Genomic DNA, 57,671 nt, shown 5'->3' on the forward strand with positions numbered 1-57,671 from the left:
CGTGCTGCGGCTGTCCGGAGAGCTGAATCTCGATGCGCTGCGCGCGGCGATCCAGGATGTGCTGAACCGGCACGAGGTACTGCGGACGGTATACCCGTATGCCGAGGGCGCGCCGTCGCAGGTCGTCCTACCGGTCGCCCGGGCACTGACGCCGACGACCGTCATCCCGGTCGCGGAATCCGAACTGGCCGAGGCGGTGTCGGCGTTCGCCGCGACCGTCTTCGACGTCACGGTCGAGATCCCGGTGCGGGTACGGCTGTTCGAGCTCGGGCCGAACGACTGGGTCGTGGCCGTGGTGGCGCACCATATTTGCTGCGACGGGTCGTCGCTGGGCCCGCTGGCCCGGGACATGATGACCGCATACGCAGCCCGCCTGCTCGGGGAGGCGCCGAGCTGGTCTCTACTGCCGGTGCAATATGCCGATTACGCGATCTGGCAGCGGACGGTGCTGGGGACCGAAGACGATCCCCGGTCGCTGTTGCACGCCCAGATCGACTACTGGACACGGGAACTGGCGGATCTTCCAGCCATGCTGGAACTGCCGACCGATCGACCGCGGCCGCCCCTGCAGTCCTACGCGGGCACGACCGTACCGATCACGGTCGACGCCGGCCTGCATGCAGAACTGCAGCAGGTCGCGCAGGCACACAATACGACGCTGTTCATGGTCTTCCACGCCGCGTTGGCGGCCACGCTGGCCCGGTTGGCGGGTACGGACGACGTCGCCATCGGCACTCCCTATGCGGGCCGCGGGGAGCCCGAACTCGACGATCTGGTCGGGATGTTCGTCAACACCCTGGTGTTGCGGACTCGATTGACCCCGGCGATGACGTTCACCCAATTGCTCGAGCACGTGCGGGGAACCGATCTGGCCGCATTCGGGCACGCCGATGTTCCGTTCGAGCGGCTGGTGCAGGAGCTGAACCCGACGCGGTCGCATGCACACCATCCGCTGTTCCAGGTGATGCTGGCCTTCCAGAACGTCGCCCGGGCCCAGTTCGACCTGCCGGGGCTCTCGGCGTCGATCGTGACGGCCGACGTCGACACCGCCCTGTTCGACCTGCAGATCACGGTGTCGGATTCCTACGACTCCACCGGCGCCCCGGCCGGCATCAGCGGCGGGGTAACCTACGCGAGCGATCTGTTCGACACGACGACCGTGACCACGATCGTCGATCGCCTGTTGCGGCTGCTCAGCGCCCTGGTGACCGATCCGGCACAGCAGGTCCGCGATGTGGATCTGCTCAGTGTGCAGGAACGGGAAACGGTTCTGGCACAGTGGAATTCGACCGATCGCACGCTGCCTCCGGGCGAGACACTCGCCTCGCTCTTCGCGCATTCGGAACAGGTGCACAGGGATCGGCCTGCGGTGATCTTCGGCGAACAGTCGCTGACCTACGCGGAATTCGCTTCTCGCGTATACCGGCTGGCGCGGTGGATGATCTCCCGCGGTGTGGGTCCGGAGTCGTTGGTGGCGCTGCGGATGCGGCGTTCGCTGGACCAGGTCACCGCCATGTACGCGGTGCACGCCGCCGGCGGGGGGTACCTGCCGGTCGATCCGGACCTGCCGGCCGACCGCATCGCGTACATGCTCTCGACCGCCGCACCGGCGCTGGAGCTGTCGTCCCTCGATGGGCTGGAGCTGTCCGGATTCGACGACGCGCCGGTCACCGACGCCGATCGGCTCGCGCCGCTGCGGCCGCACAATCTCGCGTATGTGCTCTTCACCTCGGGGTCTACCGGACGGCCGAAAGGTGTTGCAATAAACCACTGTTCGGTGGTGAACCAGGTGCGGTGGCTGAGCGCGGCCTACGAGCTGACGCAGGCGGACGTGGTGTTGCAGAAGAGCCCCGCGACGTTCGATATGTCGGTGTGGGAGCTGTTCGCGACCCTGGCGGTCGGTGCGCGGCTGGTGATCGCGCGTCCCGACGGGCATGGCGATCCTGCTTATCTCGCCGAAACCATTGCCGCCCAGCAGGTCACGATCACGGCGTTCGTCCCGTCGATGCTGGCGGTGCTCGCGGACGCGGCACCGGCGCAGTCACTGGGGTCGCTGCGGGCGATACTCGTGGGCGGTGAGGCATTCGGTGCGGAGATGGTGGCCGCGGTGCGGCGGATAATGCCCGAGGTCGAGTTGCATAATCTGTACGGGCCGACCGAGGGCACTGTGGCCGCGACCGCGCATCGGGCGGCCGACGCCGACAGCGGGAGCATGCCGGTGGGCTCGCCGGTGTGGAACACGCGAGCATACGTACTCGACAACCGGTTGCATCCGGTACCGCCCGGTGTTGCCGGGGAGCTGTACCTGGCGGGTGCCCAGCTCGCGCGCGGCTATCAGTCGCGTCCGGGCCTCACCGCGGAACGGTTCATACCCGACCCGTACGGCGAGGGGCATCGCCTGTACCGCACCGGCGACGTGGTGCGCTGGCGCCGCACCGGTGAACTGGAATACCTGGGCCGCACCGATTTGCAGGTGAAGCTGCGCGGCCTGCGCATCGAACTCGGTGAAATCGAGGCAGTACTCGCCGAGCATGCCGGTGTCGCCCGAGCGATCGCCGTGGTGCATTCCAGCGGCACCGTGGATCATCTCGTCGGCTACCTCGTGCCTGCCGCGGGCGCGACGATCGACACCGCGGCGGTTCTGGCGTATGCGGCAACCAAGCTGCCCGATTACATGGTGCCCTCCACCGTGACGGTGCTCGACACGGTGCCGCTCACCGTGTCGGGCAAGCTGGACCGCAACCGGCTACCGGATCCGGTACTCGCGGTTGGGGAATTCAGGGAGCCCTCCTCGTGGCTGGAAGGCGAGGTTGCGCGGGCCTTCGGAACGGTCCTCGGCGTGGATCGGGTGGGCGCCGACGACGACTTCTATGCGTTGGGCGGTAACTCACTCATGTCGGTGCAGGTGGTGACCGAGTTGAAGAAGGAGCTCGACTACGAGATTCCGATCGGCTGGATGTTGTCGGATCCCTGTCCGGCCGATTTGGCGCGGCGGATCGAATCCGGCATGCACTCCGGTGAAACCGCCGACCGGATCGCTTCCGGCTTCGACGTGCTGCTACCGATCCGGACGACCGGTCAGCGACCACCGTTGTTCTGTATCCATCCGGCGCTGGGCCTGTCGTGGTGCTACCGCACCCTGGACCAGTACCTGTCCGCCGATCGACCGATCTACGGCATTCAGGCGCCGCAGGTCCGCGGGGAGATCCCCGGTCCGACATCGGTCGGGGAAATCGCCGAACGCTACGTCGAGGAGATCCGGACGATCCAGCCGCACGGCCCCTATCATCTGCTCGGTTGGTCGCTCGGTGGGTTGCTGGCCCACGCCATCGCCGTCCAGCTACGCGCCGCAGGTGAACAGGTTGCGCTACTGGCACTCCTGGACGCCGAGGCGGACGGTATCGACGAAGCGGCGGTCTCCGCCGTCACGGTCGGAGAACTGATCAGCAACCTTGGCCCGGTCATGGGCATCGATTTCGTGCGGCCCGATGCGACCGCCGCGGAAGCCGCGGAGCTGATCAACGAGCACCTGGGCCACAGCCTCGGGATCGACGGCGAAACGCTCGAGCGCCTGACCGACGCCTACAACATGTCGATCCAGGCAGCCAGTGTGTGGCAACCTCAGACGTTGGACGGTGACGTGCTCTACTTCACCGCGACACGGGACAGGCGATCCGACGCCGCGGGTCACCGGGGCTGGGCGCCTCTGGTCCGCGGGCAGATTTCGAATGTCGACATCGATGCCGCGCATCTGGCTATGACCGAACCGGGCGCGATGGCCCAGATCGCCGAGATCCTCAACGCACGACTGGACCGCTGACCGGAGGGACCGGTGCCCCGGCGTGGTTCCCTGCCGGGAGGGGCGCGGTCACACCCACTATCGTCCCGACCGACGCCCCGAGCGCCGCACCGAGCAGGGCGGCGGGGGCGGCAACGACGGCGACCCCGACGGCCGCGCCGAGCAGCGGGCCGACGACCACACCGGTCGGCAGGAACGGAATGCCGACGATACCGCCGGCAACGGCGCCGACCAGGGCGGCCGGTATCGCAAGCGGAATAGAGAGCCCCGCCCCGATGCCCGCCCCGATCGCCGCGCCGACACCCGCGTCCACGACGGTGGCGGTGCATCTGGTGGGATCTGCCGGGATGTACAGGCAGATGGTCTGGACCGGATGCGTCAGACCCGGACTATCAGCCGGAATCGACTGGGGTATGACGACGGCGTGCGGACCCACTGTGCTCGGCGGCACAACCGGGAGCGCGATCGTTGGAAGCGCAATCGAAGGCACGATGTTCGGCAACGCCACCGGCGGCACGATACTCGGCAATCGCATCGCCAGCGGGCGGTCGCGTGGCGCGAGAATGCTCGGCGACGATAGCGGGGACGCTGGTGTCGGTGGCGCGGCCGGTGCGGCATCCACGGAGGATGCATTGGTTTGTCCGGTTCCGAGAACAACCGCCAGCGGCAGCATGCTCGCAACCAACATCGAACTCGATATCCACCGATGACCAGTTTCCAACATTCCGCCTCCTGGACGCTACGTCTTCTTGTTCCTGGGTCCCGACCTCGAGTGTTTGTCGCAATTTCTGGTGCGGACAGTCTAGGCTCGGTCACGGCAACCCCGGCGGAGAACTGCGAGAACTGCTAGCTCGGCGTGTTTCTGGCCTATGGCGGCACGTCGGGTGGGCGCCGGTCGATCGAGAGCTATTGTCCGAGAGATGGATCAACGGCGCAGGTGGTCGCGTCACCAAGAAAAGGCTGAGTAACGGAAAGACTGCGCGCCGCAGCGAATTTGGTGCTTCATCACCGACACGCCTGCCGCTTCTGAGCACTCGGCCGATTTTTCGCTACTCTTGCCATTCGACAGCTACGTAGGGTTGTAGCTGAGTGGGGCTGTTCATGTGATTTCGCGCTGATGTGGATCCGCTTCGAAAGAGCAGGTATGCGACCTCCATTCGCCGTTATGGCGGCCGGCACGATCGCCGCCATCCTGGCCACAGTGACCCTGTGGTCCGGCGGCACCGAGCCGAGCCGGGCCCAACAGCCGCCGCCACCACCACGGCGGGGCGGGGACGCATCCGGTGCGGGAATTCATTTGACGACAATGGTAGAAAATGTCAGAGCCGATCCCCCTGGTGACCGGACGCCGAACTACCTCATGACGTTCTCGCATGCCGCGCAGATGTCCGGTAACTTCTCGGTGAACGTGGGAGGTAAGGGGGTGACCTCCGGACAGGCCGTCGCGGGGTTCATCCTCGGCTGCGGGATCAGCGTGTCCGGCGGTGTCACTGTCGGCATCGATCCCAGTCAAGGACTGTCAGCCAGTATCTCGCCGTCGTTCACCCCACCCACTGTGTCGGTCAGCCCACCGAGCGACAGCGTCAGCGCGCCGAGTGCGGCTGTTGCGCCGAGTTCAGCTGCTGCGTCGAGTTCAGCTGCTGCGTCGAGTACGACTGTTGCGCCGACTACGGTCGCTGCGCGGACTACGGCTGTTGCGCCGAGTGCGGCTGCCGCGCCGAGTTCGGCTGTCGCGCCGAGTACGATTGCCGCGCCGAGTTCGGCTGTCGCGCCGAGTTCGGCTGTCGCGCCGAGTACGGCTGCCGCGCCGAGTACGGCTGCCGCGCCGAGTACGGCTGCCGCGCCGAGTACGGCTGCCGCGCCGAGTACGATTGCCGCGCCGAGTACGATTGCCGCGCCGAGTACGATTGCCGCGCCGAGTTCGGCTGTCGCGCCGAGTTCGGCTGTCGCGCCGAGTTCGGCTGTCGCGCCGAGTTCGGCTGTCGCGCCGAGTACGGCTGCCGCGCCGAGTACGGCTGCCGCGCCGAGTACGGCTGCCGCGCCGAGTACGGTCGCTGCGCCGAGTACGGCTGTCGCGCCGAGTATTACTCTCAGACCGGGAACGACCCTCAGATCGGGGACGACTGTCGCATCAGGAACGACCCTCCCACTGGGGACGATTGTCGCACCGGGGCCGGTGATTCCGCAGAGTTCCGCCGCTAGCGCCCCCAGCGTGTCGATCACCCCGCCCAGCGCATCGATCAGCACGCCCAGCGCATCGATCACCCCGCCCAGCTTTACGCTCGGGCCGAGCATCGGTGGGAGCTTGGGCGTGTCACAAGAGTTGGCGGGCACCTTGTCACCGGGCCAGGTCACCACCGTTCAGACGGCGACGAGCACTCTGGACAACAACACCACGTTTCCGTACACCATCTCTTTCAACAACGCCCCATTGAACATCGCCCAGTGTGCGTCGCCGGTATCGGCTGTCCCCTTCGTCAGCGCAACGATAAGCACCACAGCGGGAACAGTGCAGACCACCGGCTACGGCCAACAGTTCACCTTCTGAACCGTAGCCGTTTCGCCACGGTCCTCGGTATCGGTTACCCCACCAGCGGCTGAACCGCAGCAGGGCCTGAGGACGCCAGGCATACGGCGCCCTCAGGCCGAATCGCCACGGGCACAACCCGAAACGACTGGTAGCTGGTACCACCGCCGGCACAACACCACAGCCCGCCGGAGGTCCGTTCGACACCAGCTAGGTGACGATGCGCAGCGGGTGCTCGGCCAGATCCTTCAACTGCTGCAGGAACTTCGCTGCGATCGCGCCGTCGATGGCGCGGTGGTCGGCGGACAGGGTGACGCGCAGGATCTTGCGCGAGACGACCTCGCCGTCCTCGAGGCGGAGCTCGTCGCTCGCGCCGCCGACCGCCAGGATCGCCGATTCGGGCGGGTTGATCACCGCGGTGAACTGCTCGATGCCGAACATGCCAAGGTTGGAGATGGTAAAGGTGCCGCCCTGCATCTCCTCGGCGCGCAGCTTGCGATCGCGGGCGCGCCCGGCCAGATCGCGGCTCTGCGCGGCGATCTCCGACACGCTCTTGCGGTCGGCGTCGCGGATCACCGGCACCAGCAGCCCGGCCGGGGTCGCCACCGCGATGCCGAGGTGAATTCCCTTGTGCTGCAGCAGCTTGTCACCGGCAAAGCTGACGTTGACCGCGGGGTCCGTGCGCAGCGTCGAGGCGACCGCCTTGACCAGCAGGTCGTTGACGCTGACCTTGCCCTTGCCGGCGGCCTCCAGCGTGGCATTGATCTGCACCCGGAAGGCGAGCAGCTCGGTGACATCGATCGCGCTGGTCAGATAGATGTGCGGGGCCTGCTGCTTGCTCTCGGTGAGGCGGGTGGCCGAGACCTGCTGAATCCGGGTCAGCGGGATCTCGTCGTACTCGCCCGAGGGGACGGCGGTGGGGGCCGGCGTCACGGGGGGCGAGGCGGCCGGCGCGGTGGCCACCGGCGCGGATACCGCGGTGCGCGAGGCGGATTCGACGTCGTTGCGGGTGATCCGCCCGCCCGGGCCGGTGCCGGTGACGGTCGCGATGTCGACGCCGAGCTCGCGGGCGACCTTGCGCGCCAACGGCGACGACTTGCGGCGTTCGCCGGCGGCCGGCGCGGGGGCGGGCTCGGGAACCGATGCCGGGGCAGGAGTGCTGGGCGCGGGGGCGACGGCAGCGGCGGAATCCGCGGCGCCGCCGGTCGCGGCCGGATTCCCCACGGCCGGTGCGCTTGTGGCGCTCGCGGCCCCGCTGCCGTCCCCGACCAGTGCGATCGGCTCACCGATCGGCACCCGGGCTCCCGCGTCGGCGAGGATCTGTTCGAGCACCCCGTCGTCGTAGGCCTCCAGCTCCATCAGCGCCTTGTCGGTCTCGATCTCGGCGATGACCTCGCCGCGCGCGACCGGATCGCCCACCTTCTTGAGCCACGACGCGATGACGCCGTCCTCCATGGTGTCCGAGAGGCGGGGCATGGTGATTTCAGGCATGAGTCTCTCCTCTCAGCTCCGTCGGCGGCCCACGGCCGCAAGGGTTTCCACGGCCGCGGTGTACAGCGAGTCCGCGGAGGGCAGCGCGATGCGCTCGAGCGGCTTGGCGTAGGGCAGCGGCACCTCGGCCATCGCGACGCGGCGCACTGGGGCGTCGAGGTAGTCGAAGGCGCCGTCGGAGATGGACGCCGCGAGCTCCGCGCCGATGCCGTAGGTGAGCCAGTCGTCCTCGCCGATGACCGCGCATCCGGTCTTGCGCACGGACGCGACGAGCGTGTCGCGATCCAGCGGGCGCAGGCTGCGCAGGTCGATGACCTCGGCCGAGATGCCCTCGGCGGCAAGGCGTTCGGCCACCTGGGTGCAGACCGTGGCCATGCGGGAATAGCCGATCAGGGTGATGTCGGTGCCCTCGCGGGTCACCTTGGCCTTGCCGATCTGGATCGGCTCGGGATCCTCCGGCACCTCGCCCTTGGTGTTGTAGAGCGAGAGGTTCTCCAGGAACAGCACCGGATCGTCGTCCTCGATGGACGCTTTGAGCAGTCCGGCCGCGTCGGCGGGGGTGCTGGGTGCCACGACCTTCAAGCCGGGTACGAACGCGTAGTACAGCTCGATGTTCTGCGAGTGGGTGGCGCCCAGCTGCTGGCCGCCGCCACCGGGTGTGCGGATGACCATCGGCACATTGGTCTGCCCGCCGAACATGCCGTAGATCTTGGCGGCATGGTTGACGATCTGATCCAGGGCCAGCAGTGAGAAGTTGATCGTCATGATCTCCACGACCGGGCGCAGCCCGAGCATGGCCGCGCCGATCGCGGCGCCGACGAAACCCTCCTCGGCGATCGGGGTGTCGCGCACGCGCTTCTCACCGAATTCGGCCAGCAGGCCGGCGGTGATCTTGTAGGAGCCCTCGAAGACGCCGATCTCCTCGCCGATCAGGAAGACGTCGTCGTCGCGTCGCATCTCCTGACGCAGGGTTTCGCGAAGGGCCTCGCGATAGCTAATGACAGGCACGGTTTACCTCAGACACGGGAATGGTGGGCCGACCGAGTAGCGGAGTCGGCGGGGTGGGTGGCTTCAGCGGAACAGCGGGTCGGCGGGCAGGCGGCGCTGCTCTCCGGGCACCGGGGTCGCGTACGTGTAGTCGAACAGGCTCGACGGATCCGGATGCGGGCTGGAGTCCGCGAATTCGACCGCGGCGGCGACACTCTCGCGCACCTCGGCCTCGACCGCCTCGGCCGACTCCTCGGTGAGGACGCCCGCCTCCAGCAATCGGCTGTGCCACAGCGCGATCGGGTCGTGCTCGCGGGCGGTCTCCACCGCCTCGGTGGTGCGGTACTTGGCCGGGTCGACCACCGAGTGGCCCTTGAGCCGGTAGCTGACCGCCTCGAGCAGCGCCGGTTTGCCCTCGCGCCGCGCCCCCTCGATGAGCTCGCTCGCGACGTCGCGCACGGCCAGCACATCGGTGCCGTCCACGCGCTCGCCACGCATGCGGTAGGAGGCCGCGCGCTTGTACAGATCCGGTTCGGCCGAGGACTTCTCGACCGTGGTGCCCATGCCGGTCTGGTTGTTGATCACCAGGAACACCACCGGCAGATTCCACAGCGCGGCGATGTTCAGCGACTCGTGGAACGCGCCGATATTCGTTGTGCCCTCACCCATCTGGCACACCACGACGTCGTCGTCGCCGCGGTAGTCGATCGCGAGGGCCGCGCCGATCGCGAGCGGAACCTGGCCGCCCACAATGGCATAGCCGCCCAGCAGCCGGGTGGCGGTGTCGTACATGTGCATCGAACCGCCCCAGCCCTTGGAGGTGCCGGTGGAGCGGCCGTACAGCTCGGCCATGACGCGGCCCGGCTCGATGCCCTTGGCCAGCGCGTAACCGTGCTCGCGGTAGTTGGTGAACAGGTAGTCGGTCGGGCGCATGGCCGCGCCCATGCCGACGACGGTGGCCTCCTCGCCGAGATTGAGGTGGCAGTAGCCGCCGATCTTGGCCTGCTGGTACGCCTGCGCGGTGCGCTCCTCGAAGCGGCGCACGAACAGCATGTCGCGGTACAGCTCGCGCAGGCGGTCGGGGCTCTCGCCGCCGAAGGGGGGCTCGGCGAGGTCGGTTCCGGTGGTGGACTTGGTATTCGCGTTCGGCGCGGCGGGGCGGGTGGCCTTGCGCGCGGCCTTGCGGGGTGCGGTGGTGGTGGTCACGATGCTCCTCAACGCTTGCGGGGCGGCGCGATGTGGACCGGCAGCCCGAGCCCGGCCAGGGCCGTCTCCATGCCGATCTCGCCGAGGGTGGGGTGGGCGTGGATGGTGTCGGCGAGCTCCTCGAGGGTGGCCTCGAGCGAGATCGCCAGGGCCCCTTCGGCAATCAGGTCGCTGGCCGACGGGCCGATGATGTGCACGCCGAGCACCTCCTGATGCTGCTGCCCGGCAACGATCTTTACGAATCCCTCGGTCTCCCCGAAGGTCTTGGCCCGGCCCAGCGCCGCGAACGGGAATTTCGCGGTGACGACCTCGTGCCCGGCCGCGCGGGCGGCCTCCTCGGTCAGGCCCACGCTGGCGATCTCGGGGTGGGTGAAGGTGGCGGCGGGGATCACCGCGTAGTCGATGCGCGCGTCGTGCCCGGCGATGGCGTCGGCGGCGGTCAGGCCCTGATGGGAGGCGACGTGCGCCAGCAGTGCCTTGCCGGTGACGTCGCCGATGGCGTAGATGTGCTCGACACCGGTGCGCAACTGCTCGTCGACGGGAATGAAACCCCGTGCGTCGGTGGCGATTCCGGCGGTATCCAGGCCCAGCTCGGCGGTGTTGGGGCGGCGGCCGACGCCGACCAGCACGACGTCCGCGTCGATCTCGCGCGCCTGCGGGCCGCCGACGGTGACGCGCAGGCCGTCGGTGGCCTGCGCGATGCCGCTGACCGTGGAGCCGGTGAGCACGGTGATGCCGCGCTTGCCGAACGAGCGGCCCAGCGCGGTACCGATCTCCTTGTCCTCCAACGGAACCAGGCGATCCTGCATCTCGACGACGGTGACCTCGCTGCCGAAGGTGTGGAACAGGCTGGCCCATTCCGCGCCCACGGCGCTGCCGCCGATGACGACCAGGCGCCGGGGCACCTCGGTCAGCCCGAACGCGCCGTCGGAGGTGATCACGCCCGGCAGGTCCGCGCCCGGCAGGGGCAGCTGGGCGGGCACCGAACCAGTCGCGACGATCACGTCGGCGGCGGTGATCTCGCGGATCGCGGTCGCGGTCGGGGCGGCGGCGTAGCGCGGGCCGCCCTCGAAGATCGGCGAGGTTCCAGCCTCGAACACCTGCACGGTTGTCGGTCCGGTGAAGCGTGCGTGGCCCTCGATCACCGTGACGCCGTTGGCCTTCAGCAGGCCCGCGACACCGTCGGTGAGCTCCTTGACGATGCCGTCCTTGCGCTGGCGCACGGCGGCGAAATCGAAGCGGACGTTGTCGGCGTACACGCCGAAATCCGCTGCGCTGGAAAGGGTCTGGAAGACCTCGGCGGATCGCAGCATGGCCTTGGTGGGTATGCAGCCCCAGTTCAGGCACACCCCGCCCGGCCGCTCCTTCTCCACCAGCCCCACCGACAGCCCGCGCTGGGCCGCGCGGATGGCGGCAACATAGCCGCCGGGACCGCCGCCGATCACCAAAAGATCGAATTCCGGCACTCGTGGTGCTCCTCGTCTCGAACGAATACGACCCTGTACCGGTTGTGGTGTGGGTCATCCTGACCGAGTGTCGTCGCTACCGAGTGCACAAACAATGACTCACAAGCCTAGGAATCGTATCCGCTAATTGGGCGCAGCGCCCAATTAGTACTCGTGAGTACGGTCGCGATGAGACCACCGGGTTGTCCGGCTTCCGGGCTCGGGCCACCCGTTATGCCGATATATGTCAACCGTTGTTCAGGCGTGGCGGGAGTTGGTGTGCGGGAGGTTGCGGCGCTCAGGTCGCGGCGTCGTCGAGGCCCAGCGCGGTGAGCGCGAGGGACAGTTCGAGCTGGGTGCGCGGGCCGTCGAGCGAGCGGTCGAGCAGGGTGGAGATGCGGGCGAGTCGGTTGATCACGGTGTTGCGGTGGCAGTGCAGGCGCGGTGCGGCGTTGGCGGCCGAGCAGTTCTGCGCCAGCCACACCGAGAGGGTGCGCAGCAGCACCTCGCGTTCGCGGCCCGGGAGGTCGAGTATGGGGCCGAGCGTGTGAGTGAGTAGCAGATCGGTGAGGTCGGGGGAGCGGACCAGCAGGGCCTCGGGATAGCGCTCGTCCAGCGATACCAGGCCGGTCGCCTCGGCGGGCATGGTCTGCAACGCGATCAGGGCCAGAGCGTGCGCCGAATCCACTTGAGCCAGACCGGGAACCGTCGGGGACGCTCCGGCGCGTCCCCGCACCTGTGGCCGAACCTGTTGCAGCACAGCCGCGGCCGTGCGACTCTCGAGCGAGACCAGCCCGATGGTGGTGTCCACCCGGTCGTGCCAGACCGAGCGAATTCCCGAGGCCGCCAACGCCGTTTCCGACCCCGCGTGCAGGGGCCTGCCCCCGCCGCGGGCCGCGACCACCAGATACGCGCCCTGCGCGGGCAGATTCAGTTCGCGCGCCGCGCGCGCGGCGAAGGCGGCGTCGTGGGCCCGCCCGGCCAGCAGATCCTCGATCAGCGCGTGGCGGCGCCGTTCGTCTCGGCGCACCTGTTCGAGTTCGGTGTTGCGGTAGGAGGTGACCAGCGCCGAGGACAGCCCGTCGATCACCGTCCACATCGCGGTCCCGGCCTCGCGGATCTCCTGCGGCCCAACGCCGTTGGCCGGATCGCCGAGCTCGGCCTGGTCCAGCAGCGCCTCCCAGACGATGCCGCCGCCGAGCCGGAAGGTGCGCAGCATCGCCTCCATGGGCACCCCTTGCTCGGCGCGATGCTTGCCGATCGCGGCGGCCACGTCGTCGTGCTCCGGATCGCTGGTGTCCCCACCGAGCAGATCCAGGATCCGCGTCAGATACCGGCGGCACCCGTCGCGCAGATCCGCGCGCGGCACCGAGGTGTAGTCGGTCCACTCCGGGTTGTCGGTGAAGATCGCCGCCATCAGCCGCCGGGTCATCGCCGTGACGTCGGCCCGGCACGCCCGCGCCAGGCGCCGGGTGCCCGGGGTCGAAAGCGCAGGTTGAGGCGATGCCATAACGCCCAACCCTACCGCTCGGCACCCGGACGGCCCGGGCGCGGTGTCAGCCGCCGGGGCGCACGAGGATCTTCACGTGCTCGCGCGGGTCGCGCAGCGCGGTGAACGCGTCCGCGACGCCGTCCAGGCCGACGCGGCCGGTGATGATCGCCTCGGCGTCGATCTCACCGCTCGCCAGGCGCGCCAGGGTGATGTCGTAGGGCTCGGAGTATGGACCGTGCCCGAAATTGACTGCGATGCGGCGGAATTGGGCGGTCACCGGGATGGTGGTTTCGTCGGAGAATCCGGCGGCCAGTACCCGCCGCCGACCACGCCGTCACCGCCGGCGAGCTCGTTCCACGCCTGGATCGGGTCGCGCTCGCCGGGATCGACGACGATGTCCGCGCCCATCCGCAGGGCCAGCTCCCGGCGCTTGGGCGAGGGCTCCGAGGCGATCACCCGCCGGGCCCCGTGCGCCTTGGCCGCGACGATCGCGCCGTGACCGATGGTGCCGCAACCGATCACGAGCGCCGAGTCCGCGGCCGTGAGCCCGGACTGCTGCACGTGCATCTCCCCGACGTGCAGGGGTTCGGCGAGCGTGGCGTGCTCCAAGGACAACGAATCCGGGACCTTGCGTACCCAGTAGCCGTCGACCACGATCTGTTCGCCGAACGCGCCGTGATACTCGTTGGAGTATCCGATGATCGTGGGAATGCCACTGCCGGTGTCGGTGGCCAGGCCGATTCCGGCGACCCGATCGCCGATCGCGAAATCCGTGACACCGGGCCCGATTTCGGCGATCGTGCCCGCGTATTCGTGCCCCAGGACGACCGGCCTGGCGTTGTCGAAGGTGGCGAGCGGGTAGCCCGCGGCGGCGGCGACATCGACGAACCGGTGTGGATCCTTCGACATGGACAGGTCGCTGCCACAGATTCCGCAGGCGGCCACGGTGATCCGGAGCTGGCCCGGTCCCGGCGCGGGCGGGGCGGGCACGTCGGCGACGGTGAAGGCCCCGTCGAGATACTGCACTGCGCGCATGCTCAGGCTCCCGTCGCGGCGCTCGCGCCGTAATAGTCGGTGTGCGCCTTGGTGATCGCGGTGATCAGCCCGCCCACCAGCTGGTCCCGATGGTCCTCGGCGTACTGCAGGCTCTCCACGCGCCCGCGGTTGCGCTGGTTGAAGTGCGGGACCACCTCGGAGGCGAACAGCTCGAAGCTGCGTTTGGTGTCCTGCCAGCCGGCCATGTCCACGTGCAGGATCAGCAGGGTGCCGAAGCCGCCGGTCTTGTCGATCAGCTGCTGGATCCGGGCGATGGCCTCGTCGGGCGTGCCGATGACCGCCTGGCCGAACTCGCCGAGCGAGTCGTCGCGCCACTGCCCGATGATGCCCGCGGGCGTGTGCGCCCAGTCCGGATCCCGCCCGGTCTGGCGATTGACGTAGGCGGCCATGGACCCGATCCGCCGCGATACCGCGCGCTCGGCCTCGGCCCGGGTCTCGGCCAGGAACATCGGCGTGACCAGCCGCCACGTCGAGCGGTCCGAGGTGTGTCCGTGCTCGGCGCAGACCTTTTCATAGACGTCCCAATTGCGGTCCAGCACATCGAATCCCGCGGGTGAGCTCGCGGCCAGCGACAGCAGCGACAGGCCGTGGGTGCCGGCCAGCACGGACCCGTTGGGCGAGATGGTGGAGGCGGCGGCGATCTCGATTCCGGCCGGATCGTAGGTGGGCAGCTGCGCGCGAGCCTCGCGCAGGGTGAACCAGTCCGTCTGCGCGTCGACCACCTCGCCGCGCAACAGCCGCAGGATCACCTCGAGCGCCTCGCCCTGGCGACGGCGCTGGTCGGAGGGGTCGATGCCCATCATGTGCGCGTCGAGCGGGATCTTGCCGGGGCCCGTGCCGAAGATGATCCGGCCGCGGGTCTGCAGATCGAGCTGCGCGATGCGGTCCGCGGTGACCAGCGGGTGGTGGTACGGCAGCGACACCACGCCGGTGCCGAAGCGGATGCGCGTGGTGCGCTCGGCTGCCGCGGCGATGAAAATATCGGGGGCGGGCACGATTTCGGCCCCGGTGGAGTGGTGTTCACCCATCCACGCCTCGTCGAAGCCGAGGTGGTCCAAATGCTCCATCAGATCGATGTCGCGCCGCAGCTGCAGGGCCGGGTCCGCGTCCAGGGGGTGATAGGGCGCCAGGAATGCGCCGAATCGGAGTGAGGCGGGGTTCCACATGAGGTGTCTCCTCGTCGAGCTGTGCTGTGAGCTGACTCACTGCCTTCCTGTCATTGCTATCATGGATCGACTGATCCAGAAGCTGGAGTCCCGTTCATCGGGAATCTGATCGGATCCAGCATGTAGACAGTGATATTCGAGGTAGTTAGCAGCTCTGTTCGGGCTGTAAAATGGATCAACTGATCCTTGTGGGGAGGCGAAACAGGTGATTGCACCGACAAACCGGCAGGGCGATGTGACCCGCGCCCGGCTGATCAAGACGGCCGAGCGCATGTTCGCCGAGCAGGGCTTGGACGCGGTCTCGGTGCGCGCGGTCAATGCTGCGGCCGGTCTCGGCGCGGCCTCGGTGAACTATCACTTCGGCACCAAGGCGGACCTGCTGGCCGCGGTCCTGCTCGACCTGGGAACCGCTGTGCGCGATGGGATTCGAGCTCGTACCGCGGTGCTGGCGGCGTGCCCCGGCCCGCCCACCGCGCAGGATCTGGTGGATGCGGTCACCGAGCCCTACCGGGAGTTGCTGCGGCGCCATCGCACCCGGGGGATCCGCTGGGTCAAGATCGTCGCGCAGATGTCGACCCAGAACCATCCCGCCCTCGACGCGACCGAGCACGATCTGCGGTCCGAGCTGCTGGTTCAGGTGCGCCGCGCCTTCCCCGCCACGGATCCGCTGCGGCTGGAGCGGCGCTGGTCGGTGGCCCTTATGGTCTTTCTCCAGGGCCTGAGCCGGGCCGAGGAGTGGAATTCGCGCCGCGGCGCGGTTCCCTCGGCCGACGACCTCGCCGAATACCTCGACGATCAGGTCACATTCCTGGCCGGGGGACTCACCGCCCTGCTCGGCTGAGCGCTGCCGCGCGGGGCCCGGATGCGATGGGCCGCCCCGGCGCTACGGCCCCGGCCTGGCGGCACCGGCGCGGTGGTGGTGCTCACCCGTCGGCGAGGACCGCGTCGAAGCCGCAGTGGCGCACGAGGTCCGGATCTTCGAACACCGAAATGCCGGTGATCGCATCGTCCGTCGTGGTCAGTACCGCGATGCCGAATGCCACGTATGCCCCGTCGGCATCGCGGTGGTAGGCCGCCGCGGCGGGCTGACTGTTGGCCGTCGTGGGCAGCATGCGCCAGTCACCGGGCGCGCCGACCGCCTGGGCGGCCAGGAATGCGCCGCAGGTTCGCTTGCCGGAGAACCAGGTTCGCGAGGGCGGCATCTCGATCACCGCGTCGCGATGCAGGATCTTCTCCAGCGCCGCGGCATCGGAGTTCTCGAACGCCGAGATGTACTCCGCCAGCAGCGCGTGCGCCTGCGAGGTCGTCGGACGGGCCGGTCCGCTCGCGGTCGTGGCGATCTCGCCCAGGTGCGCCCGGGCCCGCTGCAGCGTGCTCTTGACCGCGGCCGGGCTGGTATCCAGCAGTTCGGCTACCTCCGCGGCCGAAAAATTCAGCACCTCGCGCAGCAGCAGCACCGCGCGCTGACGGCCGGACAGATGCTGCAGCGCGCCGATGAGCGCGAGCCGCAGGCTGTCGCGGGTGGCGGCAAGCGTTGCCGGATCGTCGGATTCGGCGGTGATCAGTGAATCCGGTAGCGGGCCCAGCCAGTCGACGTCGCCGTCGGCGGCCGATGGTGCGGCATAAGGGTTTTCGCTGGCGGCGTCCAGCCCGGACGGGAGCACTCGCCGCCCGCGCCGGGTGAGCGCGGTCAGGCAGGCGTTGGTGGCTATCCGGTACAGCCAGGTCCGCATCGAGGACCGCTCCTCGAAATCGGCGTAGGAGCGCCAGGCCCGCAGGTAGGTCTCCTGGACCAGATCCTCGGCATCGTCGAGGGAGCCGAGCATGCGGTAACAGTGTGCCAGCAGCTCGCGCCGGTACGGCTGGGTCCGCCCGGTGAACTCGGCATGCGGTGGGCGGTCCTGCGCCCGCACGATGATCCTCTCTGCCGGGGCGGTCCTCGGGGTCCGAACCGGGCACGAAATTGTTCGCCCCGAGCCGATTCCTTTCCGGGACCGGCGTGGTCTGCCTGTTCGTACCTACCCGACCGACCAAGGTGAGCACATCATGACCACATCCCTGAACACCCTAGCCCGCGAACTGATCGACGGCCCGCATGCGGCGATCCTGTCCACCACCAACTCCGACGGGCGACCGCAGTCCTCGGTGATCTTCGTGAAGGACGACGGCGATACCGTCCTGTTCAGCACGATCAAGGGCCGGTTGAAGACCCGCAACATGCAGCGCGACCCCCGGGTCAGCCTGCTGGTGGTCAGCCGGACGAGCGGGCAGTACGTCGAGATTCGCGGCCATGTGGAGATTGCCGACGATCCTGAGAACATTGTCGGCAACGAGATGTACGCCCGGTATATGGGCGGCGGCTCCCACCCGGACGAACCCGGCGCGGAACGGCTGGCCGTCCGGATCATCCCGGACAAACTCACCACCTACGTGCCGGGAAAGTGATCAGCCCAGGGCCAGCGCCAGGAAGAAGTCCACGCGGTCCTCGAGTCGCGACAGGTCGCGCCCGGTGAGCTCCTCGATGCGGGCGACCCGGTAGCGCAGCGTGTTGACGTGCACGTGCAGCAGTTCGGCACTGCGGGTCCAGGATCCGTTGGTCTGCAGGAACACCTCGAGGGTGTGCACCAGGTCGGCGCCGTTGTCCTGGTCGTAGCTGACCAGCGGGTCCATCAGGCGCAGCCGAAACATCCGCCGCACCTCGTCGGGCACGCTGGACAGCAGCATCATGTGGGTGGCCAGCTCGTCGTGGCCGACCAGGGCGGCGGCCCGCCCGCGCCCGGCGGCCATGCGCCGGGCATAGCGGGCCTCCTCGACCGCGCCGCGCAGGCCCTCGCCGTCCACGACGCCGCTGACCCCGATCGAGAGGTGGGCGCCGGCCAGGCCGGGCTCGAGGGTTTCCAGGGCCCGGCCGATGGAGGTCAGCACCGTATCGTCGGCGGGGATCAGCGCGATCGCCTCGCCGTCGACCACTCCGGCGGCCGGCGTTCTGCCGTAAAGGATTTCGCGCAACAGGGCGCGTAATTCCCTGGGCCGCAATGTATCCTCGGCCGCCGCGGCCACCGCGATATAGCTGTCGGCGACCCCGAGCCCGGTCAGCTCGAGGCGCGAAACGATCTCGGCCGGTTTGGCATCGGAGACGATCAGCTGGATCAGCTCCTCGGCCAGCCGCCCCTCGGCGCTCTGGCGATCGTCGTGGCGCACGCGCTCGAGCGAGGCGATCGCGGCCAGTTCCCCGGCCAGTGCGCGCCGCTGCTCGGGCCAGTCGGAACAGTCCGAATCGAAGACCAGCATCCAGTCCGCCACGCGCGAGGTGCCGTGCTCGTCGACCGCGAACAGCGAATACGGCCGCGGCCCGGTGCGGATGACGCACGGCAGCCGCCGGGCGGACAGGAACGCGGTCACCGTCTGCGCGGGCGGCGCGGCGATCGGCCCGGCCACCACCCGCCCGGTGGTGGACATCACCCAGCAGCGCATGTCCAGATCGCGTTCGATGAGCTCGAGCACCGAGCCCAGTCCGGTCCCGGACACCAATTGGCGGTGCCGGTCCAGGATCGCGGTCAGATCCGCGGCGCGCCCCGTCGACAGCAGCCGGGTGATGCGCTCGGTGACGGTCGCGAAGGCCACCTGTTCGTGCACCCGGAACAGCGGCACCCGGTACTTGCGGCAGGCCTCGATGATGTCCTCGGGCGGCTCGCCGTAGCGGGCGTCACCGGTGGCCAGCGCCGCGACCTTGGCGCGCGCGAGCGCCGCGACGAACGCGTCGCTGTCCTGCGGGCCCGAGCGCCACTGCATGCCGGTGAGCACGAGCTCGCCGCCCGACAGGTAGCGGCTGGGGTCGGGTAGATCCTGAGTGACCACCCACCGCACGAACCGGTCGAGCTCCTCTTCCCCCGTGACGAGCTCCAGTCCCAGATCCGTCATGGCGAGCAGAGAACGTAGACGCATGATCTCGAACGCTAACAGTCCGGATGGTTGCTTGTCTCCGATCCGCAGGTGACAGGCCGGTAACCCGGCTGTCGCATCCGCCGAGCGGGTAACGCCGCCGGGATGGCGATTGGAGATAACCACAAACGATCCGGTGTGAAGCAGCGCACAGTTCGGAGTTCCGGTCGTGGCCGCGGGCGCCCGCCGACAGGTGTACTGGGCCTACACGTTTTATGCCATGGAGGTCAGATGACGGTGCAGCGGTGCACACCTGCGAAAGCCAGGGGGGAGTGACGATGGAATTCCTTCGACCCGAGAACTGGGCCGAAGCGCTCGAATTGCGGGCGGCCCATCCCGAGGCCCGTGCCATTCAGGGCGGCACGGATGTGATGGTCGAGATGAATTTCGATCACAGCCGCCCGGCGGCGCTGCTGGATTTGAATCCGTGCGGTGAGCTGCGGCGCGTCGAGGAAATCGACGGCAAGCTTCGTATCGGCGCGGGGGTGCCGTATGTGAAGATCATTCGTGACTTCGGGTGCCAGGTGCCCGGTCTGGCGCAGGCCTCGCGGACGGTCGGTTCGCCGCAGATTCGCAATCGTGGCACCGTCGGCGGCAATCTCGGCGGCGCTTCTCCGGCCGGTGACGCGCACCCCGCGCTTTTGGCCGCGAATGCGGTGATCGAGGTGGAATCGGCCGCGCGCGGATCGCGCATGATTCCGATCGATGATTTCTATGTGTGGGTGAAGAAGAATGCCCTCGAGGCCGATGAATTGATTCGGGCGATCTGGCTCGAACCGGCGACGGGCCCGCAGTATTTCTCGAAGGTGGGCACCCGCAACGCGATGGTGATCGCGGTGTGCTCTTTCGCGGTCGCATTGCATCCGGAAAGTCGTTCCGCGGGAACAGGAATCGGATCCTCCGGCCCCACCCCGCTGCGCGCCCGCCCGGCCGAGGAATTTCTCGCGCAGGCGCTGCCGTGGGACGACCCGGCTCCACTGGCGGACTCCGTGCTGCGCGAATTCGGCTCGCTGGTCGCCGCGTCGGCCAAGCCCATCGACGACGTCCGCGGCACCGCGGACTATCGCAAGCATGCTCTCTCGGTGATGGCGCGCCGCACCCTCGCCTGGGCCTGGAACGACTTTGCGGCAGAGCGGAGAGCAGCCTGATGCGCGTTAACTTCCAGGTCAATGGGGCCGACGAAACTGTTGATGATGTATGGGAGGGCGAGAGCCTGCTCTACATGCTGCGCGAGCGGATGGGGCTGCCGGGCTCCAAGAACGCCTGCGAGCAGGGGGAATGTGGTTCGTGCACGGTGTACCTGGACGGTGTCCCGGCGTGCGCGTGCCTGGTCGCGGCCGGGCAGGTCGACGGGCGCTCGGTGCGCACGGTGGAGGGCTTGGCGCAGGGGGACAAGCTCGATCCGGTGCAGCAGGCGTTCGTCGACGCCGGCGCGGTGCAGTGCGGTTTCTGCACCCCGGGCCTGCTCGTGCAGACCCACGATCTGATCGAGCGCGTTCCGGAACCCTCCGACGGGGAGATCCGGGAGGCGTTGTCCGGCAACCTGTGCCGCTGTACCGGTTACGAAAAGATTCTCAACGCCGTGCATCTGGCGGCCGAGCGGAAGGCGGCGGCCAAGTGAGCACGGTAGTCATCGAAAACGCTTATATCGCACCGGTTGTCGGCGAGGAGATCGCCAACGGCCACCTGGTGATCGAAAACGGCCGCATCGCCGCGCTCGGTTCGGGCGCCGCCCCCGCCATCGAGGGCGCCGAGCGCATCGACGGCACGGGCACCCTGGTCACTCCCGGCCTGGTCAACACCCATCACCACCTGTACCAGTGGGCCACGCAGGGCCTGTTCCAGGACGCCACCCTCTTCGAGTGGCTGACCGGCCTGTACCGCATCTGGGCGCGCATGGACGCCGAGGCCGTGTACGGCGCGGCGGCGGCGGGGCTGGGCTGGCTGGCGCTGACCGGCTGCACCACCTCGACCGATCACCACTACGTATTCCCCAAGGGCCGTGGCGATCTGTTCGCCGCGGAGATCACCGCCGCCCGCGAGGTCGGCATCCGGTTCCACCCGTGCCGCGGCTCGATGGACCGCGGACAGTCCCACGGCGGCCTGCCGCCGGACGAGTGCGTGGAGACCACCGACGAAATCCTCGCGCACACAGTCGAAATGATCGACACCTACCACGACGCGTCGTTCGATTCGATGCTGCGCGTCGCGGTCGCGCCGTGCTCGCCGTTCTCGGTCAGCGAGACCCTGATGCGCGAATCGGCCGCGCTGGCCCGCGCCAAGGGCGTGCGCCTGCACACCCACCTCGCTGAGACCCTCGACGAGGAGGAGCACTGCATCGAGCAGATGGGTTGCACCCCGGTCGAATACATGGAAAGGATCGGCTGGCTCGGCGACGACGTGTGGTTCGCGCACGCGGTACACCTGCACGACAAGGACATTCAGCGTTTCGCCGACACCGGCTCCGGCTCGGCGCACTGCCCGACCTCCAATGCCCGTCTGGGTGCGGGCATTGCGCGGGTCAAGGATCTGCTCGCCGCGGGCGCCCCGGTCGGCCTCGGCGTGGACGGCAATGCCTCCAGCGAGATGACCGCCATGGCCGGAGAGATGCGCCAGGCGCTGCTGTTCCAGCGCGCCGTGCACGGCCCGAAGGCACTCACCGCGCGGCAGGCGCTGGAGATCGGCACCCTGGGCGGAGCCCGGAACCTGGGCCGCCACAACGAGATCGGCTCGCTCGAGGTCGGCAAGCTCGGCGACATCGCCATGTGGCGCGTCGACGGGTTCTACGCCGCGATCGACGATCCGGTTTGCTCCCTGGTCTTCGGCCCGACCCCGCCGCTGGCGCGGCTGCTGGTCGGCGGCAACACCGTCGTGGACAACGGCGAGCTGCGCACGGCCGACCAGGAACGCCTGGCGCAGGCCGGTGTCGAGGCCCGTCGTCGCTTCCTGCGAGAGGATTCTTGATGACAACGGCACGTACCACGAAGTTTCCGACCGATGTCGCCGCGCCCGGCAAGGACGGCATCGGCGCGAGTCCCCTTCGCCCCGACGGCATTCTGAAGGTGAAGGGCGATTTCGCCTACTCCTCGGACCTGTGGATCGACGGCATGCTCTGGGGCATGACGCTGCGCAGCCCGCACCCGCGCGCACGCATCCTGTCCATCGACATCACCGAGGCGCTGCGGGTGCCCGGCGTCGAGGCCGTCCTCACCCACGAGGATGTGCCGGGCCGCAAGCACTTCGGCCTGGACCACACCTGGGACCAGCCGGTGCTGGCCTTCGACAAGGTGCGTCACCACGGCGAGCCGATCGCGCTGGTGGCCGCCGACCACCCGGAGACCTGCCGCCGGGCGATGGACAAGATCGCCATCGAGTGGGAGGTGCTCGAGCCGATCACCGATCCCGTGGCGGTCATCGAGGACCCGGAAACCCTTGCGGTGCAAGAGCGCGGCGGCATCACCCGCTATCAGCCGGTGTGCGTCGGCGATCTGGAGGTCGGCCGCGCGATGGCCGACGTCGTGATCAGCCAGCAGTACGAGGTCGGCATGCAGGACCAGGCATTCCTGGGCCCGGAGTCCGGCCTTGTCATTCCGACCGAGGACGGCGGCCTCGAGTTCTACGTCGCAACCCAGTGGCTCCATTGGGATTTGACGCAGATCGCCCCGTGCCTGGGCCTGGCCGAGGACCAGATTCGCATGACGCTGGCGGGTGTCGGCGGCGCCTTCGGCGGCCGCGAGGATCTGTCGATGGAGATCCACGCCGGCATGCTCGCGCTGTACACGCGCAAGCCGATCAAGATGGTGTACAACCGCGAGGAGTCCTTCTTCGGGCATGTGCACCGACACCCGGCGCAGATGTGGTACGAGTACGGCGCCACCAACGAGGGCCGGCTGGTCTTCGCCAAGGTGAAGATCGTGCTGGACGGCGGTCCCTACACCTCGGCCACCCTGAACGTCACCGGCAACGCGGCCTCGATGTCCATCGGCCCGTACAAGATCCCGCACGTGGAGGTCGACACCTACGGCGTCTACACCAACAACCCGGTGTGCGGTGCGATGCGCGGATTCGGCGGCGTGCAGGCATGTTTCGCGCACGAGTCGATGATGGACAAGCTCGCCGACACCTTGGGCCTGGACCCGGTACACGTGCGCCAGCTCAATGTGACCGAGCAGGGCGACACCATCGTCACCGGACAGGTACTGCACGCGCCGACGCCGCTGGTGTCGATGCTCGAGCAGGCCAAGGCGCTGCCGCTGCCCGCGGCGGTCGACGCCTCCGACATTCGCAACCTGCCGGGCGCGCTGTCGCAGACCACCCACGGCGAGGGCGTCGTGCGGGGTGTGGGCTACGGCGTGGGCATCAAGAACATCTGCTTCTCCGAGGGTTTCGACGACCTCTCGACCGCCCGAGTGCGGCTCGAGGTCATCGGCGGCGAGCCGGTGGCGCTGGTGCACACCGCGGCCGCGGAGGTCGGGCAGGGCCTGGTGACCGTGGAGGCGCAGATCGCGCGCACCGAACTCGGTATCGAGCGGGTGACCATCCATCCGGCGGACAACGGGGTCGGCAGCGGCGGTTCCACCTCGGCCTCGCGCCAGACCTACATGACCGGTGGCGCGGTGATGAACGCGTGCCGGGCCGTGCGGGATTCGGTGCTCGTACGGGCACGCGCCAAGGGCCTGACCGACGCGGCGAATCTCGTTGGCGGAAAGGTCGTTTCGAACTCCGGTGAGGTGCTCGCGGCACTCGTCGACGTGCTCGATGAGGGGTTTGTCGAGGAGACCCGCGAATACCATCACCACCCGACCACCGGCATGGATCCGGTGACGGGCCAGGGAGACAGCCACACCCAGCTGGCCGTCTGCGTGCACCGCGCTGTGGTGGACGTCGATGTCGATCTCGGTCTGGTGAAGGTCGTCAGCCTGGACGCGGTCCAGGACGTCGGCAAGATCATGAACCGGCTGCAGCTCGAGGGCCAGATCCACGGCGGCGCCGTGCAGGGCCTCGGCCTCGCGGTCATGGAGGAGATCCTGGTCTCCGACGGTAAGGTCCGCAATCCCTCGTTCACCGACTATCTGATTCCCACCATCCTCGATGTGCCCAAGCAGGACCTGGTCATCCTCGAGAACCCCGATCCGCGTGCCCCATACGGGCTGCGCGGCGCCGGAGAGCCGCCCACGCTCTCCTCCACCCCGGCTGTCGTCGCCGCGATCCGCGACGCCATCCGGGCTGCCGGAGGTGCCGGGTACATCAACCGTGTGCCGGTCCGTCCGACGGACATCATCGAAAGCTGTTGATCAACAGGGGTTTCCGGCCCGCCTGAACTCACCCACCCCGCCAGCTCCGCAAGCTCCGCTGGCTACCATCCCCGGGGGACCAAGGGCGGGCCGGAGCCGCACAACCGCAAACCGCACCCAAGTCCGGAGACGGCTCGGACCGCAGGTCGGCTATGCCCAAAGGAGGGCAGCCATGACCCAAGTAGATACCCGCCCCGAAGTCAGCACCGAACCCGGGAGACCGCCGCTGGAGCGGCTGTTCCGGATCCGGGAGCGGGGCAGCACCGTTTCGCGCGAAATTCGCGGCGGTATCACCACTTTCCTAGCGATGGCATACGTCATTCTGCTGGTCCCCCTGATTCTGAGCAGCGCGACCGACATCCACGGTGCGCACCTGGACAAGGCGCAGATCACCACGGCGACAGCATTTGCCGCAGGATTGTCGACAATTCTGATGGGCCTGGTCGGCAACGTGCCGCTGGCCCTGGCGGCGGGCCTGGGCGTGGTGCCCGTGGTCGCCTATCAGGCCGCACCGCATATGACCTGGCCGCAGACGATGGGCCTGGTCGCGCTGATGGGCGTGGTCATCGTGATCATGGCCGCCACCGGCCTGCGGACGATGATCATCAATGCGATTCCGCTGGCGATAAAGAACGCCATCTGTGTGGGAATCGGCCTGTTCATCGCGATGATCGGCCTGGTGTCGGCCGGCGTGGTCGGCCACGGTCCCTCGGACGGGCCGCCGGTGACACTGGGTGTCGGCGGACACCTCGCGGGCTGGCCGGTAGTGGTCTTCGGATTCAGCCTGCTGATGATGCTGGCCCTGTACATCCGCAAGGTGCCGGGCGCGATCCTGATCAGCATCGCGGCCTCGACCGTGCTGGCGATCATCATCAACGCGGTCGCCAAGATTCCGAACAAGGACTGGGGCACAGCGGTTCCCAACGTTCCGCACAACTTCTTCGCGGCGCCGAACTTCGGGCTGATGGCGCACGTCGATCCGGTCGGCGGCTTTCACACCGCCGGCGCGCTGACCGCGGGCGTGGTGCTGTTCACGCTGGTGCTGACGGGATTCTTCGACGCGATGGGCACCGTGTTCGGTGTCTGCGACGAGGCGGGCCTGGTCGACGAGAAGGGCAACATGCCCGGCATGGGCAAGGTGCTGACCCTGGACGGCATCGCCCAGGTGATCGGCGGCGTGTCCGGCGGCGCGGGGGCAACGGTGTACGTCGAATCGGCGACGGGTGTCGGTGAGGGTTCCCGTACCGGTCTGACGAGCCTGGTCAGCGGCGGGCTGTTCGCGGCTGTCATGTTCTTCACCCCGATCGCCGGGGTGGTGCCGATCCAGGCGGCCTCGCCCGCGCTGGTGCTGGTCGGGGCGCTGATGATGACTCAGGCTCGCAAGATCGACTGGAACGACCTGGAGGTCGCCATTCCCGCATTCCTGACCATCGTCGCGATGCCGTTCACCTACTCGATCACCAACGGCGTGGGCGCGGGCCTGATCGCCTACACCGTGATCAAGGCCGCGCGCGGCAAGTTCCGGGAGATCCATTGGCTGGTGTGGGTGGTCACCGCGGTGTTCGCCTGCTACTTCGCCATATCCGGAATCGAAGTACTCCTGAGAGGATAAAGAGGAATGCGTGAGCTGACCGAGCACATTCTCGCGTGGCAGGCCGCCGGCAAGCGGTTCGCCGTCGCCAGCATCGTCGGCGTCACCGGCAGCGCGCCGCGCCCGATCGGGGCCGCGATGGCGGTCGACGAGGACGGCGTCGTCATCGGGTCGATCTCCGGCGGGTGCGTCGAGGGCGCGGTATACGAGTTGTGCCGCGAGGCGCTGGCCACCGGGGTTCCCGTGCGGGAAACGTTCGGCTACAGCGATTCCGACGCCTTCGCGGTCGGATTGACCTGTGGCGGAGTGCTCGAGGTGTTCGTGCACCCGGTCGGCTCACGCGACCACGCTGTTCTCGACAAGGCGCTGCGGACGGAGGAAGCCGTTGCGCTGGTACGGGATACGACCTCCGGCGACATGCTGGCGGTCGGCCCGGACTGGCTCGTGAAGTCCGGGGCGGGCGCACTCGATGAGGGGAGCGCGCCCGGCCCGGTGGCGGCCGCCGATGCCCGGATAGTCGCCGAGGCCCGGGCCATGCTCGACCTCGGCGTCACCGGGATTCGCGTGATCGGCTGCGACGCCGAGGAAGTCACGGTGTTCGTGGAATCCTCGACGCCGCCGCCGCGCATGATCGTCTTCGGCGCCATCGATTTCGCCGCCGCCGTCGCACGAATCGGGAAATTCCTCGGCTATCACGTCACTGTTTGCGACGCCCGGCCGGTCTTCGCCACCAAGGCCCGCTTCCCCGAGGCCGACGAGGTCGTCGTGGACTGGCCGCACCGCTATCTGGAGCAGACGCGCACCGATTCCCGCACGGTGATCTGTGTGCTGACGCACGACGCCAAATTCGATGTGCCCGTGCTGGAGGTGGCCCTGCGCCGCCGCGTCGCGTATGTCGGCGCGATGGGCTCGCGGCGCACCCACCGCGACCGCACCGCCCGGCTGCTCGCCGCCGGGCTGACCGAACCCGAACTGTCCCGGCTGCATTCGCCGATCGGCCTGGACCTGGGCGGGTACACCCCCGAGGAGACGGCCGTGGCCGTCGCGGCGGAGATCGTCGCGGTACGCCGCGGCGGCTCGGGCGCGGAACTGCGCGCCACCGACGCCTCGATCCACCGCCTGCAGCCGGGGGAGACGCTGGGTCCGCCACCCATGGAGTCCACGCTGGAGCCGGCCCGGACCGTCCTTCCCGCAAGGTAATTCGTCGGCACTGACGGGGTGATCCGGGTGCGCCGCCCGGGCTATAGGGCGAACGCCCCGCGGTGAATAGTACTGCCTCGCACGGTACCAACTCCGCCTCGCCGAACCGCTCGGTGATTTCGGTGCCGCTATATCAGCTGCGTGACGCGGTCCAGCTGGGTGGCGAACGAATCGGGTGTGATCGCGGCGATTCGGATGAGCAGGTGCCGCGCGCCCGCATCGACGTACCGGTTCAGTTGTGCGGCAACCTCATTCGCGGATCCGGTCAGCATCACCTGGATCTGCCCGACCTGTTCCAGCGGCATGCGGTAGTTAGCCTCGCAGAAGGCCGCCAGGGCGGCGCGGCCGCGCTCGGCGTCGTCGTCGATGAAGACCGTCGCGAAAAGAGCTGGGGTGATGTCCTTCTCGTCGCGCCCGGCCTCGGCGCTCGATGCGTGGATCGCCTCGAGTCCCGTGGCGTAGTCGGAAACCTCGGGCGGATAGGGGAGCCAGCCGTCGTAGAGGCGGCCGGTGCGTCTCAGGGCGGCCGGGGTGATGCCGCCCAGCCAGATCGGCGGGCCGCCGGGGCGATGCGGGCTCGGCACCTCGGGGAGCCAGTCGTAGTGTAAAACCTTGCCGTGGAAGGGGTTCGAGTCTCCCGACCACAGCTGCCGCCACAGCCGGACGGTGTCGTCGAGCTGGGAGAAGCGCGTCCGGAATTCCACCCGGGACAGCTCGAACTCGTTCTCGCTCAGGCCCGGGAATCCGGCCCCGACACCCAGCACGAGTCGTCCCCGCGACAGCAGGTCGAGCGATGCGATCGTCAGCGCGGTGTGCACCGGCTGCCGGTAGGCGGGCATGAGTATCGCCGTGCCGAGCGTGATCCGCTCGGTGACCGCGGCTGCGGCCGCGAGCAGGGTCAGCGGCTCGATGCGCGCCCGGCGCAGCGAATCGCCCACCCAGATCGAATCGAATCCCTGTCGCTCCGCGGTCACCACCAGGTCCAGCAGCGCGGCGGCCGACCCGCCGGCCTGGAGCTGAGCCTGACCGGCGGGAAGCAGTAGTCCGTATCGAATATCGTTCACGCGCTCAACAATCCGCCGGGCGCGCCGCATGGACAATTCACTGCAGGGTATGACGGCCGGGATAGGCCTTTCCGGGACGGGTCGCCCGGGAGAGCCCGATGACCGCAATGCTCAGGCCGGATCCCCCGGCTCGAGGGCGGCCAGCAACTCCCGCAACGTTTCTCGCTGCGCCGACGACAGCGCCGCGAACGTCTCGCTGGCGGCATCGCGGCGCGCCTGCGACATCCGGGTGAGGGTGCGGCGGCCCGCGTCGGTGGGGGACACCAACGTGGAGCGGCGATTCGCCGGGTCCGGCGCACGAGTGACCAGGCCCGCGGACACCAGCGCATCCACGACCGTGGTGGCCGATCGGGGCACGATGCCCAGGCGATCGGCGAGTGCGGACATGCGCAGCGGATCGGGATCCTGGCCGATGATGCGCAGCGCCCTGCTCTGGGCGGGCGTCAGGCCCAGGGGGGCGAGGCGGGCCATCTGATTGCGCCGGATGCGCTTGCTGGTCCGCAGGAACAGTTCGGGCAGATCGATCTCCGCGGCGTCGGTCCGAGTGGCTTCACCCATAATTCTGAGCTTAGCTCACTGTTCTGTGGAATAATTGTGAGCCAAGCTCAGTTATGAGCGATAGTTCTCGGAAGGAGGCGCCTATGGCAGCCCAATCCCCGCCTCGGCTCCGCCGGATCCTCCGGCTGTTCCATCCCTATCGCGCCAGCCTGGCCCTGGTCGCCATCCTGGTGGGCCTGTCGTCCGTCGTCTCCCTCGCCTCGCCGTTCATGTTGCGCGCGGTCCTGGACGACGCCCTGCCGCACGGCCGCGTCGGCCTGCTGACCCTGCTCGCCGCCGGCATGATCGCGGTCGCCGTGCTGACCGGCGTGTTCGGCGTGCTGCAGACCTATATCTCGACCGCCGTCGGCCAGCAGGTCATGCACGATCTGCGCGCGGCGGTGTACGCGCGGCTGCAGAGCATGCCGCTGGCCTTCTTCACCACCACCCGCACCGGCGAGGTGCAGTCCAGGATTGCCAACGATATCGGCGGCATGCAGTCCACGGTCACCTCGACCGCCACCTCGCTGGTATCGAACTTCACCTCGGTCATCGCGGCGATCATCGCGATGATCGCGCTGGACTGGCGCCTGACGGCCGTCTCGATGCTGATGCTGCCCTTCTTCGTCTGGATCAGCCGCCGCGTCGGCGACGAGCGCCGCCGGATCACCGGCCAGCGCCAGCGCCAGCTCGCGGGAATGTCGGCGATCGTGGAGGAATCGCTGTCGGTGAGCGGAATTCTGCTGGGGCGCACCATGGGTCGCGCGCCCGAACTCGTGGACGACTTCTCGCGCGAATCGCGCGGGCTGGTGGACCTGGAGATCCGTGCGAGCATGGCCGGGCGCTGGCGGCAGGCGACGATTCAGATCGTCATGTCGGCCATGCCCGCGGTGATCTACTGGGCCGCTGGGCTCACCGTGGCCTCAGGGCATCCACTGGTCTCGATCGGCACCCTGGTGGCCTTCACCACGCTGCAGACCGGGCTGCTGCGTCCCGCCGTGCAGCTGCTGTCCACCGGTGTGGATATGCAGAGCTCGATGGCGTTGTTCGGCAGGATCTTCGAATACCTGGATCTGCGCCCCGATATCGAGGAACCGGCCGATCCGGTGCCGCTACCGGCCGCCTCGGGCGCGGTGCGATTCGACCGGGTCGGCTTCGCCTACGATCCGCAGGACCGGAATGTGCTCAGCGACATCGACATCACGGTTCCCGCGGGGACCTCGCTGGCCATCGTCGGCGAGACCGGCTCGGGCAAGACCACTCTCGGCTATCTGGTGGCGCGGCTGTACGACGCCAGCACCGGAGCGGTCACCATCGACGGAATCGACGTGCGCGAGCTGAGTTTTGCCGATCTGTCGGCGGCCGTGGGCGTCGTGTCCCAGGAGACCTATCTGTTCCACGCCTCGGTCGCGGACAACCTGCGCTTCGCCAAACCCGATGCGACGGACGAGGAATTGATCGCCGCCGCCCGGGCCGCGCAGATTCACCAGCACATCGCGAGCCTGCCCGATGGTTATGACACCCTCGTGGGTGAGCGGGGCTATCGCTTCTCCGGCGGCGAGAAACAGCGTCTCGCCGTTGCCCGCGCCATCCTGCGCAATCCGCCGATCATGGTCCTGGACGAGGCCACCAGCGCCCTGGACACTCGTACCGAACGCGAGGTGCAGGCCGCCATCGACGCGCTGGCACAGGGCCGCACCACCATCACGATCGCGCATCGCCTGTCCACGATTCGCGACGCCGACCAGATCGTGGTGCTGGACTCCGGGTACGTCGTCGAGCGAGGCACCCATCGGGAACTGCTGGAGCGCAACGGTTTCTACGCGGGGCTCTTGTCCCGGGACGAGGTGCTGGAACCGGCCGCCTGATCGATGTCGGCTGCCCGACCGTGGTGCACCTCTGAAGCGTCGGCCTGCTGAGGACCTGACTGCCTTGGAGACCGCGGTGCGGCGATACCTTAGGTTGTAGTTGTAGCCGGGGATGGCGGCCACTGCGCGAGGTAGTCCGCCCCGCCGACGTAGACAGTGTGCCCGGAGGCGTGATTGCCCGTGGTGGCATCGGCGACGGCGGTCGCGAATTCCTCGATCGTCGGCAGCGCGCCGTGCTCGGTCCGGGCGGCGACCGCGTCCGGATCGCGGCGCTCCAGCAGCCGCACGATGATGGTGCCGTCGATCATGTCGCCCGAGACGATCGTGAAACCGATTCCCCGGGAATCGAATTCGCCGGTCAAAGCGCGTAGCGCATCCTCGCCGGCGCGCTTGCTCGCGGCGATGGGCTCGTACTCGGACGGGACGGGTTTGCGGCCGTGGAAATGTGCCTGGTGGCTGGTGACGAAGACGATACGGCCGCCGCGGGGGATCAGTGGCAGGAACAATTGCACCAGGCGCAGCTGCGCGTCCCGGTTGATGGCCATGGCGTAGTCCGGCCTCGCGCCGCGCTCGAGTCCGCCGGATGCGTTGAGCACCAGCACATCCAGGCGCCCGAACCGCTCGGCGATCTCCGTGCTCAGCCCGCGTGCGGCGGCCTCGTCGGACAGGTCCGCGCCCGCGATCGAGGCGCTGCCGCCCGCCGCGGCGATCTCGTCGGCGAGGTCCTGTGCGCGCCTGCGCTTCTCGCGATAGTTGAGCACCACGTGATCGCCGCGTGCGGCCAGGATCCGTGCCGTCTCGGCCCCGATGCCCCGTGAGGCGCCCGTCACCAGCGCGATTCTGCTCGACTCCATATGCCCGCCCTCCTCCGCTGCTTCTATTTCAGAACCACTATGCTGGTTCTAAATGAGAAGCGCAAACGATTCGGGGTCCACCGGGCGCGACCCGGCCGCGGGGCCGAAGCAGGCGATGGAGCTGCTCGGCCAGCGCTGGATGCTGCGCGTGATCTGGGAGCTCGAACCCGGGCCGCTGGGATTCCTGGAGCTGCGCCGCCGGATGGGCAACTGCTCCTCCAGCATGCTTTCGGTGCGCCTGCAGACCCTGCAGAGCGCCGGGATCATCGTCAAGCGACCCGACAAGTCCTACGAATTGACCTATCCGGGAGTCGAACTGGGCCGCGCCCTGGAGCGGCTGTGGAAGTGGTCCGACCGGTGGCGCGACACGATCAACCCCCCGGACGAGAACCCCGCCTGAAACATTCCGCCCGCCGCGATCGACAGTCCATGCACAACTCGACGATGAGGAGAAGCCGATGATCGCCCTCCGTGCCGCGGTCCTGGCCGTGGCCGTCGCGGGAGTCGCCGCGGCGCCCGCGCAGGCCCAATCCTCGACCCCGCTGCCCTCGGCCCTCACGCTGACGGTGTCCAAGAGCACTGTGCCCGCAGCGGGTCCGCGCACGGTGCTACTCGTCTGCTCCCCGACGGTGGGCGGCACCCATCCGAACGCCGCGGCGGCCTGTGGCGAACTGGCCGCGGTGGGCGGCGACCTCGAGCGCCTGCACGGCCACCCGATGCGCTTCTGCCCGATGATCTACGATCCCGTCACCATCACCGCCGAGGGTGTCTGGAACGGCGCCTCGGTCTCGTATCGGCACACCTACCCCAACTCCTGCGGGGCGCTGAACCGCAGCACATACGTGTTCGCGTTCTGAGCCGGCTCCCGCTGCCGCCTCGCTCACCCGTGGACGGCGAGAACTTCCTCCCGGCGGCGGCGCATGGCGGCGGCGGGATCGGCCCCGGACAGCAGCGCCCGGCACAGCGCCGCGGCATCCTCGATGGCGTCGCGGGCGCCCACCCCGGCGGCGGGGCTGAGCGCGTGATCGGCGTCGCCGCACAGGATCACCGGCGCGCGGGGCGGAAGCGCGCGGGTCAGCGGCACCGTGCGGGCATTGGAGACGTGCACCATTGTGGTGGCCTCGAGCAGGGTGTCGAGCAGGAACGGAATCGTGGGCAGGGCCTGGCGGATCGGGGCGATCCAGCGGGCCAGCGGATGAAATCCCGTGTAGCCCACCGGGATCGGCTCGCGGGTTAGTCGCACGAACCATACCGTGACCTGATCGTTCCAGAAGTGCCCGAAGGTGGCCGGGCTCGCGTCCACCCGGCGATGGAAATGCAGGACGGACGGGGCGGTGTTGGGCCGGGTGCCCGGCGCGGCGGTGGCATACAGCACCACCTGGCCGGCGTATTCGGGCTGCCGGGCGGGCTCGAGGCGGGTGCGGGCGATCGAATCGATGCCGTCGGCGGCGATGACCAGCTCGGCCGCGGTACCGCCCGGGTACAGCACGCCGGTGTCGGGATCCAGATCGGTGATGGCGGTGCCGTAGTGGATCTCGGCCTTGGAGTCGTCGGCGAATTCGGTCAGCACCCGCATCAGGTCGGTGCGGTGGTAGAGGCGGTGACCCGCGGCGGGATTCTCCCGCATCTCCTCGGCGGGGGAGCTCACCCGGAACCCGGTCGTCGGATACGACGCGCGCTCCAGCTCGTCCGCGGGAACCCCCAGCTCGGTCAGCGTGCGATGCGCTCGGCCGTCCAGGAACAGGAACGCGCCGCCGCGCACGTTGGGCCGGCGCTCGTAGACGATCGCCTGATGGCCCTCCCGGGCCAGCGCGCCCGCGAGCACGGTCCCCGCGATGCCGCCGCCGAGGATCGTCACCATCTGCGTGCCCCCCGGCCGCCGGTCTCCGGTGCGCCCCCGGTCAATGTGTCTCCTAGCGTGGACTTTTCATCGCTGCGGGCGCCCACGGGAGTGGTTCACCGATGGCGATTTTCCGTCTCTCCATTCCTAGCATCGTCACCGGAGCGGCGCTACCGTCTTACTCGGTGGGCGGCGCGATCCGGCGCGTGGGGGTGCAGCCTGTGGCGGGTGTGCGCTAGCCTGCCGGAATCGACGACGGGCCGCGGAGGCGGCGGCACGGGCTGGGAGCGGAAGTATGACGGTGATGGGATCGAATCGCCCGCGTATCGCGGGTGCGCTGGCGCTGGCGTGCCTCGCGGCGACGGCCGCGGCGTGCAGCTCCGGCACGTCGAATCCCGCGGGGGCGGGCACTCATGCCTCCGCACAACCCTCGAACCTTCCGGAAGTGATCGACTGTTCGTTCGACAAGCCGGCCGTGCGGCCAGTGAACCTGATCCTTGCCTGTGCCGATCTGGGCGCCGAGGTCGACAAGATCACCTGGAAATCCTGGACGGCGGACAAGGCCGAGGGCGAGGGTACCGAGCGCGACAACACCTGCGTTCCCAACTGCGCCGCCGGGCATTACATCACCAAGCCGGTGCATGTGGTGCTGTCCGATCCCATCCAGCCGGCCAACCTCTATACCAAGGCCACGACCACCGACGCCAAGGGCAAGATCTACAGCGTTCCGCTGGTCAAGCAGCGATGACGCCCTCCCGGCTATAGCTGTTACTCCTGGTCGCATATACACGCGAAATTTTGCTACGCTCATGTAGCGACCGCGTCGACGATGACCAGGAGTGCCCGATGAAGTTACTTCCCATGCTGTCTGCCTGGCGTACCCGCCAGGAGGCAACCGATCCGGGTGAGGTAGCTCTGCGCGCGCGCAACGTGCAGTTCGACTGGCGCGACACCCCGCTGCACTGGATGCCCGCCGAGCCGATCGCCTCGCACGTGATCAACGCGCTCAACCTGTTGCTTCCCGAGGGAGAGCGGATGTTCTGCCTGGCCTTCTCCGAGGCGCTGACGCTGGTGCGCGACGAGAAGCTGCACGAGCAGATGCTCGGATTCATCGGGCAGGAATCGATGCACGCCGAGACGCACAACGGCGTGCTCGAGCAGGTGCTCACCACGCACGGCATCGACGTCGAGGCCTATGTGCGGCAGATGGAGTATCTGTTCCGCAACACCCTGGGCCCCCGCCCCGGCGGCGACGCCGCCGCGGAGTTCCAGACCCTCGTCGAGCGCCTGGGCGTCATCGCGACGCTGGAGCATTTCTTCGCCTTCCTCGGCGACTGGGTGCTCAACGCCGACCTGGAGCGGTTCGGCGCCGATCCGCGGGTGCTGGATCTGTTCCGCTGGCACGGCGCGGAGGAGGTCGAGCACCGGCACGTGGCCCACGATGTCGCGCGCTACTTCGACATCGGCTACCTGCGCCGCTGCGCGCTGATGCTGATGGTCTTCCCGATCTTCCTGTGCCTGGTCGGGCGCGGCACGAAATTCCTTGTGCATGAGGACCCCTCGCTGCCGAACATGCGCTATCCGCGGCTGCTGTTCCGGATCTTCGGCGCGATGTGGCGCGGCGCCCTGCCCGGCGTGCCGTCGCTGCTGTGGAGCGCGGGATCGGTGCTGCTGCCCGGCTACAACCCCGAATCCGTCGGATCCACCGCCCAGGCCGTGGCCTACCTGGCCAAATCGCCCGCGGCGCAGGCGCTGGCGTCGTGACGCGACGCGTTCCGCTGTCCCGGCCCGCCGACCTGTACGGAAATCGGCGCGGCGACAGGGCGATTCGGGTCATCGATGCCGTGGCCACGAGCAGGCTGCGCTGGGCCACGCTGATCAACCGGCGCACCGCGCACGGTTCGGTCGACGATCACCGCCTGAACCTGCGGGTCGCGCAGCGGCGGGTGGAGGCCCACGACGCCGACGTGGTCAGCCTGCTGCTGACCGCGCCGGACGGCCGCGCGCTGCCGCCCTGGCGTCCCGGCGCCCACCTGGATCTGGAACTGCCCTCGGGCCGGTTGCGCCAGTACTCGCTGTGCGGTGACCCCGCCGATCGGCACAGCTATCGCGTTGCGGTCCGCCGGATTCCGGACGGCGGCGGCGGTTCGATCGAGGTGCACGACGACCTGGGTGTCGGCCGTGCGGTGACCGTGCGTGGTCCGCGCAACGCCTTCCCGTTCGTGCTGCCCGGGCACGGATCCGATGCCGCCCGTGTGCATTTCGTGGCCGGAGGTATCGGCATCACGCCCATCCTGCCGATGGTGCGGATGGCGCACCGACTCGGCGTCGATTGGTCGATGGTCTATACCGGCCGCAGTCGCGACTCGCTGGCCTTCCTCGAGGAACTGGAGGCGTTCGGCGATCGCGTGCGCGTGCGGACCGACGACGAACACGGCCTGCCCGGCGCGGACGAACTTCTCCCCGGCGTCGGCGCGGACACCTCGGTCTACTGCTGCGGGCCGGTCCCGATGACCGCGGTGATCGCGGCCGCGGTGCGCGAGATGCCCGGCGTCGAACTGCATTCCGAGCGCTTCTCCGCCCCGCCGGTGCACGACGGCACGGCCTTCGAGGTGGAGCTGGCCCGGACCGGCGAGGTTATCGCGATCCCGGCCGACCGCTCGGTGCTCGACGCGGTGCTCGGGGTGCGGCCCGATCGTCCCTACTCGTGCCGCCAGGGCTTCTGCCGCACCTGCCGGGTGACCGCGCTGTCCGGCGAGGTCGACCATCGCGACACCGTGCTCACCGACGCCGAGCGCGCCGAGGGCGACCTGCTCATCTGCGTATCCCGCTGCGGCGGTGACCGTCTCGTACTGGATCTGTGAATCTTCCCCTCGTCGAAGGAGAGAGACAATGACAGCATCGCCCCCTGGTCCCGACGCGGAGCGGACCGTTCGCAGCGGCGAATTCGACCTCGCCGTCTACGAATACGGCGATTCCGCCGCCGAGACCGTGATCCTGGTGCACGGCTGGCCCGACGACCACCACCTGTGGGACCGGGTGATTCCATTGCTGGCCGGGCGTTTCCACGTCGTCGCCTACGACACTCGCGGGCACGGCCGCTCCACCCGCACCAGCCGCACACAGGACTATCGCCTGGATGCCTTCGCCGCCGACTTCTTCGCGGTCGCCGATGCGATCAGCCCCGAAAAGCCGGTGCACGTGCTGGCGCACGACTGGGGTTCGGTGCAGATGTGGGAGGCGGTCTGCGAACCGCGGGCCACCGCGCGGATCGCGTCGTTCACCTCGGTGTCCGGGCCGAACCTGGACCACATGGGTAAGTGGATGCGCGCCAAGCTGTCCCGCGGCGCGGCGTGGGGTCCGTTCACCCAGCTGCTGTCCTCGGCCTACACCTTCCTGTTCATGACGCCGGGTGTGCCGCGCGTGGTGCTGCGGCCGCTGTCGGCGGAGGCGGTGTGGCGGCGCTTCGTGGGCCTGATGAACGAGACGGCCCCGGAGAACGTGCGGCTGGGCCCCAATTTCCGCGAGGATTTCTTCGACGGGATGCGCATCTACCGCGCGAATATCGTGCAGCGCATGGTCGATGCCCGCGAGCGCCGCACCGACGTGCCGGTGCAGTTGGTGATCGCCGGCCGCGACGTGGCCGTGCGGCCCGCGGGATACGAGAACGAATCGCAGTGGACCGAGCGGCTGTGGCGGCGGGAGGTCCCGGCGGGCCACTGGCTGCCGTTCTCGCATCCGGAGCTACTGGCCACTGCCACCACGGAACTCATCGACTCGCTCACCGCGGGTACGCCGTCGCGCGCACTGCGGCGCGCGGAGGTGAGCGCGCGGGTGCGGCGCCCGTTCGAGGATCAGCTGGTCGTGATCACCGGCGGCGGCAGCGGAATCGGCCGCGAGACCGCCCTGGCCTTCGCGCGCCGCGGCGCGGAGATCGTGGTGTCCGATGTCAATCTGGATGCGGCCAAGGAGACCGTCACGCTCGTGGAGGCCGAAGGCGGTGTGGCCCACGCATATTCGGTGGACGTCTCCGATGCGGACGCCGTCGCCGAGCATGCCGCGACCGTGATCGCCGCGCACGCGGTGCCGGACGTGCTGATCAACAATGCCGGAATCGGCCAGGCGGGCGACTTCTTCGACACGTCCGCGGCCGAGTTCGACCGGGTGCTGCGGGTCAACCTGGGCGGGGTGATCAACGGCTGCCGCACCTTCGGCGCCGCCATGGCCGAGCGCGGGCTCGGCGGGCACATCGTGAACCTGTCGAGCATGGCCGCCTACACCCCGCAGCGCGGTTTCAGCGCCTACTCGACGAGCAAGTCGGCGGTGTTCATGTTCTCCGACTGCCTGCGAGCCGAACTGTCCGGCAAGGGGATCGGCGTGCACACCATCTGCCCCGGCATCGTGCACACCAATATCGTTGCCACCACCCGATTCTCGGGCCTCTCGGCGGAGGACGAGGCGGCCAAGCAGGCCAAATACGATGCGCTGTACCGCAAGCGGCACTACGGGCCCGAGAAGGTCGCCGCGCAGATCGTGCGTGCGGTGCAGGACGGACGCGACGTCGTTCCGGTGACACCGGAAGCCCACCTGCAGTATCACTTCCACCGGTTCGCGCCGGCGATCGCCCGATTCGTCGCGGCACGGGTGAAGCTGACCTGAGGTGTGAACCGGGGTGGCTCGCGCTGACCTGCCGTGCAGCTCGAAGCGGTCGCCGCAACCGGTGGCCCCGATGCCTCATGTCGAGATGCGCGCGTCCGCTGGTTCGTTGCCGCAGCCGAGAATGCGCGCGTGGAGGTGTGCTGCACGAGGGTGCGATGGTGGGCGGCGTCGGGCCGGCTGACGACATACCAGCCGCCCACGGTGTTCCCTGGCCGCCGGACCGGCCCTACCGGTGTTCGCCGAGGAAGGTCGGAATGTCTGCGGCCGTGGGGTAGTTGGGAAGCGGCGCCGGCTTGTTGTCGAGGAAGGCGGTGATGACCGATGCTGCGCGGTCGTTGTTGTCGTCGAGGCCGTTCCAGATGTGATGGCCGACGCCGGTGATGTATTGGGTCCGGGCAATCGCGGGATCGGACGCCAGGACGGCCGTCGCCCATTGGCGCAATTGGTGCGAACATTGGGCTATCACCAGCATCGCCGGAACCTTGGATGCGCGCAGTTGCGGAGCGATCGAGGGCGAATGGGTGATCGTTTCCTGGATGCGGAGGCTGGCGGCCGGGTTGAACGAGAAGTTCGCGGCGCTGTCCTCGACCGGGATGCGGTGGGCGTCCTTGGCGCAGTAGCTGTTCGCCGTGTCGCTGCCGAGATCGGCGGCCCGGAAGGCGTTGACCGCTTCGGCCTGGCCGACCATCTGATCCTGGGGAGACAGTAGCCCCAGCCGCTGCAGCCCGAAGGCAACCGCATAGCGCGGCATGGAGACCGAGCGTGGGCCGCCGGGCGGGGGAGCGATCCCGGCGGCCGTAGCGCTTCCGATCCAGCCGGCCAGATGCTCCGTGGGGCCGTCCATCGGTCCCGGCTCCACGATCACTGCCCTGTGGATGAAGACCGTGCTCGCCGCGTCGGCCAGGGCTCGCGTGAGGATCACTGCCCCGGAGGAGAAACCGATCACGTCGGCGCGTCGGCCGGGGACGTGCTCCAGCACTGCCATGAGGTCGCGCACCGAGCGGTCGATGGTGTAGTCGGGCATGGGCAGCGGATCGCTTCGCCCGCCGCCGGCCTGTTCGTAGGCGTACACATCGAAGCCATCGTCGGCCAGCTGCCGCAGAAACGCGTGGTCGATCAGGGCGATGCTGCGGACGGGACCACCGTTGAGATACAGCAGCGGTATACCGTGATGCGCGACGCCCGCCGGCGGTGCGTAGTGATACACAGCGACACGGCTGCCCGTCGCCAGCGTCCAACGCTCGCTCGAAACTCCGGGTAGGTCCGGACGATACTGCCAGCTCGTCGAAACGGTTGGTACGCAGGCGCTGGCGGTGAGCGCGCAGGCCAGACCCGTCTGAATCAACATGTGCACGGCGACGCGCCGGCGGTCACGGGCCGCCAGTAGTCCGGCAGTGGCCGTGCCGATCATGGCAGTGACGGTCCATGCCGCCCATCCACGCCCAGCCCCGCCGGTCAGCACCACGACAGCCAGGAACACCACGACCAATGCCAGTACGGCCGTGACGTGGATGGCGGTGGTCCGTAACACTCGCAAGCTCTGTCGAACGAACGTCACTACGATCTCCTCAGTTTCAGAACATTGTTCTGAAAAACTGTAACACTGTTTCGGAACAATGTTCTGTAACAGTGTTACCTGCCGAGTAGACTGCGTCTCCATGGGACGTCCGCCAACCAACGATGACGCCACGCGCGAACGCCTCGTCAGCGCTGCGACGAATCTGCTGCGCGACCGCTCGTCGGATCGCTTGTCGATGCGCGAAGTTGCCGCTGCCGCAACCGCTTCGACTACCTCGATCTACACGTTGTTCGGAAGCCGGGAGGGTCTGCTCGCCGCCGTGCGCCGGCGCGTGGCGGCGCAGCTGTTCGAAGTTCTGGTCGCGGTACCCGCGGGTGACGATCCACTCGCCGACCTGCTCGCGATGGCGTCGGCCTATCGGCGGTGGGCCCTGGACGAGCGGCACTTTTACGCGGTGATCTTCGGCGGCGGCACGACCTACACTCCCAGCGGCGCCCCGAGCGACCAAGATCCGGCGGCGCCGCTCGTCGAGGCGATCAGCCGCGTACATGTCTCCCGATACTCGACCGCCGAGGTGAACCACATCGCTGTCGCGGTCTGGGCGACGCTGCACGGATTCGTCACGCTCGAACTCGACGGGACCCTGCCCTCGGCGTACATCGACGCGATGATCCAGACGGCCGTGAGATCATTGGTTCTCGGCTGGCACGTACCGACTTCCAGCGGCCGATATCACGGTGCGCCGACCGGGTGAGCAGGGCTATAGTCGCCTCGGGCGCGGTGCCGCCGTTCACCCGGATCGGATTGCGCGGACGGTTACACGGTGATCCGCCGGGCGTACACCTCGATCTCGATCTTCATGCGGGGATCGGCGAGGCCGCACATGAGCATGGTGGCGGCCGGCCGGACCTCGCCGAAGGCGCAACGCAGTACCGGCCAGCAGGGCTCGAAGTCGGCCCGGTCGGGCAGCAGGTAGCGCACCCGCACTACATCAGCGAAGGTGCACTTCGCTTCGGCCAGGGCAGCCTCGATGTTGCGCAGGCACTGCTCGGCCTGCTCCACCACGTCGTCTGAGATCGTCATGGTGGTGTAGTCGAATCCGGTCGTCCCGGACACATGAACCCAGTCGCCGTCGACCACGGCGCGGGCATAGCCGATCTGTTCCTCGAACGTGGAGCCGCTGAGGATCGAACGTCGCTCTGTCATGCGCCGAATGCTAAGTGACCAGCACTGATACGTCTAATACGCCTTCAGGCATGGAGTGATATCTCTATTGGTATGGAGCGCCCTGAACTTCCCCTTCCGCAGCTGCATGCCTTCGTCGTGCTCGCCGAGGAACTCCACTTCGGCCACGCCGCCTCCCGCTTGGGCATCGCCCAACCGCCGCTGAGCCAGCAGATCCGTCGCCTGGAGGACAAGGTCGGATACGCGCTGTTCAGCCGCGAGCCCGGGCGCATCGGCCTCACCCCGGCAGGCCGCGAACTCCTCCCCGCTGCCCGGCATGCCCTCACCGGCCTCGCAGAGGGCCTGACCGCGGCCCGAGAGGTCGGCAGCGGCAGGGCCGGCCGGCTGCGGATCGGCTTCGCCGCCTCCCTTGCCCTGACCGTCCTCCCCGGCTTGCTACATACCTTCCGGAAACGGTTTCCCGCCGTGGACCTGGACATCCATGAGATGACCACCACGCCCCAACTGGCCGCTCTGCGCGAAAGGACGATCGACATCGGCCTGCTGCGGGAGCCGCCTGCCCATGACGCGGAACTTGGATTCGAGACCGTGCTGACCGAACAGTTCGTGGCCGTCCTGCCCTCCTCACACCCACTCGCGGCACAACGAGCCGTCCGAGTCGAGCAGTTGGCGGACTACCCCTTCGTGCTCCTGCCTCGAGCCGTCGGCCCGCCGCTGTACGACCAGATCACCAACCTGTGCACCGCCGCAGGCTTCACCCCCCAAGTGACTCAGCACGCAGTGGAATGGCAGACCGTCTGCGCCCTGGTGGAAACCGGCCTGGGAGTGTCGCTGGCCCCGAAGAGCATCCGCCGCATTCGCCTCAAAGGCGTTGCCTTCCGCGGGATCGAGCCCAACACCGCGCGCACACGAATCGCCGTCGCCTGGCGCAAGAACGATTCAAACCCCCTGGTCCCGCGTCTCTTGGCAGCTCTCAATCAAGATCCGCTGGACAAGACGTAGCAAATATCGTTGCCACCACTCGCTTCTCGGGCCTGTCGGCGGAGGACGAGGCGGCCGAGCAGGCCCCCGATCAACTGCCGCGGTTCTTCGGTCGGCTGTCGAATCCCGACCGCGGCGGGTCGGTCGCACGCTCGCGGCGACCGGATCGAGAGCGGGGGCTTGCACTTGCGTCGCTGGTAGGTACACGCTTGTGTATGGCATATGTCGGAATCTTTTTTGCGATGCTGGCCGTGTCCCTGATCTCGGCGGTCGTGCTGGCGGTGTTCGTCGACGCCCTGCTGCATCTCATGATCTTTTTCGGTCCGAATCATCTGCGAGAACTGAACAAGACCGGCTGGCACTTCGAGAAGCACGAGGATCCCTGGACGACCAGGCTCGCGCGGGAGATGCGATTGCTGCTGGACCCGCGAGAGCACGTCGGGGCGGTCCCGCACTGAGTATCCGGACCGGTCGAGGGCCAGCGCCGTCGGCGGAGTAACGCCGGGCTAGGACGCGGAACCCGCTGCGGTGGCGTCGTTTTCTCGCGCTGCCCGGGTGGCCCACAGGCTGCTGGCGGTGACCGTCGCCAGCACCGCCACGATCACCCCGAGCGAGGCAGGCGTCGGGATCTGCGGCATCCCGTCCCAGATTCCGTGTGCCCAGTGCAGCACCAGCTTCACCCCGATGAAGGCCAGGATCACCGCGAGCCCGTAGGCCAGGTGGACCAACCGGCTCAACGCCGCCCGCAGCACGAAGTACAGCGCGCGCAGTCCCAGCAGTGCACAGGCATTGGTGGCGAACACCAGGTACGGGTCGCCGGTGACGCCGTACACCGCGGGCACCGAATCGACCGCGAACACCAGATCGGTGGTCGTCACCGCGGCGACCACCAGCGCCAGGGGTGTCAGCGCACGCCGTCCGGCCTCCCGCACGGTTATCCGCGTGCCCCGGTAATCGTCCGTCACCGGCAGTATCCGGCGCAGCAGCCGCACCGACCGCATCGAGGAGACCTCGACCTCCTGCTCCTGTCCGCCGGCCGCGTCCACCAGCAGTTTCGCGGCCGTGACCAGCAGAATCGCACCGAACAGCAGAAATGCCCAATCCAGCGAGGCCAGCGCGGCGGCGCCCAGCGCGATGAAGAGCCCGCGCAGCACCAGCGCGCCCGCGATCCCGTACAGCAGCACCCGCTGCGCGAGCGCCGCGGGCACCGCGAACGCGGCCAGCAACAGCATGAAGACGAACAGATTGTCCACCGACAGCGACTTCTCGAGTAGATAGCCGGTGAGGAATTCCGTGCCAGGCCGCGCGCCGTACCCGGCCCAGATGGCCGAACCGAAGGCGATCGGCAGGGCCAGGTAGACCACCGTCCACCCGATCGCCTCGCGCATGGATACCTCGTGCGGGCGGCGGGTGACTGCGAAGTCCAGCACGAGCAGGGCCAGCACACCGGCGATGGTCACGGCCCAGAGCCAGGGCGAGGCGATCGTGTGCAGCTGGGACGATGCGAGTGCGGACGGGGCCGGATTCATGGATCTCCTCGGGTACGGCAAATAACCCGAGGTCTCCTTCACCCGCTGCCGGGCGGCCATCCGGGGAATCCAACGGTGGAATCCGTACTGACCGGAATGGCGCTTGGGAAGTACTCCCCTCACCGATCATGGTAGCGATGCCGCGATACCTCAGCAAATCGCATCCGCGGGTACCGGAGATGCCCGGTGTGCCCGCGACTTTCGCTCGCAGCGAACAACTTGACCTCAATCTATCTTGAGGTAAGAGGCTGTTCCCATTGTTCGACAACGAAGGGATGTGGCCGGAAATGCGTGTGGTAGAGGCGAAGTCGTTCGGAGGCCCGGATGTGCTGGTGCCCGCTGAGGCGCCCGATCCCGTGGCCGGCGCGGGCGAGGTCGTGGTGGATGTCGCCGCCGCGGACGTGATGTTCCTCGATACCCGCCTGCGCGACGGGTCGGGGGTGAACTACTTCCCGGTGCAAACGCCCTACGTGCCCGGCGGGTCGGTGTCCGGTGTGGTGTCCGCCGTCGGGCCCGGCGTCGACCCGGCCTGGGCGGGCAAGCGCGTGATCGCCCGCACCGCCGCCAGCGCGATCGGTGGCGGGGTGCCGACCGGCGGATACGCGGAAAGGGCACTCGCCCAGGCCGATGCGCTGCTCGAGGTGCCCGAGGGGCTGGACCTGGTGCAGGCCGCGGCGCTGGTCGCCGACGGCCGCACCGCCGTCGCGGTCGCCGAATTCGCCGATCCGAAGCCGGGGGAGTGGGTGCTGATCACCGCCGCGGCCGGCGGGCTGGGCACGCTGCTCATCCAGCTGGCGCGCGCGGCCGGGGCGCGGGTTGTCGCCGCGGCCCGCGGAGAGGCGAAACTGGCACTGGCACAACGCCTCGGCGCCGAGGCGGTGGTCGACTACGACGAATACGGCTGGGCCGACCAGGTGCTGGCGCTGACCGGTGGCACGGGCGTGCAGGTGGTTTTCGACGGCGCGGGCGGGCCGATCGGCATCGACGCGCTGGGCGCGGTCGCGCCCGGCGGACGGTTCCTCGGGTACGGCAATGCGGCAGGCGGATTCGCCGCGATCTCCGCCGAATCCGCGGCCGCGTCGGGCGTCGCGGTGACGATGCTGCCGGATCTGCTGCGCGCGGATATCGATTGGGCAGCGGCGGGCCGCCGGGCGCTGGCGGAGGCCGCCGCCGGAAAACTGGAAGTCGTTGTGGGCCAGACCTTCCCGCTCGCCGATGCGGCCGCGGCCCATGCCGCGATCGAATCGCGAACGGCGATCGGCCGCACGATCCTCACGGTGTGAAATAAATGGATTGAAGTCAGGCCATTGACATTTAGTTGTGACGCGGGCAACATTCGCTCATCACCCTCCTGTACCTGAAGGAGAAGCCATGGGCCACGAGATTCCCCCCGTCGACAGCGATGCCGCTGTCCTGGCCGAGCTCGGATACAAGCAGGAACTGCACCGCGGGCTGACCGGCTTCTCCAACTTCGCGGTGTCGTTCTCGATCATCTCGATCCTCGCGGGCTGCATCACCTCGTACGGGATCGCGCTGATCTCCGGGGGCCCGGCGGCCATCGACATCGGGTGGCCGCTCACTGGGGCCTTCGTGCTGTGCGTCGCACTCGCGATGGCCGAGGTCTGCTCGAAGTACCCCACCGCGGGCGGCCTGTACTTCTGGGCCGGGCGCCTGGCCAAGCGAAACAAGCGCCAGTGGGCCTGGTTCGTCGGGTGGTACAACTTCCTCGGCGAGGTCGCGGTGACCGCCGCGATCGATTACGGGGCGGCGGTCACGATGATGGCCTTCGCGAACCTCATGTGGGGCGTCGCGCCGCATCCGCTCAACACGTTCGTCCTGTTCGTCGTCCTCATCGTCGTGCACGGCCTGCTCAACACGTTCGGTGTCACGCTCGTGAGCCTGCTGTCCAACGTCTCGGCGTGGTGGCACATCGCAGGCGTGGCGATCATCGTGGGCGCGCTGTGGATCATGCCGACCTCGCACCAGTCGGCGGCCTGGACGTTCACCGCCTGGCACAACCAGACCGGCTGGGGGTTCAGCCCCTACGTCTTCGGCATGGGCCTGCTCATGGCGCAGTACACCTTCACCGGATACGACGCCTCGGCCCACGTCGCGGAGGAGACGAAGAACGCCGCGACCGCCGCGCCGCGCGGCATCGTGATGAGCGTGCTGGTCTCGATCATCGGCGGCTGGATCCTGCTGTACTCGATCACGGCGGCGATTCAGAACGGCAGCCAGGACGGACTCACCAAGCTCGCGGGGACATCGACCGGCCTGCCGCCGGCTCAGGTCTTCCTCGACGCGCTCAACAATCCGGCGGTCGCGAAGTTCCTGCTTTTCCTGGTGTGCGGCGCCCAGTTCTTCTGCGGAATGGCGTCGGTGACCGCGAATTCCCGCATGAGCTACGCGTTTTCGCGCGACAACGCGATTCCCGGATCGCGCCTCTGGGCGCGGGTGAACCCCCGCACGGGCACGCCGACCAACTCGATCTGGCTGTGCGTGGCGCTCTCGGTCGTGCTCGCGGCGCCGGCGCTGTTCAACTACACCGCGTACCTCGCGGTGACCTCGATCGCCGTCATCGGCCTCTACATCGCGTATGTGACGCCGGTGCTGCTGCGCCGCCTGGACCGGAACTTCGTGCCCGGGCCCTGGAACCTCGGCAAATGGAGCCCGATCATCGGCTGGATCGCGGTGGTCTGGGTGGTCTTCATCGTGATCCTGTTCGTCCTGCCGCCCACCTCGCCGATCACCGTCAGCACGTTCAACTACGCGCCCATCGCCGTGGTCATCGTCGCCGCGCTGGCCACGGTGCTGTGGCTGACCCGGGGGCGCCGGCACTTCATGACATCCGAACAGGACTCACACCTGACCATCCGGGCCGAGAAGCTCCTCGAGGAATAGCCTGACCACCGTGAACAGCACGATGGATTCGCCCCTTGTCGATGCCATGTTGCACCCCGTGCGGGGGCACATGGCCTTCGAGTCGTGCGTCGAGCAGCTCGGCTCCGCCATCCAGCTCGGGATCTTCCCGCCGGGTTCGAAACTGCCGAACGAGCGCGAGCTCGCCGAGCGGCTCAACGTCTCCCGCGCGACGCTCCGCGAGGCCATCAGCGCCCTGCGCACCGCCGGGTTCGTCACGACCACGCGCGGGCGCGGGGGCGGCACCGTCGTCGCGGCGATCGCGGGGGAGTGGCCGGGGGAGGTGAATCCCGTCGCCGACCGGCGGGCCGGGATCGAGGACATCATCGTATTCCGCTCGGTCATCGAGCCCGGGGCGGCGTACCGGGCCGCGAAGACCGCCCTGGGCTCGCAGCAGCGCGCGCTGCTGACCGGCTGTCTGCGCGATCTGGAACATGCCGCGACACCCGCGGACTACCGGCAGGCCGATGCCCGGCTCCACCTGGCGATCGCCACGGTGTGCGGATCGGACGAGCTGTCCAAGGCGTGCAGTCTCGTCCAGGCCAAGGTCCACCAATTTCTCGCGGAAATCCCGTTCCTCCAGGCGAATATCGCCAACTCGGACGGCCAGCACTACACGATCGTGCACGCGATTCTCGACGGCGACGCCGAACGCGCGCGTTTCGTCATGCACGAGCACTGCGACGCGACCGCCGCTCTTCTCAAGGGTCTACTGAAATGAGTTCTCCCCCATGAACCTTTCCGACGTCTCGGTCCGCAACGATCGAATGCTCACGGTCGACGAGCTCCGCTCCGCGATCGACCTCGGCGACATCGACACGGTGATCCTGGCTTTCACCGATATGCAGGGCCGGTTGCAGGGCAAGCTCCTGCACGGCCAGTTCTTCCTGGACACCGTGCTGGATCACGGCACGGAGGGCTGCAATTACCTGCTCGCCGTCGACGTCGAGATGAATACCGTTGCCGGGTACGACATCTCGTCGTGGGACACTGGTTACGGGGATATGGTCTTCGAGCTCGATCTCGCGACCATCCGCCGCCTGCCGCACCGTCCGGGAAGCGTGATGATCCAGTGCGATCTCGCGCTCGAGGACGGGACTCCCGTTCGCGTGTCGCCGCGCTCGATCCTGCGCGGGCAGGTCGAGCGGGCCGCGGCCCACGGCTGGAAGGCGCTGGCCGGTACGGAACTCGAGTTCATCCTGTTCGACACGAGCTACGAGAACGCCTGGGCGAGCGGCTATCGCGAGCTGGCGCCCGCCAATCAGTACAACGTGGACTATTCGATCCTGGGCTCGGCACGGGTCGAGCCGATTCTGCGCGAGATCCGAAACGCCATGTACGGAGCGGGATTGAACGTCGAATCGGCCAAGGGCGAATGCAATCTCGGCCAGCACGAGATCGCCTTCAAGTACGACGAGGTCATCACCACGGCGGACAACCATTCGGTCTACAAGACCGCGGCAAAGGACATCGCGCAGCAACGCGGGAAGTCCATCACCTTCATGGCCAAACCCAATGCGCGCGAAGGTAATTCGTGCCACATTCACCTGTCACTGCGCGGCCTGGACGATGCGCTCGTCTTCTGGGACCACGCCGCCGGGCGCCGAACCCCGCTCTACGACCACTTCGTCGCCGGCGTGCTGGCGACGATGCGCGAATTCACGCTGCTGTACGCGCCGAACATCAACTCCTACAAGCGCTTCGTCAAGGGCTCGTTCGCGCCCACCGCGGTCGCGTGGGGCCTGGACAATCGCACCTGCTCGATCCGGCTCGTGGGTCACGGGCCGAGCGCGCGCCTCGAGAACCGCCTGCCCGGCGGTGATGTCAACCCGTACCTCGCGATCGCCGCGATGCTCGCGGGCGGACTGCACGGCATCGAGCACGAACTTCCGCTCGAGCCCCAGATGCTCGGGAGCGCTTATGAATCCGGCGCGCCGACCGTGCCGGCCACACTGCGCGATGCGCGCGAAGCATTCGCGCGGTCCGCGGTCGCCGCCGAGGCGTTCGGCGACGACGTCGTCAAGCACTACCTGCACTATGCCGACATCGAGATCGCCGCGTTCGACGCGGCGGTCACCGACTGGGAACTCCGTCGCGGATTCGAAAGGCTCTGATATATGCGCATTCCCACGTCCCCCTTCAGCGCGGGCGGAGAAGTCACCGCCCTGAATCCGGCGACGGCAGAACCGGTCGCCGCCGTGCGCCTGGCCGGCCTCGCGGAGACCGATGCCGCGATCGAGCGGGCGCATCGCGCCTTCCCCGCTTGGCGTGAGGTCGCACCCGCCGCCCGCGCGCGGCTGCTGCGGAACTTCGCCGCCGTCGTCGACGAGCATCTCGAGGAGCTCGCACGGCTCGAGGTCGCGAACGCGGGCCACACGATCGGCAACGCGCGCTGGGAGGCGGGCAACGTCCGCGACGTGCTCACCTATTATTCGGCCGCGCCCGAGCGGCACTTCGGCCGGCAGATTCCCGTGTCCGGCGGGCTCGATGTCACCTTTCACGAGCCGCTCGGCGTCGTCGGGATCATCGTCCCGTGGAACTTCCCGATGCCCATCGCGGGCTGGGGGTTCGCGCCCGCGCTCGCGGCCGGAAACACCGTCGTGCTCAAGCCCGCGGAACTCACGCCGCTGACCGCGATGCGCCTGGGCGAGCTCGCCCACGAGGCGGGCCTGCCCGAGGGCGTGTTCACGGTCATCCCGGGCAAGGGCAGCGTTGTGGGTGAGCGCTTCGTGACCAATCCACTCGTGCGCAAGGTGTGCTTCACCGGCTCGACGGAGGTGGGCAAGGGCATCATGCGCGGCTGCGCGGACCAGGTCAAACGCGTCACGCTCGAGCTCGGCGGCAAGAGCGCGAACATCGTGTTCGCCGACGCGGACCTGGAGCGGGCCGCGGCGAGCGCACCGGGCGGCGCGTTCGACAACGCAGGACAGGACTGCTGCGCGCGCTCGCGAATCCTGGTCGAGCACACGGTGTTCGAGCGCTTCCTCGACCTGTTGCGGCCGGCGGTCGAGGGCTTCCGCGTCGCGGATCCGACCCTGCCGGACACCGAGATGGGGCCACTCATCTCGGCGCGGCAGCGCGATTCGGTCACCGCGCATCTCGACGGCGCCGATGTCGCGATTACGGGCCGCACGGTCGGCGACTCCGAGGGCTTCTGGCTCGCCCCCCGCGTCGTGCTGCCCCGCGGAGTGCAGGACCCGGTGTGGCGGCACGAGCTGTTCGGGCCCGTCGTCGCGGTCATGCCGTTCACCGACGAGGCCGACGCGATCGCGAAGGCCAACGACACCGAATACGGGCTGTCGGGATCGATCTTCACGCGGGATATCGGGCGGGCGCTGCGGGTCGCGCGCGGCGTCGAATCCGGCAATCTCTCGGTGAATTCGCACTCCTCGGTCCGCTACTGGACCCCGTTCGGCGGGTTCAAGCAGTCCGGGCTCGGCCGCGAACTCGGGCCCGACGCACCCGACTCCTTCTCCGAGGTCAAGAACGTCTTCATCGCCACGGACAACTGAGCATCTGACGAAAGGCACACAGGCATGGGAAAGCTCGACGGCAAGGTCGGGGTCATCACGGGCGGCTGCAGCGGGATCGGCCTCGCGACGGTCCGCAAGTTCGTCGCCGAGGGCGCGCAGGTCGTCATCGCCGACCTCGACGAGGTGCGCGGCAAGGAGATCGCCGCGGAGGTGGGCGGGGAGTTCGTGCGCGCCGACGTCACGAACGCCGGCGACGTCGCGGCGATGTTCGCGCACGCGAAACAGGTCTACGGCCGCATCGATATCGCGTTCAACAACGCGGGCATCTCGCCCCCCGACGACGACTCGATCCTGAAGACCGGCATCGACGCGTGGGATCGCGTCCAGAAGGTCAACCTCACGAGCGTGTACCTGTGCTGCAAGGCGGTGCTGCCGTACATGCTCGAGCAGGGGAGCGGTTCGATCATCAACACCGCCTCGTTCGTGGCGATCATGGGCGCGGCGACGTCCCAGATCTCCTACACCGCGTCCAAGGGCGGCGTGCTCGCGATGACCCGCGAGCTCGGTGTGCAGTTCGCGCGCAAGGGAATCCGGGTCAACGCGCTGTGCCCCGGACCGGTCAACACGCCCCTGCTGCAGGAGCTGTTCGCGAAGGATCCCGAGCGCGCCGCGCGCCGCCTCGTGCACGTCCCGATGGGCCGCTTCGCCGAGCCCGAGGAGATCGCGAACGCGGTCGCGTTCCTGGGCAGCGACGAGTCGAGCTTCATCACCGCGACGGACTTCCTCGTCGACGGCGGCCTGTCGAACGCGTATGTCACGCCGCTGGATTCCGACTTTGAGTGACGCGCCGGTCATCGGCCTCACCACCTATCGCCAGGCGGCCGACTGGTCGTCCTGGCGCGGGGTCGAGGCCGATCTGCTGCCCTCGGACTACGCCCGCGCGGTCGAGCGCGCGGGCGGTATCCCGCTGCTCCTGCCGACCTTCGCGACCGCGCGCGCGGCGACATCCGCGGTCGACCGCCTGGACGGGCTGCTCCTGGCGGGAGGTGCGGACATCAACCCCGCCCGCTACGGCCGGCCCCCGCACGAGAGCGTCACGGCCTGGTACGACGACCGTGACGCCTCCGAACTGTGGCTCCTGGCTGCCGCCCAGGCCCGGCCCCTGCCCGTGCTCGGCATCTGCCGCGGCATGCAGCTCATGGCCGTCGCGGCCGGCGGAACCCTCGTCCAGCACCTCCCCGACGTCGTCGGCCACGCGGTGCACTCCGGCGGCGACGGCGACTACTCGACGGTCCCCGTCACGGTAGCCCCCGGCCACCGCATCTCCGACCTCATCGGCAACGAGCTACTCGTCCGCTCCCACCACCACCAGTCCGTCGCCACACACCCCGGGTACGTAGCGACGGCCCGCGACGCCGACGGCGTCATCCAAGCTATGGAGGCCCCCGGCCCCCGCTTCGCCGTAGCCGTCCAATGGCACCCCGAAACCACAAGCGACTGCGGTGTTTTCAAGGGCCTCATCGAAGCCTGCCGCTTCACCCCAACCCCGTGACCGAGCCCGAAAGACTCATTGGACCCATCTCCGCTGAGCGGTGAAGACCACAGAGGTCGAATACCGGTGCCCCAGCGTGTGCAGATCGTGGTCGATCTCGGCACGCAGACCGTCGAAATAGTCGATGTCGCGGCGCGCCGCCGCCGCACCCACCACGAATGCCAATTCCACATCGACTCGGCTGCCCACGGTCGAGGCCCGGACGATCGATTCCTCGAATCCGGCCCGCGCCCGAATCCGTTCGCCCAGATCCCGCAACTCATGCAGCATCGGTTCCGGCGGCGCCATGGTGAGAATCTCCCGGAAGCCCGAGCGGAACAGCCCCAGCGGAATCCACAGATAGATCAGCGATACGCCGATGACCAGGGCCGGGTCGACGAACCGCGCGGCATACCGGTGGTCCGTCGCCTCCAGCACGGCCGCCACCCCGAACCCGGCCAGCGTCACCAGGCTCAACATCGCATCGCCCATCCATTCCGCGGCCTCGGCCCGCACCAGCGCCGAATCGCCGCGTGCCGCGCGGCGCAGCGCCAGCGCGACGACGACGCTCGCCAGCGACGCGGTCACCGCGTACGCCAGCGCCGAGGACACCGAAACAGCTCGCCCGCCGTGAAAGATCTCCCGCGCGGCATTGACCGACCCGTAAACACACAGTCCTGCCAGCGCCGTCGATTTGACCACGACGGCGATCGATTCCCAGATCTCCCGCCCCCACGGATATCGGGCGTCCGCACCCTTGTCCGCGGTATGCCGGGCCCCGATCGCGAAGCCCGACAACGCGATGCTGACCAACGAATACAACCCGTCGAAAACGATCATCTGCGATCCCGCCGCGATCCCCCAGAGCAGCGACACCACGACGAAGAACACCGAAGCCCACAGCGAGAACATCAGCGCGCGCATGAACCGAACGCTACGACCTGCCACGATTCCCCGGCATGAACATTCACGTCTCGGTACGGTCACGCCCGCGCGGACCTGCATGACCGGGCCGCGGTGAGCCCGTCGCCTACTTCCACCACGGCAGCGCGCGCTGGCGTGCCAATTCGTCGGCGGCCTCCACCAACTCGGCCAGGTGTGGGTTGACGTGCTGGATGTGCTGCTCCACCCACAGGGTGCACGGCAGCACCGAGACCGAGGCCGACGCCGCGATGGTGTCCAGCTCCGGCGGGACCAGCGAGGCGGCCGGCAGCGGGGCACGACCGACCAGGCTGTCACCCAATTCGTCGAACCAGAGCGCCAATTGGGCGGATTGGCCGTGCAGGGCCTGGCTCACCGGGTCCGGTTCGGCGTCGGGATGGGGCAGACCGGCCAATGATTGGGCGGTCAGGCGCAGCCGGGTCGTGCCGGTCACGAGGCGCCAGAGATGTTCGCGCGGCATGCGTTTGGTGCCACGCTCGGCCAGGTAGCCGCGGACCGCCTCCTCCAGGCGCATATCAGCGGTGAGCGCGCGGCCCTTGTCGGGCGGCGAGTTGCGCATCCCCAGTGCCCATTCCACCGCACCGGCCAGATAATGCCCGCCCTGATGGAACGCGTCGGACAGGTCGTCGCGCACGATCTGCCCCGCCCCGCGCGGCCAGAACAGCGCTCCCACAACCACACTGACGAGGCAGCCGATCGCCACGTCCTGCACCCGCAGCACGCCGACCTGCCAGCCCACCGGGACGATCAGGTTGTAGAGCACCGAGACGGTCAGGGTGAAGGCGGCCTGGCCGACCGCGAAGGGCGCCACGCCGGGCGCATACGCGGCGATCAGGGAGACCACCGGCAGTGCGATCCACATCGCGACCGGGCCGGTTCCGATGGCCAGCAGCAGCGCCGCGCCGACCACGAATCCGAGCACCGTGCCCGCCAGCGCCCGCAAAGCCGTTGCGCCCGTGGTGGATGCGCTGGTACGCAGCACGGACATCGTGCCCAATACCACCCAGAACGCGTGCTGTACCCCGCTGATGTCCGCGACGGCGGTCGCGGCCGCCAGACCCAGCGCGCCGCGCATGGCGTTGAGGAACCACACCGAGCGCAGGCTCGCGTGCCCGAGGGTGACGCCGCCCACGGCGCTCAGAAATCCGAGACGTCGCCGCGGAGCGGGCAATTCATCCGTCGCGGAAGGAGATTCGACGGTGTAGTCCGCGAGCCCGGCGACAGTGAGGGTCTGCAGGGCCGCGGTGCGCGCCCCGAGGCCGATCGTGCGGGCATGGAAGGAGACGTCCACGGCGTCGGCGTAATCGGGCCGTCCGATATCCATGTGGCGCAGCGTGGTGACGCTCTCGTCCAGCGCACGCTCCAGGCGTTCGAGATCGGCGGTGACCCGCGGGCCGTCCCCGGAGCCGTCCAGCAGTCCCGCCACATCCCGCAGCACCGTGGCGGTCGTGACGAACAGCGCCTGCTCCACGTCGATCTGGATGGTGAGGTCGGCATGCTCGCTCAGGCAGTCGTCCATTACGCTGGCGATCCACTCGAGCATGCCGACCATTGCCGTCAACGCCTGGTCGGCCGCGGTGAGCCCGGTGGGCCGGTTCGGCCCGGAATTGAACTGTTCCAGCAGCCGGTGCTTGGCCTCGATCGCCGCCACCCTGGCCGCCTGGGCTGTGGTCTGGGATGCCGTCGGCTCGGATTGCACCGCGAGGGCACCGGATTCGGTCACGCCGCGGCCCTGCGCGGCCGTGGCGGTGAGCGCGGACGCCTCGCAATCCGCCAGCGCCGCGTCCAGCCGGTCGGCCAGCGCGCGCGCCAGTGTCGCCGCGGCCGCGCGCACCCCATCGCTGTTCGGTCGTGGCGAGATGAGCAGCACCGCGGCGGTTCCCACGATCGAGGCCAGCCACCAGCCCGCCAGCCGCGACGGGATCGCCTCGATCGCGCCGGGGGAGGCGGCGGGCAGCACGAACGCGAGCAGCGCGGCCGTCCCGCCGGCCGCCACATTCGGCCCGATCACCCCGGAGAACAGCACCGCGAACCCGACCACCAGCGTGACCACCACCGCGAGCCACACGATGGTGTGCACCGCGGTGCCGATCGCCAGCAGCACACTGCCCACCACCGCAAGCCCGAGGTGGCCCAGCAGCTTATCCCTGCGGCTGCCCCCGAACGAGGCCATGACCAGCGTGGCGAAACCGCCGAACGCCGCGAAGGTCGCCATATCCATGTTGCCGATTGCCTTGGCGGTCAAGGCGAATAGTCCCGGAACGACGAGGGCGGCGCGGAGTGCCCGCAATGCGGCGGGCATCGACCACAGCCGCGCCACCCGGGCGCGCAGTTCGATCATGCGCCTACATTACGGGCGCGCGCCGGTCGGCGGCATGCTGTGGGCGTCGTGAATTCCCCCTGCCCGCGCGCCACGATCCGCGGCCCCGCCATTCCATGAAAGCAACAACCGGCGATCTTCTCCGTCGGCCCCGGTAATCTCGGCCCCCGATCATCGTGTCGTCGTCGAGAGTGCTGCCCATGCGTATGCGCAAACCCCTGATGGGATTGGTCGTGCTGGCCGGATTCACCGCCTTGACCGCGGTGGCGCCCGCACAGGCCCAGGAATATCCGCACCCACCGGAGGTCCCGCAGAACTTCACCTGTGCCGCCCAGGGCTGGGCCGGACATGCGCTGGCGCCGATGACCCTCCAGGTCCCGGGCGACACGTACGACGCCGCGCGCCGGGCACAGGTCCTGTGGCGTGGCAAGGCGAAGTACGCAACCATCGCCTGCACCGCGAGCTGACCGAGGGCCTATCCCGGCTGCACCCCGAGCTGAACCCAGGGACCTATCCGGTTTCCGGCGGCACAGCACCGGAAACGTCGGGCCGGCATGGTAATAACGGTCGGCAGCGCGGGCCGCTGAGTAGCGCATCCCGCCTACCTCGTGTTGCGATCCCCGGCCGGCAGCAGGAACCCGAGCACGATCGCGACGATCGGCACGAAGCAGAGCGTGGTCAGCACCGCCTGCGGTCCGTACCGATCGGCGATCATGCCCAGCACGGGCACGAACAGCCCGCCCGCGCTCACCGCGAGACCCAGGGTGACCCCCGACGCGGTGCCGGGGCGCGACGGCAGATAGTCCTGACCGAGCTTGACCAGCACCGCGAACGGAATGTTCACCGTGACACCGGCGATGGCCGCCGCCGCCAGGGCGAGGTGCGAATCCGGGATCGCGCGCAACGCCACCAGCGCGGGCAGGGCCGCGATACCGCCGATGTGGATCGTGCGCAGCATGCCGAACCGGTCGGCGAGACGGCCGCCGAGCAGCGTGCCGCCGACGCCGCCGACGAGGAAGCAGGTCAGGGCGGCGCCGCCGAGCTCGCGGGACGCGCCCAGATACCTGATCCAATACAGCGCGATGAAGGTGTTCGTGCCGAAGGTGATGATCGAGCGCACGACGGCGAACGCCGTCAGCCCGAGGAACGGCAGCCACCGATCGCGCCCGCCGGCGGCGGCGTAGGTCCGTGCTGCGAGCACATACCGACGCTGATAGCGCCACAGCACGAACCCCATCAGGACCGCCGGCGGTAGGAACAGCGCCGTCGCGCCGACCCCGAGCGACACCAGCGCCGGAGTCGCCAGCGCCGGTGCGAGAAAGAAGCCCACGCTGCCGCCCGCGGCGAACAGGCTCATCCCCGACGCGCTGTCGCCCGCGTCGCGGCGGGCATCGCGGCCCGCCGCCGGATGGAAGGCTGCGACACCGATTCCCGACAGCAGCAACAGGATCCACACGATCGGATAGGCCGGTGCGAGCCCGGACAGCCCGGCGCCGACCCCGGCGAGCGTCAACCCTGCCGGCGCCATCCACAACAGTGCCCGCCGATCGACGGCGATGCCCAGAATCGGTTGCGGCAGTGCGCTTCCCAGCGTGGCTGCGAGCGCGAGCCCGGAGGCGGCGGTATAGGAATAACCACGCTCCAGCACGAAGAACGGCACGCTCGCGGGGACGATGCCCTGATAGAAGTCGTCGACCGCGTGCGCAATCATCCAGTACCGCATGCGTTTCCAGGCGGACGGACGGTCGATCCGGACGGTCGAGATATTGATGGTCACTGCCGCGGCTCCTTTCGTTCCACAGCAGAGCCTAGGAACGGAGCGGGCGACGGGCTTCCGATAATATGCCAGAATATGTCGATAATCAGCCATCGCCCCGCTCGGCCCGCGGTGGCGATGGATCTGCCCGCCGGTTTCCGGTTCGAGCGTCATATGCACGACAACCATCAGCTTGTGTACATGAGCTCGGGCGCGTCCGAGGTGCGGACCGATGCGGGCAGCTGGATCGCCCCGCCCGACCGGGCGATCTGGATACCCGCGGGCTGCCCGCACGCGCACCGCTTCCACGGCCCGACCTCGTTCCACTCCATGGGCTTCGCGACGAATCTGATCCGAGGCCGGACGTCGCCGGTCGTCCTCGCCGTCACGCCTCTGGCCCGCGAGCTGATCATCGCCTGTTCGACCGCCGATCTGCCGGACCCCGCCCACCTGCCCCGTCCGGAGGACCTGCCCGACGGAGGGCACTACTCCGACTCGGCCGAGCCGGCACACACCTCTCCCGCGGACGAGCCGGCCGATGAGCAGCCGGCGCTGCCCGCCCCGGAACTCGCGCGCATGCGCCGCGTTCTGCTCGACCAGTTGCGACGCTGCCCCGAGCAGCCGCTCCGGCGGCCCGTCGCGGTCGATCCGCGCCTGCGTGATGTGTGCGACCTCGTCGAGGCCGACCTGACACAGGTGTGGACGCTGGCCGCGCTCGGTCGCCGCGCCGGCGTCGCCGAACGCACCCTCAGCCGGCTGTTCCGCACCGAGTTCGCGATGACCTATCCGCAGTGGCGTACCCAGCTGCGGCTCTATCACGCCACCCAACTCCTGGCCGAGGGCGCATCGGTGACGACGGTCGCGCACCGGTGCGGCTGGGCGACGCCGAGCGCGTTCATCGATGTGTATCGCCAGGTGCTCGGTGACACCCCCGGCCGTTATCGCGCGGCCGTCGCCCGGCCGCCGCGCGATGCGACGCAGATCTGAAATGGCATCTGCCACGCCGGGTTGCCCTCGGCATGCCAGGTGCGGTGCGGATCCGGGTGCGCCCCCTGGAGCCGGGTCGACGAACGGCCGTCGTGTGTCCTCGGCGTACTCGGGTGCGCGACGGCATCCCGATCACCGGTCGGCTGCCGTGCCGACGGCGAATTCCGGCCAACCGGGCCGGCTATCGGCAAGATGGTCGGTATGACTGACTGGAATGCGAATATCATCAGCGAGTTTCGGGAGAACCAGGGCCGCGTCGGCGGGGGCTTCGAGGGCGCGCCGTTGCTGGTGCTGCATCACCGCGGCCGTAAGAGCGGACGGGACCTCGAGATCCCGTTGGTGTATCTGCCCGATGAGCAGGACGCGGATCTGATCTACATCTTCGCGACCAAGGGCGGCGCACCAACCCATCCGGAGTGGTACCACAACCTCGTCGCGGCCGGGAAGGCGCAAATCGAGCGCGGCACCGAGTCGTATCCGGTGACCGTGGCCGAGGTGACGGGCCCGGATC

At 68.6% G+C, this 57,671-nt stretch carries 50 protein-coding genes and 1 pseudogene (2 of these 51 cut by a window edge); 31 read left to right on the plus strand and 20 right to left on the minus strand.

Annotated features, from left to right (window positions below; translation table 11 throughout):
• Window positions 1–3,820: the end of a non-ribosomal peptide synthetase gene (locus KO481_RS19015; protein WP_215918534.1), read on the plus strand. Its footprint begins 14,393 nt before the window's first position; the window shows 3,820 of its 18,213 coding nt (coding positions 14,394–18,213); its start codon lies beyond the left edge, outside the window; it ends in the stop codon at window positions 3,818–3,820.
• On the opposite strand, the gene KO481_RS19020 is transcribed toward KO481_RS19015, so the two are convergent.
• Window positions 3,798–4,250, minus strand: coding sequence for a hypothetical protein (locus tag KO481_RS19020; protein ID WP_215918535.1), 453 nt, complete (start codon window positions 4,248–4,250; stop codon window positions 3,798–3,800). The genes KO481_RS19015 and KO481_RS19020 overlap by 23 nt on opposite strands.
• 40 nt (window positions 4,251–4,290) lie before the next feature.
• Between KO481_RS19020 and KO481_RS19025 the strand changes: the two genes are divergently transcribed.
• A complete protein-coding gene (locus tag KO481_RS19025) occupies window positions 4,291–4,509 on the plus strand; it encodes a hypothetical protein (RefSeq protein WP_215918536.1) in 219 nt (72 codons plus the stop codon).
• A gap of 596 nt (window positions 4,510–5,105) precedes the next feature.
• The gene (locus KO481_RS19030; RefSeq protein WP_372452089.1) at window positions 5,106–6,347 is read left to right on the plus strand and encodes an MspA family porin; all 1,242 of its coding nucleotides are present in this window, start codon (window positions 5,106–5,108) and stop codon (window positions 6,345–6,347) included.
• A gap of 189 nt (window positions 6,348–6,536) precedes the next feature.
• Here KO481_RS19030 and KO481_RS19035 read toward each other — a convergent pair whose 3' ends face one another.
• The 7 genes and pseudogenes from KO481_RS19035 to KO481_RS19065 form a co-directional block, all read right to left on the minus strand.
• Complete coding sequence (locus tag KO481_RS19035) at window positions 6,537–7,817, minus strand: dihydrolipoamide acetyltransferase family protein (RefSeq protein WP_215918538.1); 1,281 nt, start codon at window positions 7,815–7,817, stop codon at window positions 6,537–6,539.
• Between the two features lie 12 nt (window positions 7,818–7,829).
• Window positions 7,830–8,816, minus strand: a complete 987-nt coding sequence (locus KO481_RS19040) for an alpha-ketoacid dehydrogenase subunit beta (protein ID WP_215918880.1) — start codon at window positions 8,814–8,816, stop codon at window positions 7,830–7,832.
• Between the two features lie 72 nt (window positions 8,817–8,888).
• The gene (gene pdhA / locus KO481_RS19045; RefSeq protein WP_215918539.1) at window positions 8,889–10,010 is read right to left on the minus strand and encodes a pyruvate dehydrogenase (acetyl-transferring) E1 component subunit alpha; all 1,122 of its coding nucleotides are present in this window, start codon (window positions 10,008–10,010) and stop codon (window positions 8,889–8,891) included.
• Between the two features lie 8 nt (window positions 10,011–10,018).
• Window positions 10,019–11,476 carry a dihydrolipoyl dehydrogenase gene (lpdA, locus tag KO481_RS19050; RefSeq protein WP_215918540.1) on the minus strand — a complete coding sequence of 486 codons (1,458 nt, stop codon included), beginning with the start codon at window positions 11,474–11,476 and terminating at the stop codon, window positions 10,019–10,021.
• Window positions 11,477–11,753: 277 nt separating this feature from the next.
• Complete coding sequence (locus tag KO481_RS19055) at window positions 11,754–12,965, minus strand: PucR family transcriptional regulator (RefSeq protein ID WP_215918541.1); 1,212 nt, start codon at window positions 12,963–12,965, stop codon at window positions 11,754–11,756.
• A gap of 46 nt (window positions 12,966–13,011) precedes the next feature.
• A pseudogene (locus tag KO481_RS19060) lies at window positions 13,012–13,982 on the minus strand (alcohol dehydrogenase catalytic domain-containing protein).
• Window positions 13,983–13,984: 2 nt separating this feature from the next.
• On the minus strand, window positions 13,985–15,169 hold the full coding sequence (locus tag KO481_RS19065; RefSeq protein WP_215918542.1) for an LLM class flavin-dependent oxidoreductase: 1,185 nt from the start codon (window positions 15,167–15,169) through the stop codon (window positions 13,985–13,987).
• A gap of 205 nt (window positions 15,170–15,374) precedes the next feature.
• Between KO481_RS19065 and KO481_RS19070 the strand changes: the two genes are divergently transcribed.
• Entirely contained in the window at window positions 15,375–16,010 is a 636-nt protein-coding gene (locus KO481_RS19070; RefSeq protein WP_215918543.1) for a TetR/AcrR family transcriptional regulator, read from the plus strand.
• 82 nt (window positions 16,011–16,092) lie between these two features.
• On the opposite strand, the gene KO481_RS19075 is transcribed toward KO481_RS19070, so the two are convergent.
• A complete protein-coding gene (locus KO481_RS19075; protein WP_215918544.1) occupies window positions 16,093–17,082 on the minus strand; it encodes a sigma-70 family RNA polymerase sigma factor in 990 nt (329 codons plus the stop codon).
• 133 nt (window positions 17,083–17,215) lie between these two features.
• On the opposite strand from KO481_RS19075, the gene KO481_RS19080 reads away from it, so the two are divergent.
• Window positions 17,216–17,614: a pyridoxamine 5'-phosphate oxidase family protein gene (locus KO481_RS19080; RefSeq protein ID WP_215918545.1), complete on the plus strand. Its 399-nt coding sequence runs from the start codon at window positions 17,216–17,218 to the stop codon at window positions 17,612–17,614.
• Here the strand turns inward: KO481_RS19080 and KO481_RS19085 are convergent, their stop codons facing one another.
• Window positions 17,615–19,114 (minus strand): PucR family transcriptional regulator, encoded by a 1,500-nt coding sequence (locus KO481_RS19085; RefSeq protein ID WP_215918546.1) that lies wholly within the window; start codon window positions 19,112–19,114, stop codon window positions 17,615–17,617.
• A 275-nt stretch (window positions 19,115–19,389) separates the two neighbouring features.
• Here KO481_RS19085 and KO481_RS19090 point away from each other — a divergent pair, with 275 nt between their 5' ends.
• The 6 genes from KO481_RS19090 to KO481_RS19115 all read left to right on the plus strand — a co-directional run bounded on the left by KO481_RS19090 (window position 19,390) and on the right by KO481_RS19115 (window position 27,196).
• Window positions 19,390–20,259 carry an FAD binding domain-containing protein gene (locus tag KO481_RS19090; RefSeq protein ID WP_215918547.1) on the plus strand — a complete coding sequence of 290 codons (870 nt, stop codon included), beginning with the start codon at window positions 19,390–19,392 and terminating at the stop codon, window positions 20,257–20,259.
• Entirely contained in the window at window positions 20,259–20,732 is a 474-nt protein-coding gene (locus KO481_RS19095) for a (2Fe-2S)-binding protein (RefSeq protein ID WP_215918548.1), read from the plus strand. The genes KO481_RS19090 and KO481_RS19095 overlap by 1 nt, the downstream gene beginning before the upstream one ends.
• Window positions 20,729–22,075 (plus strand): 8-oxoguanine deaminase, encoded by a 1,347-nt coding sequence (locus KO481_RS19100; RefSeq protein ID WP_215918549.1) that lies wholly within the window; start codon window positions 20,729–20,731, stop codon window positions 22,073–22,075. Before KO481_RS19095 ends, KO481_RS19100 begins: the two co-directional genes overlap by 4 nt.
• Complete coding sequence (locus KO481_RS19105) at window positions 22,075–24,405, plus strand: molybdopterin cofactor-binding domain-containing protein (RefSeq protein WP_215918550.1); 2,331 nt, start codon at window positions 22,075–22,077, stop codon at window positions 24,403–24,405. Before KO481_RS19100 ends, KO481_RS19105 begins: the two co-directional genes overlap by 1 nt.
• A 172-nt stretch (window positions 24,406–24,577) precedes the next feature.
• On the plus strand, window positions 24,578–26,017 hold the full coding sequence (locus KO481_RS19110) for an NCS2 family permease (RefSeq protein WP_215918551.1): 1,440 nt from the start codon (window positions 24,578–24,580) through the stop codon (window positions 26,015–26,017).
• A 6-nt stretch (window positions 26,018–26,023) separates the two neighbouring features.
• Window positions 26,024–27,196, plus strand: a complete 1,173-nt coding sequence (locus tag KO481_RS19115) for an XdhC family protein (RefSeq protein WP_215918552.1) — start codon at window positions 26,024–26,026, stop codon at window positions 27,194–27,196.
• 128 nt (window positions 27,197–27,324) lie between these two features.
• On the opposite strand, the gene KO481_RS19120 is transcribed toward KO481_RS19115, so the two are convergent.
• Window positions 27,325–28,260 (minus strand): LLM class flavin-dependent oxidoreductase, encoded by a 936-nt coding sequence (locus KO481_RS19120; RefSeq protein ID WP_308166679.1) that lies wholly within the window; start codon window positions 28,258–28,260, stop codon window positions 27,325–27,327.
• 111 nt (window positions 28,261–28,371) lie between these two features.
• Window positions 28,372–28,818 (minus strand): MarR family winged helix-turn-helix transcriptional regulator, encoded by a 447-nt coding sequence (locus tag KO481_RS19125; protein WP_215918553.1) that lies wholly within the window; start codon window positions 28,816–28,818, stop codon window positions 28,372–28,374.
• 83 nt (window positions 28,819–28,901) lie between these two features.
• Between KO481_RS19125 and KO481_RS19130 the strand changes: the two genes are divergently transcribed.
• On the plus strand, window positions 28,902–30,665 hold the full coding sequence (locus KO481_RS19130; protein WP_281066134.1) for an ABC transporter ATP-binding protein: 1,764 nt from the start codon (window positions 28,902–28,904) through the stop codon (window positions 30,663–30,665).
• Between the two features lie 89 nt (window positions 30,666–30,754).
• Here the strand turns inward: KO481_RS19130 and KO481_RS19135 are convergent, their stop codons facing one another.
• A complete protein-coding gene (locus tag KO481_RS19135) occupies window positions 30,755–31,519 on the minus strand; it encodes an SDR family oxidoreductase (RefSeq protein WP_215918555.1) in 765 nt (254 codons plus the stop codon).
• Between the two features lie 52 nt (window positions 31,520–31,571).
• On the opposite strand from KO481_RS19135, the gene KO481_RS19140 reads away from it, so the two are divergent.
• Entirely contained in the window at window positions 31,572–31,919 is a 348-nt protein-coding gene (locus tag KO481_RS19140; protein WP_215918556.1) for a winged helix-turn-helix transcriptional regulator, read from the plus strand.
• Window positions 31,920–31,977: 58 nt separating this feature from the next.
• A complete protein-coding gene (locus KO481_RS19145; RefSeq protein ID WP_215918557.1) occupies window positions 31,978–32,376 on the plus strand; it encodes a subtilase-type protease inhibitor in 399 nt (132 codons plus the stop codon).
• Window positions 32,377–32,399: 23 nt separating this feature from the next.
• On the opposite strand, the gene KO481_RS19150 is transcribed toward KO481_RS19145, so the two are convergent.
• A complete protein-coding gene (locus tag KO481_RS19150; protein ID WP_215918558.1) occupies window positions 32,400–33,380 on the minus strand; it encodes an FAD-dependent oxidoreductase in 981 nt (326 codons plus the stop codon).
• Between the two features lie 274 nt (window positions 33,381–33,654).
• Here KO481_RS19150 and KO481_RS19155 point away from each other — a divergent pair, with 274 nt between their 5' ends.
• The 4 genes from KO481_RS19155 (at window position 33,655) to KO481_RS19170 (ending at window position 38,018) form a co-directional block, all read left to right on the plus strand.
• On the plus strand, window positions 33,655–34,107 hold the full coding sequence (locus KO481_RS19155; protein ID WP_215918559.1) for a hypothetical protein: 453 nt from the start codon (window positions 33,655–33,657) through the stop codon (window positions 34,105–34,107).
• Between the two features lie 98 nt (window positions 34,108–34,205).
• Window positions 34,206–35,123 (plus strand): metal-dependent hydrolase, encoded by a 918-nt coding sequence (locus KO481_RS19160; protein ID WP_245401172.1) that lies wholly within the window; start codon window positions 34,206–34,208, stop codon window positions 35,121–35,123.
• A complete protein-coding gene (locus tag KO481_RS19165) occupies window positions 35,120–36,223 on the plus strand; it encodes a PDR/VanB family oxidoreductase (protein WP_308166680.1) in 1,104 nt (367 codons plus the stop codon). Before KO481_RS19160 ends, KO481_RS19165 begins: the two co-directional genes overlap by 4 nt.
• 28 nt (window positions 36,224–36,251) lie before the next feature.
• Complete coding sequence (locus KO481_RS19170) at window positions 36,252–38,018, plus strand: SDR family oxidoreductase (protein ID WP_215918560.1); 1,767 nt, start codon at window positions 36,252–36,254, stop codon at window positions 38,016–38,018.
• Between the two features lie 226 nt (window positions 38,019–38,244).
• Here the strand turns inward: KO481_RS19170 and KO481_RS19175 are convergent, their stop codons facing one another.
• Window positions 38,245–39,708, minus strand: coding sequence for an alpha/beta fold hydrolase (locus tag KO481_RS19175; RefSeq protein WP_215918561.1), 1,464 nt, complete (start codon window positions 39,706–39,708; stop codon window positions 38,245–38,247).
• Here KO481_RS19175 and KO481_RS19180 point away from each other — a divergent pair.
• Entirely contained in the window at window positions 39,677–40,291 is a 615-nt protein-coding gene (locus KO481_RS19180) for a TetR/AcrR family transcriptional regulator (RefSeq protein ID WP_215918562.1), read from the plus strand. The two genes, KO481_RS19175 and KO481_RS19180, sit on opposite strands and share 32 nt — an antisense overlap.
• Before the next feature lie 62 nt (window positions 40,292–40,353).
• Here KO481_RS19180 and KO481_RS19185 read toward each other — a convergent pair whose 3' ends face one another.
• Window positions 40,354–40,743 carry a RidA family protein gene (locus KO481_RS19185; RefSeq protein ID WP_215918563.1) on the minus strand — a complete coding sequence of 130 codons (390 nt, stop codon included), beginning with the start codon at window positions 40,741–40,743 and terminating at the stop codon, window positions 40,354–40,356.
• A 72-nt stretch (window positions 40,744–40,815) separates the two neighbouring features.
• Between KO481_RS19185 and KO481_RS19190 the strand changes: the two genes are divergently transcribed.
• Entirely contained in the window at window positions 40,816–41,724 is a 909-nt protein-coding gene (locus KO481_RS19190; protein ID WP_215918564.1) for a LysR family transcriptional regulator, read from the plus strand.
• Between the two features lie 221 nt (window positions 41,725–41,945).
• Window positions 41,946–42,161 (plus strand): hypothetical protein, encoded by a 216-nt coding sequence (locus tag KO481_RS19195; protein ID WP_215918565.1) that lies wholly within the window; start codon window positions 41,946–41,948, stop codon window positions 42,159–42,161.
• A gap of 48 nt (window positions 42,162–42,209) precedes the next feature.
• Here the strand turns inward: KO481_RS19195 and KO481_RS19200 are convergent, their stop codons facing one another.
• Window positions 42,210–43,232, minus strand: coding sequence for a TerC/Alx family metal homeostasis membrane protein (locus KO481_RS19200; protein WP_215918566.1), 1,023 nt, complete (start codon window positions 43,230–43,232; stop codon window positions 42,210–42,212).
• A 287-nt stretch (window positions 43,233–43,519) separates the two neighbouring features.
• On the opposite strand from KO481_RS19200, the gene KO481_RS19205 reads away from it, so the two are divergent.
• The 7 genes from KO481_RS19205 (at window position 43,520) to KO481_RS19235 (ending at window position 51,176) form a co-directional block, all read left to right on the plus strand.
• Entirely contained in the window at window positions 43,520–44,515 is a 996-nt protein-coding gene (locus tag KO481_RS19205) for a zinc-binding dehydrogenase (protein WP_215918567.1), read from the plus strand.
• Between the two features lie 88 nt (window positions 44,516–44,603).
• Entirely contained in the window at window positions 44,604–46,133 is a 1,530-nt protein-coding gene (locus KO481_RS19210) for an amino acid permease (protein ID WP_215918568.1), read from the plus strand.
• Between the two features lie 10 nt (window positions 46,134–46,143).
• Window positions 46,144–46,872: a FadR/GntR family transcriptional regulator gene (locus KO481_RS19215; protein WP_215918569.1), complete on the plus strand. Its 729-nt coding sequence runs from the start codon at window positions 46,144–46,146 to the stop codon at window positions 46,870–46,872.
• Window positions 46,873–46,882: 10 nt separating this feature from the next.
• Window positions 46,883–48,265, plus strand: coding sequence for a glutamine synthetase family protein (locus KO481_RS19220; protein WP_281066135.1), 1,383 nt, complete (start codon window positions 46,883–46,885; stop codon window positions 48,263–48,265).
• 3 nt (window positions 48,266–48,268) lie between these two features.
• Window positions 48,269–49,663 carry an aldehyde dehydrogenase family protein gene (locus tag KO481_RS19225; protein ID WP_215918570.1) on the plus strand — a complete coding sequence of 465 codons (1,395 nt, stop codon included), beginning with the start codon at window positions 48,269–48,271 and terminating at the stop codon, window positions 49,661–49,663.
• 24 nt (window positions 49,664–49,687) lie between these two features.
• The gene (locus tag KO481_RS19230) at window positions 49,688–50,467 is read left to right on the plus strand and encodes a 3-oxoacyl-ACP reductase (protein WP_215918571.1); all 780 of its coding nucleotides are present in this window, start codon (window positions 49,688–49,690) and stop codon (window positions 50,465–50,467) included.
• On the plus strand, window positions 50,460–51,176 hold the full coding sequence (locus KO481_RS19235) for a gamma-glutamyl-gamma-aminobutyrate hydrolase family protein (protein ID WP_215918572.1): 717 nt from the start codon (window positions 50,460–50,462) through the stop codon (window positions 51,174–51,176). The genes KO481_RS19230 and KO481_RS19235 overlap by 8 nt, the downstream gene beginning before the upstream one ends.
• Window positions 51,177–51,191: 15 nt before the next feature.
• On the opposite strand, the gene KO481_RS19240 is transcribed toward KO481_RS19235, so the two are convergent.
• Entirely contained in the window at window positions 51,192–52,079 is an 888-nt protein-coding gene (locus KO481_RS19240) for a cation diffusion facilitator family transporter (RefSeq protein ID WP_215918573.1), read from the minus strand.
• Between the two features lie 106 nt (window positions 52,080–52,185).
• The gene (locus tag KO481_RS19245; RefSeq protein WP_215918574.1) at window positions 52,186–54,438 is read right to left on the minus strand and encodes an FUSC family protein; all 2,253 of its coding nucleotides are present in this window, start codon (window positions 54,436–54,438) and stop codon (window positions 52,186–52,188) included.
• A 179-nt stretch (window positions 54,439–54,617) separates the two neighbouring features.
• Here KO481_RS19245 and KO481_RS19250 point away from each other — a divergent pair, with 179 nt between their 5' ends.
• A complete protein-coding gene (locus KO481_RS19250; protein ID WP_215918575.1) occupies window positions 54,618–54,884 on the plus strand; it encodes a hypothetical protein in 267 nt (88 codons plus the stop codon).
• Between the two features lie 134 nt (window positions 54,885–55,018).
• Here KO481_RS19250 and KO481_RS19255 read toward each other — a convergent pair whose 3' ends face one another.
• Complete coding sequence (locus KO481_RS19255) at window positions 55,019–56,140, minus strand: MFS transporter (protein ID WP_215918890.1); 1,122 nt, start codon at window positions 56,138–56,140, stop codon at window positions 55,019–55,021.
• A gap of 129 nt (window positions 56,141–56,269) precedes the next feature.
• On the opposite strand from KO481_RS19255, the gene KO481_RS19260 reads away from it, so the two are divergent.
• Both KO481_RS19260 and KO481_RS19265 read left to right on the plus strand, forming a co-directional pair.
• Window positions 56,270–57,160: an AraC family transcriptional regulator gene (locus KO481_RS19260; protein ID WP_215918576.1), complete on the plus strand. Its 891-nt coding sequence runs from the start codon at window positions 56,270–56,272 to the stop codon at window positions 57,158–57,160.
• A gap of 201 nt (window positions 57,161–57,361) precedes the next feature.
• Window positions 57,362–57,671: the 5' portion of a nitroreductase/quinone reductase family protein gene (locus KO481_RS19265; protein ID WP_215918577.1), read on the plus strand. The gene runs 110 nt beyond the window's last position; the window shows 310 of its 420 coding nt (coding positions 1–310); it begins with the start codon at window positions 57,362–57,364; the stop codon falls past the right edge of the window.

It is taken from the genome of Nocardia albiluteola, assembly GCF_018860155.1.
GTDB lineage: Bacteria > Actinomycetota > Actinomycetes > Mycobacteriales > Mycobacteriaceae > Nocardia > Nocardia albiluteola.

Coding starts and splice junctions, on each gene's coding strand:
- KO481_RS19230 (WP_215918571.1), top strand. CDS start 49,688: ATGGGAAAGCTCGACGGCAAGGTCGGGGTCATCACGGGCGGCTGCAGC.
- KO481_RS19190 (WP_215918564.1), top strand. CDS start 40,816: ATGGAGCGCCCTGAACTTCCCCTTCCGCAGCTGCATGCCTTCGTCGTG.
- KO481_RS19205 (WP_215918567.1), top strand. CDS start 43,520: ATGCGTGTGGTAGAGGCGAAGTCGTTCGGAGGCCCGGATGTGCTGGTG.
- KO481_RS19260 (WP_215918576.1), top strand. CDS start 56,270: ATGTCGATAATCAGCCATCGCCCCGCTCGGCCCGCGGTGGCGATGGAT.
- KO481_RS19105 (WP_215918550.1), top strand. CDS start 22,075: ATGACAACGGCACGTACCACGAAGTTTCCGACCGATGTCGCCGCGCCC.
- KO481_RS19250 (WP_215918575.1), top strand. CDS start 54,618: ATGCGTATGCGCAAACCCCTGATGGGATTGGTCGTGCTGGCCGGATTC.
- KO481_RS19220 (WP_281066135.1), top strand. CDS start 46,883: ATGAACCTTTCCGACGTCTCGGTCCGCAACGATCGAATGCTCACGGTC.
- KO481_RS19125 (WP_215918553.1), bottom strand. CDS start 28,818: ATGGGTGAAGCCACTCGGACCGACGCCGCGGAGATCGATCTGCCCGAA.
- KO481_RS19170 (WP_215918560.1), top strand. CDS start 36,252: ATGACAGCATCGCCCCCTGGTCCCGACGCGGAGCGGACCGTTCGCAGC.
- KO481_RS19085 (WP_215918546.1), bottom strand. CDS start 19,114: ATGCGTCTACGTTCTCTGCTCGCCATGACGGATCTGGGACTGGAGCTC.
- KO481_RS19240 (WP_215918573.1), bottom strand. CDS start 52,079: ATGCGCGCGCTGATGTTCTCGCTGTGGGCTTCGGTGTTCTTCGTCGTG.
- KO481_RS19055 (WP_215918541.1), bottom strand. CDS start 12,965: ATGGCATCGCCTCAACCTGCGCTTTCGACCCCGGGCACCCGGCGCCTG.
- KO481_RS19115 (WP_215918552.1), top strand. CDS start 26,024: ATGCGTGAGCTGACCGAGCACATTCTCGCGTGGCAGGCCGCCGGCAAG.
- KO481_RS19025 (WP_215918536.1), top strand. CDS start 4,291: ATGTTCGGCAACGCCACCGGCGGCACGATACTCGGCAATCGCATCGCC.
- KO481_RS19110 (WP_215918551.1), top strand. CDS start 24,578: ATGACCCAAGTAGATACCCGCCCCGAAGTCAGCACCGAACCCGGGAGA.
- KO481_RS19030 (WP_372452089.1), top strand. CDS start 5,106: ATGGTAGAAAATGTCAGAGCCGATCCCCCTGGTGACCGGACGCCGAAC.
- KO481_RS19245 (WP_215918574.1), bottom strand. CDS start 54,438: ATGATCGAACTGCGCGCCCGGGTGGCGCGGCTGTGGTCGATGCCCGCC.
- KO481_RS19135 (WP_215918555.1), bottom strand. CDS start 31,519: ATGGAGTCGAGCAGAATCGCGCTGGTGACGGGCGCCTCACGGGGCATC.
- KO481_RS19255 (WP_215918890.1), bottom strand. CDS start 56,140: ATGCGGTACTGGATGATTGCGCACGCGGTCGACGACTTCTATCAGGGC.
- KO481_RS19200 (WP_215918566.1), bottom strand. CDS start 43,232: ATGAATCCGGCCCCGTCCGCACTCGCATCGTCCCAGCTGCACACGATC.
- KO481_RS19150 (WP_215918558.1), bottom strand. CDS start 33,380: ATGGTGACGATCCTCGGCGGCGGCATCGCGGGGACCGTGCTCGCGGGC.
- KO481_RS19180 (WP_215918562.1), top strand. CDS start 39,677: ATGGGACGTCCGCCAACCAACGATGACGCCACGCGCGAACGCCTCGTC.
- KO481_RS19160 (WP_245401172.1), top strand. CDS start 34,206: ATGAAGTTACTTCCCATGCTGTCTGCCTGGCGTACCCGCCAGGAGGCA.
- KO481_RS19065 (WP_215918542.1), bottom strand. CDS start 15,169: ATGTGGAACCCCGCCTCACTCCGATTCGGCGCATTCCTGGCGCCCTAT.
- KO481_RS19185 (WP_215918563.1), bottom strand. CDS start 40,743: ATGACAGAGCGACGTTCGATCCTCAGCGGCTCCACGTTCGAGGAACAG.
- KO481_RS19210 (WP_215918568.1), top strand. CDS start 44,604: ATGGGCCACGAGATTCCCCCCGTCGACAGCGATGCCGCTGTCCTGGCC.
- KO481_RS19130 (WP_281066134.1), top strand. CDS start 28,902: ATGGCAGCCCAATCCCCGCCTCGGCTCCGCCGGATCCTCCGGCTGTTC.
- KO481_RS19080 (WP_215918545.1), top strand. CDS start 17,216: ATGACCACATCCCTGAACACCCTAGCCCGCGAACTGATCGACGGCCCG.
- KO481_RS19035 (WP_215918538.1), bottom strand. CDS start 7,817: ATGCCTGAAATCACCATGCCCCGCCTCTCGGACACCATGGAGGACGGC.
- KO481_RS19155 (WP_215918559.1), top strand. CDS start 33,655: ATGACGGTGATGGGATCGAATCGCCCGCGTATCGCGGGTGCGCTGGCG.
- KO481_RS19095 (WP_215918548.1), top strand. CDS start 20,259: ATGCGCGTTAACTTCCAGGTCAATGGGGCCGACGAAACTGTTGATGAT.
- KO481_RS19090 (WP_215918547.1), top strand. CDS start 19,390: ATGGAATTCCTTCGACCCGAGAACTGGGCCGAAGCGCTCGAATTGCGG.
- KO481_RS19195 (WP_215918565.1), top strand. CDS start 41,946: ATGCTGGCCGTGTCCCTGATCTCGGCGGTCGTGCTGGCGGTGTTCGTC.
- KO481_RS19225 (WP_215918570.1), top strand. CDS start 48,269: ATGCGCATTCCCACGTCCCCCTTCAGCGCGGGCGGAGAAGTCACCGCC.
- KO481_RS19145 (WP_215918557.1), top strand. CDS start 31,978: ATGATCGCCCTCCGTGCCGCGGTCCTGGCCGTGGCCGTCGCGGGAGTC.
- KO481_RS19140 (WP_215918556.1), top strand. CDS start 31,572: ATGAGAAGCGCAAACGATTCGGGGTCCACCGGGCGCGACCCGGCCGCG.